General features: G+C 63.6%; 64 protein-coding genes and 1 tRNA gene (2 of these 65 only partly in view). 21 read left to right on the top strand and 44 right to left on the bottom strand.

The annotated features are described in order from the left end of the window. The 5 genes from SBI20_RS03855 to SBI20_RS03835 form a co-directional block, all read right to left on the bottom strand. Positions 1–795: the 5' end (the start) of a toprim domain-containing protein gene (locus tag SBI20_RS03855; RefSeq protein ID WP_317973804.1), read on the bottom strand. Its footprint begins 1,932 nt before the window's first position; the window shows 795 of its 2,727 coding nt (coding positions 1–795); its start codon is at positions 793–795; the stop codon falls past the left edge of the window. Between the two features lie 42 nt (positions 796–837). Then, positions 838–1,011 carry a hypothetical protein gene (locus SBI20_RS03850; RefSeq protein ID WP_317973803.1) on the bottom strand — a complete coding sequence of 58 codons (174 nt, stop codon included), beginning with the start codon at positions 1,009–1,011 and terminating at the stop codon, positions 838–840. 123 nt (positions 1,012–1,134) lie between these two features. Next, positions 1,135–1,440 (bottom strand): ogr/Delta-like zinc finger family protein, encoded by a 306-nt coding sequence (locus tag SBI20_RS03845; RefSeq protein ID WP_317973370.1) that lies wholly within the window; start codon positions 1,438–1,440, stop codon positions 1,135–1,137. Then, on the bottom strand, positions 1,440–1,931 hold the full coding sequence (locus tag SBI20_RS03840) for a hypothetical protein (RefSeq protein ID WP_317973802.1): 492 nt from the start codon (positions 1,929–1,931) through the stop codon (positions 1,440–1,442). The genes SBI20_RS03845 and SBI20_RS03840 overlap by 1 nt, the downstream gene beginning before the upstream one ends. After that, on the bottom strand, positions 1,928–2,260 hold the full coding sequence (locus SBI20_RS03835; RefSeq protein ID WP_317973801.1) for a transcriptional regulator: 333 nt from the start codon (positions 2,258–2,260) through the stop codon (positions 1,928–1,930). Before SBI20_RS03835 ends, SBI20_RS03840 begins: the two co-directional genes overlap by 4 nt. 84 nt (positions 2,261–2,344) lie before the next feature. Between SBI20_RS03835 and SBI20_RS03830 the strand changes: the two genes are divergently transcribed. Together SBI20_RS03830 and SBI20_RS03825 are read left to right on the top strand one after the other, a co-directional pair. Next, the gene (locus SBI20_RS03830; RefSeq protein WP_317973800.1) at positions 2,345–3,007 is read left to right on the top strand and encodes an XRE family transcriptional regulator; all 663 of its coding nucleotides are present in this window, start codon (positions 2,345–2,347) and stop codon (positions 3,005–3,007) included. A gap of 55 nt (positions 3,008–3,062) precedes the next feature. Then, positions 3,063–3,845 (top strand): Abi-alpha family protein, encoded by a 783-nt coding sequence (locus SBI20_RS03825; protein WP_317973799.1) that lies wholly within the window; start codon positions 3,063–3,065, stop codon positions 3,843–3,845. 82 nt (positions 3,846–3,927) lie between these two features. Here the strand turns inward: SBI20_RS03825 and SBI20_RS03820 are convergent, their stop codons facing one another. From SBI20_RS03820 to SBI20_RS03775, 10 genes are read right to left on the bottom strand one after another with little or no spacing between them, the layout of a single operon-like run. Then, a complete protein-coding gene (locus tag SBI20_RS03820; protein WP_317973798.1) occupies positions 3,928–4,941 on the bottom strand; it encodes a contractile injection system protein, VgrG/Pvc8 family in 1,014 nt (337 codons plus the stop codon). Then, the gene (locus SBI20_RS03815) at positions 4,938–5,336 is read right to left on the bottom strand and encodes a phage tail protein (RefSeq protein WP_317973658.1); all 399 of its coding nucleotides are present in this window, start codon (positions 5,334–5,336) and stop codon (positions 4,938–4,940) included. Before SBI20_RS03815 ends, SBI20_RS03820 begins: the two co-directional genes overlap by 4 nt. Positions 5,337–5,348: 12 nt before the next feature. Further along, positions 5,349–7,826, bottom strand: coding sequence for a phage tail tape measure protein (locus SBI20_RS03810; RefSeq protein ID WP_317973797.1), 2,478 nt, complete (start codon positions 7,824–7,826; stop codon positions 5,349–5,351). Then, entirely contained in the window at positions 7,826–7,969 is a 144-nt protein-coding gene (locus SBI20_RS03805) for a GpE family phage tail protein (RefSeq protein ID WP_317973796.1), read from the bottom strand. The genes SBI20_RS03810 and SBI20_RS03805 overlap by 1 nt, the downstream gene beginning before the upstream one ends. 8 nt (positions 7,970–7,977) lie before the next feature. Further along, complete coding sequence (locus tag SBI20_RS03800; protein ID WP_317973795.1) at positions 7,978–8,280, bottom strand: phage tail assembly protein; 303 nt, start codon at positions 8,278–8,280, stop codon at positions 7,978–7,980. 31 nt (positions 8,281–8,311) lie between these two features. Continuing rightward, entirely contained in the window at positions 8,312–8,824 is a 513-nt protein-coding gene (locus SBI20_RS03795) for a phage major tail tube protein (RefSeq protein WP_317973794.1), read from the bottom strand. A gap of 49 nt (positions 8,825–8,873) precedes the next feature. Further along, positions 8,874–10,046 (bottom strand): phage tail sheath subtilisin-like domain-containing protein, encoded by a 1,173-nt coding sequence (locus tag SBI20_RS03790; protein WP_317973793.1) that lies wholly within the window; start codon positions 10,044–10,046, stop codon positions 8,874–8,876. Between the two features lie 52 nt (positions 10,047–10,098). Next, positions 10,099–10,440, bottom strand: coding sequence for a GPW/gp25 family protein (locus SBI20_RS03785; protein ID WP_317973792.1), 342 nt, complete (start codon positions 10,438–10,440; stop codon positions 10,099–10,101). 8 nt (positions 10,441–10,448) lie between these two features. After that, positions 10,449–10,613: a hypothetical protein gene (locus SBI20_RS03780; RefSeq protein ID WP_317973791.1), complete on the bottom strand. Its 165-nt coding sequence runs from the start codon at positions 10,611–10,613 to the stop codon at positions 10,449–10,451. Beyond that, a complete protein-coding gene (locus tag SBI20_RS03775) occupies positions 10,610–11,146 on the bottom strand; it encodes a phage baseplate assembly protein V (protein WP_317973790.1) in 537 nt (178 codons plus the stop codon). The genes SBI20_RS03780 and SBI20_RS03775 overlap by 4 nt, the downstream gene beginning before the upstream one ends. Positions 11,147–11,352: 206 nt before the next feature. On the opposite strand from SBI20_RS03775, the gene SBI20_RS03770 reads away from it, so the two are divergent. Continuing rightward, complete coding sequence (locus tag SBI20_RS03770) at positions 11,353–11,670, top strand: hypothetical protein (RefSeq protein WP_317973789.1); 318 nt, start codon at positions 11,353–11,355, stop codon at positions 11,668–11,670. An 86-nt stretch (positions 11,671–11,756) separates the two neighbouring features. On the opposite strand, the gene SBI20_RS03765 is transcribed toward SBI20_RS03770, so the two are convergent. The 8 genes from SBI20_RS03765 to SBI20_RS03730 form a co-directional block, all read right to left on the bottom strand. Further along, a complete protein-coding gene (locus tag SBI20_RS03765; RefSeq protein ID WP_317973788.1) occupies positions 11,757–12,029 on the bottom strand; it encodes a BrnA antitoxin family protein in 273 nt (90 codons plus the stop codon). Beyond that, positions 12,026–12,271, bottom strand: a complete 246-nt coding sequence (locus tag SBI20_RS03760; RefSeq protein WP_317973787.1) for a BrnT family toxin — start codon at positions 12,269–12,271, stop codon at positions 12,026–12,028. The genes SBI20_RS03765 and SBI20_RS03760 overlap by 4 nt, the downstream gene beginning before the upstream one ends. A 90-nt stretch (positions 12,272–12,361) precedes the next feature. Then, positions 12,362–13,180 carry a DNA adenine methylase gene (locus tag SBI20_RS03755; protein WP_317973786.1) on the bottom strand — a complete coding sequence of 273 codons (819 nt, stop codon included), beginning with the start codon at positions 13,178–13,180 and terminating at the stop codon, positions 12,362–12,364. Between the two features lie 174 nt (positions 13,181–13,354). Beyond that, entirely contained in the window at positions 13,355–13,612 is a 258-nt protein-coding gene (locus SBI20_RS03750) for a hypothetical protein (RefSeq protein WP_317973785.1), read from the bottom strand. Continuing rightward, the gene (locus SBI20_RS03745; RefSeq protein ID WP_317973784.1) at positions 13,609–14,001 is read right to left on the bottom strand and encodes a tail fiber assembly protein; all 393 of its coding nucleotides are present in this window, start codon (positions 13,999–14,001) and stop codon (positions 13,609–13,611) included. The genes SBI20_RS03750 and SBI20_RS03745 overlap by 4 nt, the downstream gene beginning before the upstream one ends. Before the next feature lie 3 nt (positions 14,002–14,004). Further along, entirely contained in the window at positions 14,005–15,624 is a 1,620-nt protein-coding gene (locus SBI20_RS03740) for a gp53-like domain-containing protein (protein ID WP_317973783.1), read from the bottom strand. Positions 15,625–15,636: 12 nt separating this feature from the next. Further along, positions 15,637–16,191 (bottom strand): phage tail protein I, encoded by a 555-nt coding sequence (locus SBI20_RS03735; RefSeq protein WP_317973782.1) that lies wholly within the window; start codon positions 16,189–16,191, stop codon positions 15,637–15,639. Continuing rightward, complete coding sequence (locus SBI20_RS03730) at positions 16,188–17,195, bottom strand: baseplate assembly protein (RefSeq protein ID WP_317973781.1); 1,008 nt, start codon at positions 17,193–17,195, stop codon at positions 16,188–16,190. The genes SBI20_RS03735 and SBI20_RS03730 overlap by 4 nt, the downstream gene beginning before the upstream one ends. Before the next feature lie 398 nt (positions 17,196–17,593). Here SBI20_RS03730 and SBI20_RS03725 point away from each other — a divergent pair, with 398 nt between their 5' ends. Then, positions 17,594–19,336, top strand: coding sequence for a DUF262 domain-containing protein (locus SBI20_RS03725; RefSeq protein ID WP_317973780.1), 1,743 nt, complete (start codon positions 17,594–17,596; stop codon positions 19,334–19,336). A 265-nt stretch (positions 19,337–19,601) separates the two neighbouring features. Here SBI20_RS03725 and SBI20_RS03720 read toward each other — a convergent pair whose 3' ends face one another. The 11 genes from SBI20_RS03720 to SBI20_RS03670 form a co-directional block, all read right to left on the bottom strand. Next, on the bottom strand, positions 19,602–20,273 hold the full coding sequence (locus SBI20_RS03720; RefSeq protein ID WP_317973779.1) for a phage virion morphogenesis protein: 672 nt from the start codon (positions 20,271–20,273) through the stop codon (positions 19,602–19,604). Beyond that, positions 20,270–20,767, bottom strand: coding sequence for a phage tail protein (locus tag SBI20_RS03715; protein WP_317973778.1), 498 nt, complete (start codon positions 20,765–20,767; stop codon positions 20,270–20,272). The genes SBI20_RS03720 and SBI20_RS03715 overlap by 4 nt, the downstream gene beginning before the upstream one ends. Then, on the bottom strand, positions 20,751–20,882 hold the full coding sequence (locus tag SBI20_RS03710) for a hypothetical protein (RefSeq protein ID WP_317973777.1): 132 nt from the start codon (positions 20,880–20,882) through the stop codon (positions 20,751–20,753). Before SBI20_RS03710 ends, SBI20_RS03715 begins: the two co-directional genes overlap by 17 nt. Before the next feature lie 10 nt (positions 20,883–20,892). Then, positions 20,893–21,288 carry a hypothetical protein gene (locus SBI20_RS03705; protein ID WP_317973776.1) on the bottom strand — a complete coding sequence of 132 codons (396 nt, stop codon included), beginning with the start codon at positions 21,286–21,288 and terminating at the stop codon, positions 20,893–20,895. Next, positions 21,288–21,848 (bottom strand): lysozyme family protein, encoded by a 561-nt coding sequence (locus SBI20_RS03700; RefSeq protein ID WP_317973775.1) that lies wholly within the window; start codon positions 21,846–21,848, stop codon positions 21,288–21,290. Before SBI20_RS03700 ends, SBI20_RS03705 begins: the two co-directional genes overlap by 1 nt. Before the next feature lie 6 nt (positions 21,849–21,854). After that, on the bottom strand, positions 21,855–22,187 hold the full coding sequence (locus SBI20_RS03695) for a hypothetical protein (protein ID WP_317973337.1): 333 nt from the start codon (positions 22,185–22,187) through the stop codon (positions 21,855–21,857). Between the two features lie 6 nt (positions 22,188–22,193). Next, positions 22,194–22,418: a tail protein X gene (locus tag SBI20_RS03690; RefSeq protein ID WP_317973774.1), complete on the bottom strand. Its 225-nt coding sequence runs from the start codon at positions 22,416–22,418 to the stop codon at positions 22,194–22,196. Beyond that, positions 22,418–22,903: a head completion/stabilization protein gene (locus SBI20_RS03685; RefSeq protein WP_317973773.1), complete on the bottom strand. Its 486-nt coding sequence runs from the start codon at positions 22,901–22,903 to the stop codon at positions 22,418–22,420. The genes SBI20_RS03690 and SBI20_RS03685 overlap by 1 nt, the downstream gene beginning before the upstream one ends. Positions 22,904–23,021: 118 nt before the next feature. Continuing rightward, positions 23,022–23,846 (bottom strand): phage terminase small subunit, encoded by an 825-nt coding sequence (gpM, locus tag SBI20_RS03680; protein ID WP_317973772.1) that lies wholly within the window; start codon positions 23,844–23,846, stop codon positions 23,022–23,024. A gap of 46 nt (positions 23,847–23,892) precedes the next feature. Then, positions 23,893–24,984 (bottom strand): phage major capsid protein, P2 family, encoded by a 1,092-nt coding sequence (locus SBI20_RS03675; protein WP_317973771.1) that lies wholly within the window; start codon positions 24,982–24,984, stop codon positions 23,893–23,895. 55 nt (positions 24,985–25,039) lie between these two features. Further along, on the bottom strand, positions 25,040–25,873 hold the full coding sequence (locus tag SBI20_RS03670) for a GPO family capsid scaffolding protein (protein WP_317973770.1): 834 nt from the start codon (positions 25,871–25,873) through the stop codon (positions 25,040–25,042). Between the two features lie 149 nt (positions 25,874–26,022). Between SBI20_RS03670 and SBI20_RS03665 the strand changes: the two genes are divergently transcribed. Both SBI20_RS03665 and SBI20_RS03660 read left to right on the top strand, forming a co-directional pair. After that, positions 26,023–27,897, top strand: coding sequence for a terminase large subunit domain-containing protein (locus SBI20_RS03665; RefSeq protein WP_459349869.1), 1,875 nt, complete (start codon positions 26,023–26,025; stop codon positions 27,895–27,897). Continuing rightward, complete coding sequence (locus SBI20_RS03660; RefSeq protein ID WP_317973769.1) at positions 27,894–28,916, top strand: phage portal protein; 1,023 nt, start codon at positions 27,894–27,896, stop codon at positions 28,914–28,916. Before SBI20_RS03665 ends, SBI20_RS03660 begins: the two co-directional genes overlap by 4 nt. On the opposite strand, the gene SBI20_RS03655 is transcribed toward SBI20_RS03660, so the two are convergent. Both SBI20_RS03655 and SBI20_RS03650 read right to left on the bottom strand, forming a co-directional pair. Further along, complete coding sequence (locus SBI20_RS03655; RefSeq protein ID WP_317973631.1) at positions 28,913–29,200, bottom strand: addiction module antidote protein; 288 nt, start codon at positions 29,198–29,200, stop codon at positions 28,913–28,915. The two genes, SBI20_RS03660 and SBI20_RS03655, sit on opposite strands and share 4 nt — an antisense overlap. Positions 29,201–29,253: 53 nt before the next feature. Continuing rightward, positions 29,254–29,544: a type II toxin-antitoxin system RelE/ParE family toxin gene (locus SBI20_RS03650; RefSeq protein ID WP_317973630.1), complete on the bottom strand. Its 291-nt coding sequence runs from the start codon at positions 29,542–29,544 to the stop codon at positions 29,254–29,256. A 1,304-nt stretch (positions 29,545–30,848) separates the two neighbouring features. On the opposite strand from SBI20_RS03650, the gene SBI20_RS03645 reads away from it, so the two are divergent. The 3 genes from SBI20_RS03645 (at position 30,849) to SBI20_RS03635 (ending at position 34,939) form a co-directional block, all read left to right on the top strand. Further along, a complete protein-coding gene (locus tag SBI20_RS03645; protein ID WP_317973768.1) occupies positions 30,849–32,117 on the top strand; it encodes a tyrosine-type recombinase/integrase in 1,269 nt (422 codons plus the stop codon). Between the two features lie 19 nt (positions 32,118–32,136). Beyond that, positions 32,137–32,889 (top strand): hypothetical protein, encoded by a 753-nt coding sequence (locus tag SBI20_RS03640; RefSeq protein ID WP_317973767.1) that lies wholly within the window; start codon positions 32,137–32,139, stop codon positions 32,887–32,889. Positions 32,890–33,685: 796 nt separating this feature from the next. Then, a complete protein-coding gene (locus SBI20_RS03635) occupies positions 33,686–34,939 on the top strand; it encodes a hypothetical protein (RefSeq protein WP_317973766.1) in 1,254 nt (417 codons plus the stop codon). 34 nt (positions 34,940–34,973) lie between these two features. On the opposite strand, the gene SBI20_RS03630 is transcribed toward SBI20_RS03635, so the two are convergent. The 5 genes from SBI20_RS03630 to SBI20_RS03610 all read right to left on the bottom strand — a co-directional run bounded on the left by SBI20_RS03630 (position 34,974) and on the right by SBI20_RS03610 (position 41,051). Then, positions 34,974–35,537, bottom strand: a complete 564-nt coding sequence (locus tag SBI20_RS03630; protein ID WP_317973765.1) for an RloB domain-containing protein — start codon at positions 35,535–35,537, stop codon at positions 34,974–34,976. After that, positions 35,534–36,742: an AAA family ATPase gene (locus tag SBI20_RS03625; protein ID WP_317973764.1), complete on the bottom strand. Its 1,209-nt coding sequence runs from the start codon at positions 36,740–36,742 to the stop codon at positions 35,534–35,536. Before SBI20_RS03625 ends, SBI20_RS03630 begins: the two co-directional genes overlap by 4 nt. A 363-nt stretch (positions 36,743–37,105) precedes the next feature. Next, the gene (locus SBI20_RS03620; protein WP_317973763.1) at positions 37,106–37,942 is read right to left on the bottom strand and encodes a DNA adenine methylase; all 837 of its coding nucleotides are present in this window, start codon (positions 37,940–37,942) and stop codon (positions 37,106–37,108) included. A 195-nt stretch (positions 37,943–38,137) separates the two neighbouring features. Further along, the gene (locus SBI20_RS03615; RefSeq protein ID WP_317973762.1) at positions 38,138–39,214 is read right to left on the bottom strand and encodes a phage portal protein; all 1,077 of its coding nucleotides are present in this window, start codon (positions 39,212–39,214) and stop codon (positions 38,138–38,140) included. Further along, positions 39,207–41,051, bottom strand: coding sequence for a terminase large subunit domain-containing protein (locus SBI20_RS03610; protein WP_317973761.1), 1,845 nt, complete (start codon positions 41,049–41,051; stop codon positions 39,207–39,209). Before SBI20_RS03610 ends, SBI20_RS03615 begins: the two co-directional genes overlap by 8 nt. A 145-nt stretch (positions 41,052–41,196) precedes the next feature. Between SBI20_RS03610 and SBI20_RS03605 the strand changes: the two genes are divergently transcribed. The 12 genes from SBI20_RS03605 to SBI20_RS03550 all read left to right on the top strand — a co-directional run bounded on the left by SBI20_RS03605 (position 41,197) and on the right by SBI20_RS03550 (position 48,459). Continuing rightward, the gene (locus SBI20_RS03605) at positions 41,197–42,078 is read left to right on the top strand and encodes a GPO family capsid scaffolding protein (protein ID WP_317973760.1); all 882 of its coding nucleotides are present in this window, start codon (positions 41,197–41,199) and stop codon (positions 42,076–42,078) included. Positions 42,079–42,123: 45 nt separating this feature from the next. Further along, positions 42,124–43,215, top strand: a complete 1,092-nt coding sequence (locus tag SBI20_RS03600) for a phage major capsid protein, P2 family (protein WP_317973759.1) — start codon at positions 42,124–42,126, stop codon at positions 43,213–43,215. A 118-nt stretch (positions 43,216–43,333) separates the two neighbouring features. Further along, positions 43,334–44,068, top strand: a complete 735-nt coding sequence (gpM, locus tag SBI20_RS03595; RefSeq protein ID WP_317973758.1) for a phage terminase small subunit — start codon at positions 43,334–43,336, stop codon at positions 44,066–44,068. A 118-nt stretch (positions 44,069–44,186) separates the two neighbouring features. Then, positions 44,187–44,660, top strand: coding sequence for a head completion/stabilization protein (locus SBI20_RS03590; protein WP_317973757.1), 474 nt, complete (start codon positions 44,187–44,189; stop codon positions 44,658–44,660). Continuing rightward, on the top strand, positions 44,660–44,878 hold the full coding sequence (locus tag SBI20_RS03585) for a tail protein X (protein ID WP_317973756.1): 219 nt from the start codon (positions 44,660–44,662) through the stop codon (positions 44,876–44,878). Before SBI20_RS03590 ends, SBI20_RS03585 begins: the two co-directional genes overlap by 1 nt. Before the next feature lie 3 nt (positions 44,879–44,881). After that, entirely contained in the window at positions 44,882–45,265 is a 384-nt protein-coding gene (locus SBI20_RS03580) for a hypothetical protein (RefSeq protein ID WP_317973755.1), read from the top strand. Continuing rightward, positions 45,258–45,392 carry a hypothetical protein gene (locus tag SBI20_RS03575; protein WP_317973754.1) on the top strand — a complete coding sequence of 45 codons (135 nt, stop codon included), beginning with the start codon at positions 45,258–45,260 and terminating at the stop codon, positions 45,390–45,392. Before SBI20_RS03580 ends, SBI20_RS03575 begins: the two co-directional genes overlap by 8 nt. Then, positions 45,389–45,874, top strand: a complete 486-nt coding sequence (locus tag SBI20_RS03570; protein WP_317973753.1) for a phage tail protein — start codon at positions 45,389–45,391, stop codon at positions 45,872–45,874. Before SBI20_RS03575 ends, SBI20_RS03570 begins: the two co-directional genes overlap by 4 nt. Positions 45,875–45,877: 3 nt before the next feature. After that, on the top strand, positions 45,878–46,342 hold the full coding sequence (locus SBI20_RS03565; protein WP_317973752.1) for a phage virion morphogenesis protein: 465 nt from the start codon (positions 45,878–45,880) through the stop codon (positions 46,340–46,342). 245 nt (positions 46,343–46,587) lie between these two features. Then, positions 46,588–46,681, top strand: a tRNA-OTHER gene (locus SBI20_RS03560). A gap of 14 nt (positions 46,682–46,695) precedes the next feature. Beyond that, a complete protein-coding gene (locus SBI20_RS03555; protein ID WP_317973751.1) occupies positions 46,696–47,322 on the top strand; it encodes a hypothetical protein in 627 nt (208 codons plus the stop codon). A 198-nt stretch (positions 47,323–47,520) separates the two neighbouring features. Beyond that, the gene (locus SBI20_RS03550) at positions 47,521–48,459 is read left to right on the top strand and encodes an IS110 family RNA-guided transposase (RefSeq protein WP_317973750.1); all 939 of its coding nucleotides are present in this window, start codon (positions 47,521–47,523) and stop codon (positions 48,457–48,459) included. A gap of 510 nt (positions 48,460–48,969) precedes the next feature. On the opposite strand, the gene SBI20_RS03545 is transcribed toward SBI20_RS03550, so the two are convergent. The 3 genes from SBI20_RS03545 to SBI20_RS03535 all read right to left on the bottom strand — a co-directional run. Then, on the bottom strand, positions 48,970–49,602 hold the full coding sequence (locus tag SBI20_RS03545; protein ID WP_317973749.1) for a hypothetical protein: 633 nt from the start codon (positions 49,600–49,602) through the stop codon (positions 48,970–48,972). Between the two features lie 125 nt (positions 49,603–49,727). Next, entirely contained in the window at positions 49,728–50,930 is a 1,203-nt protein-coding gene (locus SBI20_RS03540) for an IS256 family transposase (protein WP_317973748.1), read from the bottom strand. Between the two features lie 215 nt (positions 50,931–51,145). Then, positions 51,146–51,794: the 3' portion of an RNA-directed DNA polymerase gene (locus SBI20_RS03535; RefSeq protein ID WP_317973747.1), read on the bottom strand. 626 nt of this gene lie beyond the right edge of the window; the window shows 649 of its 1,275 coding nt (coding positions 627–1,275); its start codon lies beyond the right edge, outside the window — the gene reads right to left on this strand; it ends in the stop codon at positions 51,146–51,148.

The following is a 51,794-nucleotide window of genomic DNA, read 5'->3' as shown; positions in this document are numbered from 1 at the left end:
GAGCGCGGCGCTGGCGTCCCAGCGGTCGTTGCGGGCCTGCTTCACGAAATCGCGGTTGCCCTTGGTGCCGGCGGGGCCGACGTCGAAGGCAAAGATGATCTTGGGGCTGCGGTGCGGCTTGTCCGAGGCGGCGATATGCGTGCGCAACTGGCGCAGGAACTCGGACGGATAGTTGTTCGACGACATCGTCGAGGCCGCGCGCTGGCCCGCCTGTTCGAGGGCCCAGGCATTGAAGATGCCCTCGGCAAACCAGATGCTGGTCGCGTTGGCGAAGTCTTCCATGGTGAGGTCGGGCCGGAACCACGCCTGCCCCTTGTAGGACTTGCGCGGCGCGAAATGGGCCTTGCGGTCAAACCGGCCGGGCTGGTCGATCAGGCGTTCCCACCAGCTTCCGCCCGGCAGCGGGAAGCGGACGGTGGCCGAGCCGATGCCCCGCCCCTCGTCGCGGAAATATTCCTGCGAATAGGCATCGCGCATGCCCATGAGGTTGAGCCCGCGCGCGTCGGTCAGATAGGCATCGGCGGCTGCATGGGGGTTTTCGGGCGTCTTCTTGAAGCGCTTGGACCATGTGTCGAAGACCTCGGGATAGAGGTCGCGAATGGAGGCCTCCCAGCCACAGCGGTTGGCCCGGCCACACTTGAGCACCCACGGGCTTTCTGCGCGGGCATAGACCTCGCGCCCGTCGCATTCGGGGCACTTGCCGCCCTGGAGCCACTCGCCCTGGTCCTTCTTCCACTGGAAGTCGGTCTTCAGGAGGGGCATCAGTTCGCGGCGAATGTCGTCTCGCATCTGCATGGAAATTCTGGTCTTTCTGGAGGGATCGGGCGCGGCGCGCGCTTATGCCGGCAGCATGATCCACAAGGCGGCGAAGAGGGCGAACAGGGCTGGCAGGGCCGCCACGAGCACGAGAAACTCGGCCCGCTCGGCACGCGGCAGGGCCCGCCAGAAGCTCCACCATGCGGCGAAGGCAGAAGGCGGAGCGCGGAATGGGGTGGATGGGGTGGGCAGCATGGGGATGCTCCGAAAAAGGGGCGGAAAAAGGCAAAGCGGGGGCGTGCCCGGAAGCGAGCCGGGTCGGGGTTGGTCGGAATGGGGGGTGTCAGGCCGCGCTGGCGGCCTGATCAGGGTGCCGGATCAGGGGGTGATGGCGGCGGTGCCCGGTTCGCTGGGTGGGCCGTCGTCGTTGGCGGCGCGGTCGTTGGCGGCGCTGTGCCATTGGGTCAGGGGCAGCTTGTGCCGGGGCATGGGGAAGCGGGAGGGCCGGGTCGTGCGGATGGCCTCCATCGACACCACGAACTGGTGCCCGCAGGCATCCGGGTTGCGGCAGTGATAGTAGACCTCGCGGTAGACGAGGCTTTTCTTGCCGACCGAGCGGGCAAAGGCGCGCCCGCCGCAGGCCGGACAGCAAACGTGTGGAAGTTGGACAGGACGCCCGGACATTATCGCATTTCCCCAGTGGCTTCGCGTCCGGCCCCAGTGCCGGGCAGAAGGGCTTTGAGCCGACCGAGAAGGCGCGGGAACAGCGCGTCGGCTTCTTCGGTCTCGGCAATCGCGCGATAGATCTGCGCGGGCGTGGCGCCGGGATGCAGCGCCTGGATGCAGTGGCTGATGGCGTCGCCCGTCTCGCGGGTGGTCGCGGCGATGTCCTCGGCCAGCGCGGTGCGGCAAGCCACGGCATCGACCAGCGCGACATCGAGTTGCAGGCCATAGCTGGACAGGATCGGGCCATGATCGCCCCCGGCGGCGATGAACGCGCGGTCGAGCGCCAAAGCCTGATCGAGCGTGGGCGTGCCATGGCGGTCGCTCTCGCTCCAGTGGCGCACGGTGCGGACCGAGCGCCCGGTGACTTTGGCCGCAGGCTCCCACCCGATGGCGGCGGCAATCGTGGTGATGGCCCGCGAAAACGAGAGCGGCGTGCGCAGCTTGGTCATGCCGCCACCTTCGCGCGTTGCGCTTTGCCGGGCTGATCGCAAACGACAGAAGCCGGTTCCGTCGGCATAACCGGGGCAGAGTCTGCGCCGGGAGCATCTGCCCCGGTGCCCAGAGAAATGGGGTAAATATCGGGCCGAAGCAAATGACGATGAACGCCGGTTGCCGCTTCCATCGCCAGCACATGCTCGGCCGGGAGGCTCCGTTCGGATTGCAGCCATTTCCAGACGGCTGATTGTGATTTGTTGCAGATACGCGCGGTGGCGGATTGGCCTCCGGCGATTGCCACGGCGCGCGCAAGCGCTTGGGAAGGTGTCACACTTTGCGTCATGCACCTTGGGTACAACCAAAGGCGTAACAGTGTCAACGCATAGAATTACCTTTTGGGCCAAACCCAAAGTTGTAGGGTGCCCGCATGATCAAGGGTGAGCGCCTAGCCGAACGAATGAAAACGCTGGGATTCTCCCAATCTGCGCTGGCGCGCGAGGTCGGGGTGACCCAGCAGACCATAGGCAAATTGATTTCCGGGCAATCGTCTGGCTCAAGCCACCTCTTCAAGATTGCCCGCATTTTGCGGACAACCGAAGCTTATCTGACCGGGGAAACCGACGACCCCGCCGAGAACGCCTATATTCCCCCGACGCCTGCGGAAATCGCGGAGCAAATGGGCCTGATCAAGGTTGAGGAAATCGACCTCAACATCGGCATGGGTGCAGGCTATCTCGACGATAGTACGATGGAAGTCACCGATCGCTGGATTCCGCAAGAGTGGGTGCGGAACTTCACGAACACTTCCGCGCACCTGCTATCGGTGGCCCGTCCGGTTGGGGACAGCATGTACCCCACGATCAACGACCGCGACTTCGTTCTGATCGACCGCTCCCACCGCACCATTGATCGCCAGGAAGGCATCTGGGCGCTCAGCTACGGTGGCCTCGGAACCATCAAGCGCGTCCGAGCCATGCCTGACGGAACCTTCAAACTGATGGGGGACAACCCCCAAGTCCGCGAAGAAGTCGCTTATGACGAAGAAATCCACGTCATTGGACGGGTAGCTGGTGTTTTTCGGCGAACTTAAACACATCAAATCGCATGATCTGAAGTAATTTATTTTTCTTTCAAGGCATTGGATTATGAATGAAAATTCAGGCAGCAAAGATTTATTTGGAATAAAGCCAATCTCTGACTCCATACTTGTAATTACAAAATCAGTAATGGATGGTGCTGGGCAATTTTTAGGCCGAATTGCTCTGCCTGCAGCTGAAGAATTTGGGTTATTACTAAAAGATAAAGTCAGTGAGTGGCGCAAGAACAATTGTGCTTCGATGCTGAATAAAGCACAGAAAAAAGTGCAACAGCGTCCTGATGCTGACACCTTAAGACTGCATCCTCGCCTAGCCCACATCGCGATAGACCAAGGATCTTGGTCTGATGATGATGCACTTCATAATGCATGGGCAGGACTTCTGGCATCAGGTTGCAATAAAGATGCTAGCGAGGGCGTCACAGCAATTTACATGAACTACCTCTCTCAACTATCTCCACCACAAGTTAAAATTATAAATTATGTATGCGAAAATTTGATACCATTTTGCGGAGAATCTGGACTTGTTCTTGGACTACCCAACATAATGGGAGTCGATGAATGCATTGAAATTGCAGGATTGTCTAGCAAACATGATTTAGACATTCACATCGACCACATGAGAAATTCAGGGTTACTTGTGCAAGGCTCAAGCGTGCATATAAGAAAGCCCGTGGTGGCAATTGTACCATCTGGAATTTGCATTAATTTTTTTATTAGATGCCAAGGATTTACCGAAGAAGCTAAATTGTATTATAAAGATTCGATAATAAATTTTGACAATCCTATTGTGCTCAATGCATGGTCAAGATTTCAAGCGGAATGGTCTTGAATTCATCAATCTAAAAATAAAATCAATTGTTGATGAATTAATTATTTAATGCAATATTTTTGCAAATTTTATGTTAGCACTTTTAATTTGACGAAACCTCCATCTTCAACTCGGTGATGAAGCCGTCTGCGTTGTCGAGGCGGTGGGTTACTTCGGTGATCAGCCATGGGGTGGCGTCGATTTCGGGTTTGAAGCCGGTGAGGGTGACGCGGGCTTCGGGGATGGCGTCGGGGCGGCCCAGGGCGAGGCGCATGTCGAGGGTGGCGGGGGCGCGTTTGAGGCGGGTGTGTTCGGCGGTGGCGGCGCGGCGGGCGCTGGCTTCGTCGGGGTAGGTCTTGCGCAGGGTTTTCGCGCCTTCGGCCTTGCCCATGGTGACGGCGCGGTGGCGGGCGGCCTTGCGGTCGTGCCAGTGGGCGGTGACACCGGCCTGCCCGTCGCGCGTCTGGCGCTGCCATGAATGGCCATCGCCGCTGCGGCGGGTGAGTGCGAGGGTTGGCAGGGGCTGGCCCGTGCTGGTGGTGCCCGCGCCCTTGCGCGCGAAGATCAGGGTGCCGGTCTTGATGGTGGCGACGGCGTCGTTCTCGCGGCCGAGGCGGCGCAGGAAGGCGGTGTCGCTCTCGCGGCTCTGGTGGAGCGCGGGCAAGGCAATGGCCGCCAGATCGGGCGCGATGCGCAAGGACAGGGCGTTGCGCCCGGCGATGTCCTGCAAGACGGTGCCCAGCGTGGTGTTCGCCCAGCTCTGTTCGCGGCGGTTGCGGATCGCGCTGGTAAAATCGGCGGCCCGCGCGCGGATGCGGATCTGGTCGGGCGGGCCGCTGTGGTTCACCTCGTCGACCTTGAAGCTGCCCTTGTGGACGAGGCCGGGGGCCACGTCGCGCCCCTGTTTCCACCCCAGCATGACCAGCAGGCGCGCTCCCTCGGGCGGGATCGCCAGCAGGCCATCGGCATCGTCGAGCACGATGTCGAGCTGGTCGGCCTCGTCGCCGCGCTTTTCCGAGATGGTCAGCGAGACCAGGCGCGGGCGCATGCGCTCGGTCAGGTCGGTGTCCTCGAGGGTGACGCGCCAGTCGGGGATGTTGGTGAGGGCTTGGATCATGCCATGCTTCCGGCGGGATCATCGACCCGCAGAAGGTCGATGGCAAAGTCGATCCGCAGCGGGCGGCCATCGGCCATGAGCCCGGCGTGGCGCTCGTCGATCGCCTCGATCACGAAGCTGCCGAAGACAAGCCCGCTGCCATCGAGCAGGGGCAGCGCCTCGCCCTGATCGGCCATTTCGCGCAACTGGTCGAGCGAGACGCGGCCATCGGTGATCTCGGCATAGACCGAGCCCGAGAGGCTGATCTTCTCGTCCCCTGCCCCCAGAAACTGCACCGCATCGCGCGCGCCCACGCGGGCCGAGCGGGCAAAGCGCCAGTCGGTCTTGCGCTGCAATTCGTCGTGGGCGAGCGTGGGGATCTGGAAGAGGAACAGGCCAAGGGCCATCAGGTGCATCGCGGGGCCTCCTTATCCATCGCCAAACCCGCGCCCGCGCCGCTCGCGCTCGATGTCCTCGATGACCTTGCGTACTTCGCGGGCGATGTCGGGCGCCGGGGCGGTTCCGGCGTTGATGGTGATCGTGTAGCTGGCCGGGGCAACGGTGGCGGTGGGCGCGCCCGGCCCCGCCCCCTGTGCGGGCGCGGGTAGCGCGGCGGCGGGCACAGCCGCGCCGAGCGCCACCGCGCTGGCAATCTGGCCCGAGGCATCGCCGATGCGGCCCAGCATGGCCCCGCCATCGGCGCGGAAGCCCGCGGTCATCGCGTCGGACAGGCTGGCGATGCGCTGGAGCGGCCCGGCGGTGTTCTCGGCCAGCCCCTGATCGAGCCCGGCCATCACAAAGCCGCCCAGCCCGGCAAAGACCCGCGAGGGCGAATGAATGCCGAGCTTGGCCTTGAGCAGGGTGACCAGCGAACTGCCAACGCCCGTGATCGTCGCCGCCACCGCGCCGAGCATCGAGGTAATCCCGTTGATCAGCCCCTGAATGAGATTGCGCCCGATCTCGGTAAAATTGAGCGATTGCAGATAGGCCAGCGCGGGCGCGAAGGCCTGAACCAGCAGGCCCAGCGGCGTGAAGGTCAGGAAGGCATTGACCAGAAACGCCAGCGCCCCCGAGGCCATGTCCCTGATGCCCTGCCAGATCCCGCCGAACCACGCGCTGATCGGCCCCCAGTTGTCGTAGACCAGATAGGCGGCGGCAGCGAGGGCGGCGATGCCCGCCACGATCAGCAGCAGCGGCCCCAGCGCGATGCCCAGCGGCGCGGCGGCAGCCGTCAGCGCCCCAAAGGCCAGCGCCAGCCCGCCCAGCAGGACCAGCAGCCCGGCCCCCACCCCCAGAAACAGCATGATCGCCTTGGTCATCGCCGGGTGTTCCTGCGCCCAGTGGCGCATGACATTGGCCGCCTCGGTCACCTTCTGCGACACGGCGACGACCGTGGGCAGCAGCGCCTGCCCCATGGTGATGTTGAGGCCCGAGAGCGCATTGGCGGCAAGGCCAGTCGCCCCTTGCGTGGTGGAGACCGCCGACAGGTATTCCTGATTCATCGACCCGGCGTACTGGCTCTTGTCGCCCACCAGCGCGAAGTTGGCCTGCAACTGGTCGAGGCTGGTTAGCATCGGCGCGATGGCCGCGACGCTCTCCGAGCCGAACAGGTCGGTCAGCGCGCCCGCCTGTGCCTCCTTGGGCAGGGCCTGAAGGCGCTTCATCACATCGGTGATCGTGCCGCCCGCGTCGCGCTGCATGTCCTTCGCGACCTGCCCGGCATCGAGGCCGAGCGATTTGAAGGCATCGCGCTGCGATCTGGTCGCCGCCGCGCCCTTGGTGAGCGCGAGCATCATGTTTTTGATGCCCGTGGCCCCCACTTCGGATTCCACGCCCACGCTCGACAAGACCTGACTCATCGCCGCGATCTGCGAGGCGGCCAGCCCGCCGACCTTGCCCAGCGGGCCGATCCGCGTGACCATGTCGGTCACCGCGCCGACATCGCCGCCAAAGCTGTTGGTCAGCGCGTTGATCTGGTCGGCCAGCGCGACCACGCCGGACTGGGGCAGCTCGAAGGCGGTGCGCCACTTGGCCATGGTCGTCCCGGCCTCTTCGGCGGTGCTGTCGAAGGCGACGCCCATTTTGGCGGCATCCTCGGCAAAGCCCAGCAGTTCCTTGCGCGGCACGGCGGCGCGCCCGGCGGCGGCCACGATCTGGGCGATCCCCTCGGCCGACATCGGGATGCGCGTGCTCATCTCCAGAATATCGTCGGACATCTGGGCAAAGGCCTGGGGCGTGGGAAAATTGACGACCTTGCGCACGTCGGCCATCGCGCTCTCCAGCGTCATGGCCTGCTTGGTCGCCACCACCAACGGCGCGGCGGTGGCCGTGCCGGCGGCGATGGCCGAGAGGCCCATGCCGGTGGCCTTCGAACTGATCTCGCCCATCTTCTCCGACGCGCGGCGGGCGGCGTTGACCTTGTCGAGCTGGGCGGTCTGCTGGCGCAGGGTGGCGTTCGCCTCCTGCGTCTGGGTGGCGAGGCGTTCCTCGTGCCGGGCAAGGTCGAGCACGTCGATCCCGGCAGCGCTTAGCCCGGCCGACAGCTTTTGCAGGGCGGCCCCGCCCTGCTCCAGCCTCTGCGCGGTCTGGCCGGTCTGGCGCTCGACTTTCTCGAACTCGGCCCGCAGCTTCTTCGTCGGGGCTTCGGTCGCGTCGAGCTGCTGGCGCAGGGCGGCCAGCCTTGCCTGCAAGGCCTCGTACTGGCGCGCGTCGTCCGCATAGCGGGTTTCGGCAGCCTTGTAGCGGCCCACCTGCTGCTGCTGCGCATCGAGCGCCTTGAGCTGCTCGTGCGTGCGCGCCAGATCCTGACGCGCGGCGGCCGAGGCACCGGTGATCGACCGGAGCGGGCTGGTCAACCTGTCCAGCCCTTCGAGGATGACTTGCAGGCGAAGGTTACGGTCGGCCATCAGCGTCTCTTGTCGGTTTCCGGGGAGCGGGCCGGGGAACGAGAACGACGGGCGGCGTGGTCACGCCAGCCCATCAGGTCGGACAGGGCCATCGCCTCCATGGCGGCGGGCGGCCAGTGGAAGACGACCGCCACGTCGGCCATGGCATCGTCTACTGTGCGAGGGCATCCGTACGCCGCGCCTTCTGCAACAAAAAACTGCCGATCTCGGCCCCGCAGGCGAGGAGGTCCGCCGGGTCCATGTTGGCCACCTCGGCCGGGCTGAGCGGGGGCAGCGTGATGCGCGGCAACAGCACGCCGAGCGCATCGACCTTGAGCTGGCCCAGATCGACCAGGGCCAGTCCGCGCAACTCGCCCGCCCTGGGCTTGCGGATCTGAACGCTCTCGATGGTCTGTTCGCCGCGCTGGATCGGGGTGTCGAGCGTGACGGTGCGGAGCTGGGGGGTATCGGTCATCGGGGTATCCTGTCAGGCAAGAAGGGGAAGATCAGAACAGGCCGAGCGCGCTGCGCTGCTCGGCCATGAGGTCCACGCCATCGACGATCTGGACCATGTTGAGCGGGTCGATCTCGATTTCCGTGCGGCCGTTCCAGATCAGCTTGTAGTAGGCGAGCGCCGAGGTGACCGTGAAATCGGCCGCCGAGCCCAGTTCCTGATCGCCCATCTCGATCTCGGCATGGCGGCCGCGCACGACGATCTCGATCGTGTCGCTCTGCCCGGTATCCTGCTGCTGGTAGAAGCCGACGAAGCGCAGGTAGACACCGTTGACGCGCACCACGCCGAACTGGCGCAGCATCGCGCGCTCGGGGCCGCCGAAGACGGACTTCATCTCCAGCGCTTCCATGCCCATATCGAGCTTGACCGGGGCAGACATGCCCCCGCCCCGGTATTCTTCGAGCTTGCGGGTGAGCGTGGGCAGGGTGACCGTCTTGACCTCGCCCACATAGGACTGGCCTTCGTTGAACAGCATCAGGTTCTGGAGCGTGCGGGGCAATCCCATCGGGGGTTCCTATGCAATGGGGAGGGAAGGAAAAGCGCGGCGGCAGGCCTCAGCCCGCCTGCGAGAGCTGGCTGGCAAAATCGGCGAAGTAGCTGTCGGTGATGCGCTGGTTGAAGCCGAGGTCTTCGAGCGGCGGGGGCACCGCATAATCGTAGTCGATCCGCAACTTGCCCGCCTTGAGGCTGTCGACGGGGTTGTCGGTCTCGTCGAACCAGGCCTTCGCGCCCAGGATCACGCCCGCAGTCTTGAGATCGAGGAAGAAGCCGTTGACCGTCTCGACGATGTCGCGCGCGAGCGAGGGCGTGAGATCCTTGTCCATCGCCCAGACCATGCCGCGCGCCACGGTATCGGCCAGCAACTGGGCCACGCGCACGGTGCTCTCGAACACGAACAGCGGATCGTCGGCACAGGTGCGGTTGCCCCAGAAGCGGAAGCCGCTGTCCGAGCGGATCAGCGCGGTGACTTGCGCGGCGTTGAGCACGCCGGCATCGCTGGTCATGTCCTCGATGTCCCAGTGGATGTCCTGCGTAAGGCCGACCACGCCCGAGACGGCGACGTTCGACAGGGTCTTGTGCGGGCCGGTCTGCTCGTCGATCAGTGCGCGCAGGCCCATGGCGCGGGCGGCGGCATAGCTGGTCACGTTGGCGCTGGTGGCGGTGTCCCAGGCGAGGAAGTCGGGCATCAGCAGCATCAGCTCGCGCTCGCTGAAATTGGCGCGATAGGCGGTCGCTTCGGTGATCGTCGCGCCCAGCGCGCGGGCATAGACAAACCCGCGCAGCTTCTTGGCGATCACCGCGAGCGCGGCGGTGACGGCCTGTGTCTCAAGGCCGGGCGTGCCCAGGATCTTGGGCTTGACGCCCAGCTGCGCCTGCGCGGCGAGCAGGGCCTGCATGCCGGTCTTCGTGCCCTCGGCGGTGGTCGTGCCGATCACGTTGCTGGCGGTGGCCGCATCGTCGGCCCCTTCGGCCACGCGCACCACGACCAGGACCGGGCGGGTATGGTCGGCAATCGCGCGCAGCGAGCGGGCTAGCGTGCCGGCCAGCCCGGCCTTGCCGATGGCGGTCTCGATGTCGGTCACGAGGACCGGGCGGTCGAGCGGGAACGCATCGGCATCGGCGTCGGGCGCGGTGGCGACAAGGCCAAGGATCGCGGTGGAAACAGCGGTCAGCGTCCGGGCGCCGGTGCTGATCTCGGTCAGGGTGATACCATGTTTGAAGGGCATGAACGGGTTCCTTGAACGGGGTTGGAAGCGGGGCCGGGAGCGGGAATTGGCGTTACGAAGTAAGCGGGATGGACAGGCGCACGAGGGCATTGGCCGAGGCGGTATCGGTGCGCCGGGCATCGAGCACGACTTGCGCGGAACCGGGCTGCTCCCCGACAACCAGGCCGACACGGCGCAGGCGCAGGCGGTCCTCCCAGCGGGTGAGCGCGACAGCGGTGGCGGCATAGAGGCGCAGGATATTGGCGGGCGTCATGGGCTGGTCGATCAGCTCGGGCACCAGCGAGCCATAGTCACGGCGCCCGACGCGCGTGCCCATGGGCGTCGAGAGAATGTCGGCAACCGACTGGCGAATATGGTCGAGGCCATCGAGCGCGGCCCCGGTATCGTGTGCCATGCCCGCCATCAGTCGCAATCCAGCCCGGAGCCGAATTTGAACCACTCACGCGGATGCCACAGTATCCAGATCAGGCCACCATATCGGCGGTTGCGGACGGAATAGGCCGCCCAGACGAACAAGCGGCAGTAGCAGACGCGCTTGGTCCAGCTGATTTTGTAAAGGCTGCTCATACCGGCGCCCCGGTCTGGCCACTGCCGGCCTGCACGCCGGAATGCCGGTGGCCCTTGAGGGAAACCCCCTCCCCCACGACATCGCCGCTGGCGGTCAGGCTGCCATTGATGGTGACATCGCCATGGATGGTCAGCCCGCCGGGCGCATCGAGCGCGGCGGTGCCCCCTTCGGGCAGCGTGACAGCCAGCGCATGACGCACCGGATCATAGCCGATCCAAGCCCCATCGGCGAAAGCAAAACAGACAAGATCAGGCTGATCGGACGGCGCCGGAAAAGCATCACAATAGAGCCCCGGCAACACGATCCCGTTGCCCAGATCCCCCTCGGGCGAAAGCACCAGGCACTGCTCACCCACCGAAGGCGGCGCCCAGACCCGCAAGCCCCCGGCCCGCCACGCCACCCAAGGCAAAGGCCCGGCAACCACACCCCCGCTCTCCACCATGCAGGTCGCCCCGCCCGGATCAACAGCCGCCACCACGCCAAGGCGCAGGACATCGCCGGTAAGGTGTTCAGGATCGGAAGTGGTCGCCATGGCCAGACCATGGCGCGGGATCGTTCAGCTTACGCGGGGGGTGTATCGGGTTGGCTGGCTGGCCAAGTGCTGGCAACCGGAATGCGCGGGGAGGAAGGAACATGTCTTCCACGCAGCCTCTTGCAAATTCAGATTCCAATGCGCCTTTATTTTTCTTATAGTCGCTATATTGTTCAATATAATCAACAAAATGGACGTTTGGCGCAATGAAGATTATTGATCTGACAATTCTTATTTTGGGTCTGAATGCTGCCATCGATAGAGGGCACAAAGCTGACTGGGAGGAGACCAAAATCCATATTGAAGCTGGTGATGTCTTTTCTTGGCTGAAGACGAAAGACTTCTCCATCGATCTCAGCTATTACAATGAAAGTCGTGCACGTATTGCTGAAGAAATTTCACAGGAATGGCAAAGCATCTATCACGGTTACGCCGGTGAAGAACGTAGAAAATGGGGCATTCAAAACAACGGCTTAAATTTGCTTCTTGCTTGGACCAATGAGATTATTCAGCAGAAATTTTAAAAAATCAGTGCTAATGCAGGCATAGCACCTCCAATGCCGTGTCGAGAGGTCGAGGGGCGCATGGAGCGCCCCTCTCACGTTTGCGGTCAATGTCCCGCCACCCATTCTTTCAGTGCCGAGTCGATGCGTGCTTGCCAGCCCGGCCCGCCGGCCTTGAAATGCGTGATCACCTCAGGCGACAGTCGGATCGTGGTGCTAATCTTCTTGGCGGCCTTTTGGGGGCCACGCGTTGGGATTTTTGCCGCCAGTTCTGGGAATGCCTGGGCAAACGGGACCATCGAGCGGATCTGGTCCTCGGTAAGATCCGGGTTGTCGCTGACAGCATCCATATCGGCTTGCGTGAATTTCTGTCCGGTCATGCCAACAGGCTCCTTTCCTTACGGTTCGCGGGGCGGGCCGAGATGATGGAAACGCCTTCTGTTCCCAAGGTCGCAAAGATTACCACGATCACGCCATTCAACTCTCCTACCGCAAAATAGCGGCCATTTTTGGCATGACCGACATGGGATGCCGCGAAAAAGCCGGCATCAATCAACGCAAAATCAATGCCGTGCTTGGCAATGTTAGCGAGACGCTTCGGCTCGTCCCATACGATTTTCATAGCCTTTTTGTAGTAACAAAAGGTGCTGCGGTCAACGCCTTATTGTTACTACAAACAAGGTTGAACAGGCCGCGGTTCTCGCGGCCAGCCTCAGTTATCGTTACCGGGGGGCGGGAAGTTGCTGATGAGCAGTTCTCGGGCCGGGCGGGACTTGGCGCCAACGGTGTAGGTCGTGGTGATGGGGGTGAGGTTGAAGGCGGCGAAGGTTTCGCGCACGCCCTGGGTGTCGTTGAGGGAGACCAGGAACTTGCCCTTGATGGTGGCGAGCTGGCTGGCGAGCGCGGCGAAGTCCTCGCGGGTGAAGACGTCGGGGCCGTAGTCGCGCTCGCAGGCCCAGTAGGGCGGGTCGAGGTAGAATAGGGCGCCCGCGCGGTCGTAGCGGCGGATGAACTCGGCATAGGGCAGGCGCTCGATGACCACGGATTGCAGGCGCTCGTGGATCTCGGCCAGCATCGGTTCGAGCTTGCCCACGTCGAAGCGCGCGGGCGAGGAGGCATCGACACCGAAAGTGCGGCCCGCGACCCGGCCGCCGAAGGCCAGGCGCTGGACGTAGAGGAAGCGCACCGCGCGTTGCAGGTCGGTCAGGCGTTCGGGAGGCTGGGCCAGCAGGCGCTCGAACTCGGCCCGGCTTGCAACGCGGAAGCGCAGCATGTCGATCAGGTAGGGATAGTGTTCGGCAAGGCAGCGGAACAGGGTGACGACGTCGCCGGAAATGTCGTTGATCGCCTCGGCCCTGGGGCGCCGCGCCCGGCGCAGGAAGATGCCGCCCATGCCCACGAAAGGCTCGGCATAGCTGGTGTGGGGCGTGGCCTCGATGATGGCGCAGATACGACGGGAAAGGTTGCGTTTTCCACCGATGTAACCGGCTGGTGGAGAAACGGGGCGAACGAGAACAAAAGGGGTAGACATGAGAGGTATCCTGCACGATGCCCCTCCCGCGCCTGAGACGCGGAAGGGTGCTCGAAGGGACAGGCGCGCTGCCCGGAGAGTGCGAGTGCAGGCTCGCTGGTTTCGAGATGCGGGAACATCCGAGACCCCCTTCCGTAAAGGGGGAACAGGGCGGCGTGAAGGGCCGCCGCAATCTTACACAGCAGCGGGGCCTGCCGGATCGGGCGCCGGTTCGGGCACCGGCTCGGCGATCACGCCCAGCGCGATCTTGTGGGCGACGCCAAGGGCGACCTGCTCGACACGCGCCCTGGTCGCGGCCTTGTCGTAGGCCCCGCCCTCGTCCAGCACCGCGTTGACCTCGCGCGTGTGGCGGATCGCGCCGCTGGTGAAGGTGACGGGGACGGTGCGCTTTTCGGCATCGTAAGCGCCGATCGTGGTGGTCAGTTCGGTCATGCCGGATCCTTTTGCGTGGGGGCGTCCGGCCAGACGATGCTGGCCGGGTCGGTGATGGTTTCGGGGAGGGTCCGCAGGGCCTGACGGTATTCCGCCCAGGCGCTGCGATCTGCGGAAGCAATTGGGCTGTCGGCGGCCTGCGTCCAGTCGCAGGCGGCCAGCAGGGCGTTGCGACGACGGCGGACCACGGCCAGCACCTCGTCGGTGGTGAGCGTGGCGGGCGCGACCACCGGCCTTCCGCCCTCCCCGGCGACGATCCGGTGACCGGGGCGCAGATCGGCCAGCGCGCGGTCGCGCTCGGCGGCGGTGATCGCGATGGCATCGGGCGGGGGCGCGGCGCCCTGCCCGTCCTCGTAGAAGCCGCATGTCGAGGGGCTGAAGTAGATCATCGTTTAGCGTCCGATTGCGATGTAGGGGAGCGAGACATTGGAGATGTCGGCGGCCTGAAAGACGGTGAAGCCGTTTGCGGTCCGGGCTGTCAGTATCGTGTTCTGTTCAGAACTGTTGGAGACCGTCGCAATCGTCGGAAAAACAACCGCCGGGGCATTTTCGAAGGAAATCGGAAAGGTCGCGTAGCTGTAGGCGTCCTGCGTCAACGGAACGGTCCCGTAGACGATCTTCAAGCCGTTGCTCAGGACCATATACCCGGTGCTGCCAATCGACTGGGCGGTGATCCGCGCGAAGGCATCGGCCTGAAAACCGTCGAGCAGATCCGCGTCGAGGCCTGAACCGGAACCATCGTTGTCCGGGCCCCACAAGTGGCTGCTGTTGCGCTGCACATAGGCGGCGTTCACGTTCATGCTGGCATTCGCCAGATTGGGCTCGGTGACGATGTTGCCCTGGTCATAGGTGTCGACGGTCAGCTGCAACTTGCTGCCGTTCCAGCCCATCTTGATGGCATTGGACTGCTGGCCGACACCCGTGCCCTGTTGCACCGGGGCATAGCCCAGTCGGCCGATGATGTCCGCGTACCAGCTGCCCTGCTGCCCATCGAGCAGATCGGCATCGAGACCAGAACCGGCGCCGTCGTTACCCGCGTTCCACGTCAGCGAATTGCTGGGACCACTGTATATCTCGCATTCGTTGAAGTAAAACCGTGACCCATTGTATTCTATGTAACGCGCATTGCTGTCACCGAAGCGCAATATGCCGTTATCGGGTCCTGTACGGGTGTGCAAGTCGCCGCTGGCGCGTGCCTCCGCCCGGTTCCCACCTGCCGTTCCGAAAACAAAGGTGCCGGTAACGTTGTCCCCCGCCTTGTTGACCGGGGTGTATCCCAGACGCGCCGGGATGTTCACGAAATAGCTGCTGTCCAGACCATCGAGCAGGTCAGCGTCGAGCCCGCTTCCGGCCCCATCGTTGGTCGGGCCCCACGGCACATAGCCGAGGCGCGCGGCGATGTTGGTGTAATAGGAGCCGTGCTGGCCATCGAGCAGATCCGCATCGACACCAGACCCGGCGCCATCCTGCGCCAGCAGCCACCCTAGGATCGCCGAGCGCGCGGCCTGCGGCGTGAGGGCGCGCAAGGCGTCGATCCCGGCCTGTGCTTCGGCCACGGTCGCCAGTTCGACCACACCCTGCCGCTCGGTCGTCGCGGGCGGGTTGAGGAAGTTCGTGTCGCCAAAGGTGATGGTGGTCGCGTCCACGTCCTCGAAGCGGATGTCGATCGCCAGCAGCATGAGCGCCTGGGCGGACTTTTCGAGCAGCACGTCGGCCTGACCGTAGATCGCGAAAAGCGTGCCGTCGGCAAGGTAGAGCGCGAGGCTGCGCACGGTGAAAACGTCGGCGCTCTCGTCGCGCACGATCAGGTGGATCGTGTCGTCGGCCACGACATCGCCCGAGAGCGTGGCGATGGTCTTGAACTGGCCGGGCAGGACGGTGGCGCCAGCCTCGGGCGCGAGGGCCGTGCCGCTCAGGCCGACTTGGGCGATGGTGACGGCGCGGGTGCCGGTGTTGGCGGCATTGACCAGCGCGGCGCGGCCCGCATTGGTGACGATGGCGGTAAGGCCCATGGGTTCCTCTGCTCAGGGGATGGCGGGCGCTGTGCAGGACAGGCGCGCGTAGATGGTGGGGCGCAGGGCGGCGACAAGGCCGATCCCGGCCTGCGCGGTGAGGCCCTGGGTGAAGGTGAACGTGCTGCGCGCGGGCTTGGCGCGGTTCACTTCGGCGATGACCTGATCGACGAAGGCGGCCGAGGCGGGCGCGCCGGCGCTGTCGAGGTTGAGGATCAGGCTGAAGGTGTGCGGAAGGCCCCTCGGCTCGCTCTGCCACCATTCGCGGATCGCCACCGAGCCGCCGAAGCTGGCGACGACCGAGCGCACCGATTCTGCCGTGCCCTTGCGCCGCGCGATGGCGATGGCCTTGCGCACGCGTTCGCGCTTGATGCTCTCGGGCCAGTCGGTCGACCAGTTGTCGAGACTCAGGCCCCAGGCCAGCCAGGGCAGCAGGTCGAGCGGGCAATCGTCAGGCGACCAGACATCGCGGATCGCCACCTCGACATCGAGCAGCCGCGCGGCGACCTGTTCGAGCGCCTTTTCCAGCGGCGTGGAGCCGGGAGGCAGGATCGAAGGGACGGTCACTCCCCTACCCCGGCATAGGCGACCGACATGCCCGTGCAATAGGGGGCCTGCTGGCGCGAGATCACGATGTCCTGCGCCGGCTCGCGCAGGATGACGTTCTGCACGCCCTCGACGCTGAGCGCGGCGAAGATCGCCGAGCGGGTGATGTCGCGGCCGAGGCGATGGCTGGCTTTGGTATAGGCGTCGAGACTGGCCTGCGCCGCCGCCAGCACCACGCCGCCATCCGGGCCGCTAAACGTGGTGAGCGTGGCATCGACGGCATAGGGGACGATCCGGGCCGACTGGACGGTGACCCAGTCGGTCAGCGGGCGGCGCGTCTCGTCGGAGACATAGGCCGCGACGGTGTCGATCAGCTCGGCCGGGGCGGTTCCGTCGCCCGTGCGCGCGAGGACCGAGACCACGACCGATCCGGGCCAGCGCGCGGTGTCGAGCGCGCTGGTCATGGCCGCGACCAGATCGGCCGGAGCCGCATGGTCGGCCAGAACGCCCAGCACGAGGGCCTTGATGTCGTCGGGCTGCGGGCCGGTGGCGCTGGCATCGAGCACGTTCGCATCGGCGGACAGCGTGTGGGAAATATAGGCTCCTTCCGGCCCGGCCACCGAATAGCCCTCGGGCGCGAGGACCATGCGACGGCGGAAATCGGTGTCGTCCTCCATCACGGCGGGCGTGCCGGTGGCGGGGTTGGCCGGGGTTATGGTCAGGCGGGTGATGCCGAACAGGGCGGCGATATGGTCGAGGTCGGCCTTGACGGCATAGGCCGGCATGACCGCGCGCGCGGCATCATTGATGCGCTGGCGCAGCATCTGGGCGTAATAGGCGAAGACCTGAAGGAGCTTGGTGGCCGGATCGCTGTCGCGGGTCTCGAAGGTCAGGCCGCTTTTGGCCATTTCTGCACGCATCTGCGCGGCGGCATCGGCAAGGATCGTCTCGAAATCGAGATCCTCGATGATGTCAGGCGCGGGCAGGCGCGAGAGATCGACAGCGGTGAAGGTAGCATCGGCCATGCCCGCCATCTCGCCGCGACCACCGGCCAAAGGCTATGGCCCGCATTGGGATTGCGGGCTGGCCATATGCCCGGACGGCTTGGGGCCGGGGTGATGGGCGGATTATGGCAACGTCTGACATTCGCGTGACGTTTGCTCCCGACCAGCTTTTGCCGTTTACTGACTGGGCTGTAAATGGCTGCTGCTGCCGGAGTTGGCCGTTAACCACCGTGGAGCCGCCTGCCAACTCGCCTCATTTCGAACATACGACAGGATCGCGAACGGTCGTAATTGCGGCCGCCTCTATGGTATTGGTATGATGTCCTTCGATTTTTCCAGGCCTTTTCGGCCATTGCTTTTGCGACCGAACGGGGCAATATCGAGTTCCTCATGAACTTAGATGCAAGGCGGAAGATGCAATGGCGTTTGTTGAGCCGATCACGATCAAGGACGCCATCGACAATATTCATCGTAAGAATTACGTTCTTCCCGCCATACAGCGCGAATTCGTCTGGAGCGTCGACCAAATAGAAACGCTCTTTGATTCCCTTATGCGGGATTATCCAATCAGCTCATTTCTATTCTGGGAAGTCGACCGCAACAATGTCGACAAATACCAGTTTTACGAATTTGTCCGTGAATACCACGAGCGCGACAGTTACCACAACCCCAAAGCCAACCTAAGCGGCGAGTCCGGCATTATCGCCATTCTCGACGGCCAACAGCGGTTGACCTCCCTTTATATCGGACTCAAAGGGTCATATGCTTACAAAATGCCGCGCAAGCGCTGGGACAATGATACCGCTTTTCCAAAGCGGCATCTCTATTTGAACCTGTTCTATGCTTCCGCCGAAGATAGCGACGTCGAGTATCAGTTCAGATTTTTGACAAAAAAAGAAGCCGAAGTTCGCGACGACGACAATTTTTGGTTCAAGGTTGGCGACATTCTAGGCATCCTTGAGCCAGTCGATGTCAACGATTATCTGCTGAACAATGATGTCGCGCAGTTCAGAAAAGACAATTTTCGGCTCGCCAACAAGGCTCTATTCAAGCTCCATGACGTCATTCACAAAAGCAGATCAATCAACTTTTTCTTGGAGCGTGGCGAAGACCTTGACAAGGTTCTCAATATCTTCATCCGCGTAAACAGCGGCGGCACCCAACTCAATTATTCCGACCTGCTACTGTCCATCGCCACGGCCCAGTGGAAGGACAAGGACGCACGTGAGGAGATCACCGAATTCGTCGACGAGGTGAATGCCATCGGCGACGGCTTCAACATCAACAAGGACTTCGTCCTGAAATGCTGCCTTGTCCTCGGCGGCTTCCGGGAAATTGCCTTCAAGGTGGACAATTTTAACAAGGCGAACATGCTCAATATCGAGCAGCAGTGGGAGGACATCACTAAAGCGATCCGCGGCGCAGTCATCCTCTTGGCCAATCTAGGCTATCACCGGGATACGCTGACATCCAACAATGCCCTGATCCCAATCGCCCATTATCTGAAGAAGATTGGCGTCCCCAACAATTTCGCCGTTGCATCGAAATATGAGGCTGACCGCAGGGCCATCTTCAAATGGCTGGTGATCGTTCTGCTCAAGCGCACATTCAGTGGTCAACCCGATAACGTGCTTCGACCTATCCGTGAGGTCATTAACAGTGCCGTACAGGGCTTTCCGCTCGAGGAGATTTCCAACAAGCTGAAGGGCGGCACGAAATCCCTGTCATTCGACACAGACGAGATCATGAGTCTGCTCCACTATAGATACGGCGAGGCATACACCTACTCTGTTCTAGCGTTCCTTTACCCGACGCTCGATTTTCGCAATAAGTTTCATCAAGATCACATCTTCCCGAAGAAATTATTCACGAAAAATCGGCTATCGAAGGCTGGAATCAAGGATGAAGACGCTGAATTTTTCTTGGAAAATTTCAATAGCCTCGCCAATTTGCAATTGCTCGAAGGGGTTCCTAATCAGGAGAAGTCAGGCAAGGATTTCGACGCATGGCTGACTGAAAAATACCCCTCAAAAGCTGATCGCACGGACTATATGGTCAAGCACTATATTCCTGACATCAATCTCACCTTTGCCAATTTTCGAGAATTTATCGAAAAGCGGGAAAAGATGCTCGTGACGGCATTCAAAGATTTGCTAGCGTGACGGGAGAGGGACAGCTTTACCCTTAATCCGAGCCGTCCCCTCTCGCTTCCATCCCGCGCAATCCGCAGATTTATTTATCTCGCATGCCTTTACCCACCTATCCGCCGTCGGCCGGATTGGATCATCTACCACTCTAGCCCGATTTGCATGCGGACCGTATGGTCTCGCTGGAACCCATCGTTCGGAGTGAACAGCGCGAAGGGAAACTATGTCTCAGCCCCGGTCAGAGCAAGGTTGGACGCATCGACGCCTAATCACGCATCCCCTAACCGGCCATTTGCTCATAGAGCAGGTCGAGCAGGTGTTCGCGGTCGGTGGGGGTTGTGCCGAGCAGTTCGCGGCGGGGGGTGTCGACGGCCTTGGCGCGCAGGGAGGGTTTGTCGCGCAGGCCGTTCTGGTGGATGCTGGCGATCTGGGAGACTTTGCCCGAGAAGCCCACCCAGAAGCCCTGGTCGTCGGACTGGGCCTTGAGGTAGCGGGCGCTGGCGAGTTTGCGGAACATGGCCGCGCGGCGCAGGCTTCCCCGGCGGCGCAGGCGGGTGCTGGTGCGGTTGCGGTATTCGGGCGGGACCGGGAGCCATTGAACCACTTTGGCGAACTCGAAGGTGCGGATGCCGCCAGCCTCGATGTCGAAGCCGGTCATCGAGCGGCCCGTACCCCATGTGAAGCTTTTCATGATCACCCGGCGCGGCGGGCCGCTGCCGCCGGCGGGATAGAGGAAGCAGGCGGCGCCCCTGCCCGTCACCGGCTGCGCCTTTTGCTTGCGCGGCGCGAAGGCGCTGCCGTCGGGCTGGTGCTGGGCGGCGATGCGCTGGCGCTGGCTGGCGGCAAGGTCGCGGGCCATCTTGCGCAGGAGCTTGCGGCGCTGGCCCGCAGACAGGGTGCGCAGCAGGGCTCCAGCCAGACGCTCGATTTCGGCGAGATCGTCGCCGGTCATGCCTCGAACGTACCCAGCGTGAGCGACTGCACGAGCTTGTCGGCATTGCCGAAGCCTTGGAGGAACGTGGCCGTGCCCTGGGTGAACATCGGCGGGAGCGTCGGCTCGGGCGGGTGCTCGATGTCGAAGCCCGACCCGTCCGCGCGGGGGAGGACGAGGACCGGTTCGGTCAGCTCGATCGACAGCTGGAGGTCATAGGTGTCGCTGTCGAGCAGTTCGGCCTCGAACTGGAAGGGCGTGTTGTCTGCGGTCTGGAGTAGCTGGGGCTGCTCCTTCTCGATCCACGCGAGCGTCGCCACCATGACCGTGTCGGGATCGCCCGCAAAGTCGGTGATGAGCGCCTTGACCGTATAGGCATAGGCGAAAGACAGCGTGGCCGACCGCCGCGCGCTGATCCGGCCGCCTTCGAGATAGACCTGAAGGCGGTCGGCCTGCTTGCGCAAGTCGGGCAGGAAGGCGGTGAGCCAGCGGCGCAGGCTATCGGCTTTGCGCATGGGCGGGCTCCTGTGTCAGGCGCAGTTCGGATTGCAGCTCAACAAGGGTCGCGCGGATCTGGCCGGCGATGTCGTAGAGCGCGGTGAGGCTGGCGAGCGCCTCGCGCCCGGTCATCTGCCCGTTGCTATCGCGCCGGGGCTGCGGAAGGCTGGGCGGCGGGGCCAGCAGGGTCGGGCTCACGCTGGCCGTTGGCCGTGGCGGCGGCGCGGTCGAGCAGGCGCACGCCATCAGCGTCAATGCAGGCAGCGCCATAGACCGGGCGATCGATGATCTTTTCGCTTTCATGATAGATGTCCCTGACGGTGGTCTGGCGGGCATATTCGCGGGCCTGATGGGCCTGCGCCGAAGTGTCGATGCGGCCCTGTGCCTGCTGGCGCAGGGTTTCGCGGGCATCGTCGCGGGCCTTTTGCGCGGCCTGTTCCTGCGCGGTGCCGACATGGACGCCATAGGCATAGCCGCCGATCCCGGTGAGGCAGGCGGCCAGTGCGCTGGCGAGCGCGAGAGTTGTGACGCCGGGCATCAGGCCCAGCCCCCCTCACCCAGCGCCGCCGCGATCGCGTCGGCATGGGTGGCGATATCCTCGGCCCGGTCGGTGCCGTTGATGATCCTGCGGGCCTTCACGAACTGGGCGTGGGTGCCCGTGCCGGTGATGCAGTCGGCCAGGGCGAGCCCGGTGAAGGCCCCCTGCTCCATGCCCTTGACCAGAATGGCGACGGCCAGATCGGGCCGGAGCGCGAGGTCGAAGTTGCGCAGCAGTGCGCCCTTCAGGCCAAGCGTGCGGTCGGCCCATTCGTAATTGCGGTCCCACGTCAGCTGGACGAGGCCCCGGCCATATTGCGCCTGACCATAGCGGCCCGGCTGCGCATAGGCCCTGCCCTGCCCCCGGCCCCATTCGGCCTGCGGGGTGAAGCGCGCCTCGTGCCAGGCGGTGGCCAGCGCATAGGCGAGCCAGCCCGCCGGCCAGAGCGCGGCGGCGGTGAGCAGGGCGTTGACGATCCCGACCTGCCCCTGATCGAGCGGGCCGGTCAGGCGGCGCAGGCGCGCGAAGAAGCGCGCGGGATCGGCCAGAGTATGGGCCATGGCCGGTCAGTCCTTCTTGGGCAGGAAGCGGTCGGCAAGGCGACCGGGCAGGCTGGCGAGCGCATCGGTCGCGGCCCTGAGGACGCGCGGCGTGGCATCGAAGGCCAGCAGCGCGATGCCAAAGGCAATCGACTGCGCGACAAAGCCGCTCCAGTGGGTGACCGCGACAATGGCCAGCGTGGCGTAATAGCTGACGACCGAGCCCACCGCCCACTGCACGAAGCGCTGCCGCCACGAGAGGTGCGGCTTCCACGCCTGGGCAGCGGCCGAGCCGATCAGCGAGGGCGAGATCGACCCGATCAGGTCGGCGCTCGCGTCAACAAAAGTGCGAAAGTCCATGGGGGATCAGCTCCAGAGTTGGACAAGGGGAAGGACAGGTGTGCCGGTCGCTTCGGGCGCCGACGGCACGAGGACGCGGGTGCCGAGCGGCAGGATCACGCCCAGATCGGCAAGGCCGGGATTGGCATCGAGCACGCGGGTCAGGTCGCCCGGCCCCAGCCCGCCCTCGCGCCAGAGCAGCTGGTCGAGCTTGTCCCCCTGCCGGGCGATGAGGGTTTGCGCGGCAGCCATCAGATCAGGTCGACCACGGTGCGCGTGCGCCCGGTGAGGTCGCGCACGGCGTGCTGGGCATCGCGGCGCAGCTCGTCGATGGCCGGGGCGAGATCCTCGGCCTGATGGGTGCCCGCCGGGGTCAGGTCGTAATCGCGGTGGCGCTCGATCAGCTCGGCCTTGGCATAGAGCGCGACCGCGCGCGTGTAGCGCAGGATCTGGACGCTCTGCCCGTCGAGCTGCGGGGCGGGCACGGCGGCCAGCGTGGCATGGCCCGCCGCGATCTGCGCGGCGGCATAGGCGCGCAAGTCCAGCTCGACCGTCATGATCGCGCCCAGGATCGCGGCGCGCAGGCGCGGCCAGGTGATGCTGGTGGGGATGCGCGCGGCCTCGCGCAGATGGGCCGGGTCGATATCGGGGAAGAAGCCGTCGTTGGTCACTGGGCTTTCCGGCTCGGCAGGCTGCGCGAGGTCGGATGGGGTCGGCAGGGACAGGAACGTCGACATGGGGCTTCTCCATTTCGGCCCGCCGGCCAACAGGGGTGAGGATCGGGACCGATGCGGCCCTGTGGCCCATGGCCTCCCGCATCGCGCGATCCGCCCCTGAGCGCCGGGGGCGAGCGGGTCAGGCGGTCGAGGGACCGCCGGTGTTCGGTTCGGCAGCTTCCACAGCGGCCAGCAGCTTCTCGGCGCGTTTGACGCGGTCCTTCACCCCGATGCGGTCATGCAGGCGCTGGGCCTCGCGCAGATGGACGAGCGCGCTGCGCAGGACGATGGCGCTGTCCTCGGCCGGCATGTCCTCGGCGGTGCGCAGCTGCTCGATGCCGATGGCCTTGAGCAGCTTGGCGCGGACCTGATCGTGGATGTCGAGGCCGGATGTCAGGGCCTCGGCGGTGTCGAGCACGGCCTGGTCGAACCGCTGGCCCGCGTTCTGGGCCCTTGCGGCGGCATCGGCGATTTCCTCGACGACGATCGTGGCCACGTCGCGCTCGTAGCGGCGGGGCATCTCCACCCGGTGGCGCAGCAGGAAAGGCACGAGGTCGAGCGCCTCGCCATAGGCCCCCACATCGATCAGCCAGACCATGCAGGTGGGCACGACATCGGCGGCGGTGCCGCTGCCCACGCCCGCATCGGCGGCGACCACGCCTTCGACCCAGGCCCTGTACTCGGGCAGCATCGTGCGCTTGGCCTCGATCTTGCGGTCGATCGAGCGGATTTCTTTCAGGCGGCGCAAGTCGTGGGTGAGGCGCAGCGCGATCTGCGCGGCGGCGCGCTCGGCCGGGGTGGCGCGGACAGAGGCAGCGCGAATGGAGGCAGGGCGAATGGAGGCCCCTGCTGCCGGGGCGGGATGGCCGGTGGCAGCAGGGGCACCCCCGCACGAAAGGACAGGCGCTGCGGTGATGGTCTGGGCAGCGAGCGTGCGATCCCGTTTGCGACGAGCAAGGCTCATGGGGGAACGTGTCCTTCGGCGGGGGAAGTCAGGAGGTGGCGCGCACTCAGGCGCCGGGCTTCTTGCCCATCACCACGTTCTCGACGAGGGCGGTGCGGCCATAGTCCTCGACCACGTAGTCCTCGTTGACCGATTCATAGTTCTCGATCTGGTCGAGCGCGGGCTCGTCGCGGATCTGGCGGCGGCGGGTTTCTTCCTGCCAGTAGACCGAGAGGTTATCGAGGCTGGTGATCAGCAGCGAGGTCTCGGGGAAGAAGGGCACGATGACCGCGCGCTTGCCCGCCAGCTGCTTGGGCAGCGTGAGGATGCGGTGCGCGGCCTCGCGCTCGGTCGCGGTGTCGCCGGCGGCCTGAAGCAGGTTCAGGTACTTGTCCTTGACCAGCTTCCACCCGACAATGACCACAAGGTCGGTATCGCTGCGGTGCCAGGGATCGAGCAGGTCGAGCACGTCGAAGGCCAGCGCGTCGAGGTTGGCATAGTCGGCCTTCGCGGTCGCGACATTGGTGGCATCGCCATCGACCACCTCGACCCCGGCGGCGACATAGACCGCGCTGGTTCCTTCGGCGCTGATATCGCCATCGGACAGGACGCGTTCCGGGGCATGGGTACGGATCTTGTGCAGCCAGCCCTCGTTGACATCCTGAAGCAGCGGATTGGCGACGCGGTCGGTCTGCGCCGCGACCGAGGTGCCGTTGAAGCCGATCATGATCCGGTCGCGGCCCTGCTGCTTGAGGATCACGTCGCGCAGCAGCGTCTGGAACTCCGGCTTGTGCCGCCACGCGTCGAGCTTGGCATAGCCGATGGCGTGGTCGAAATTGGTCTGGCGGCAGAAATAGCCGCCATCGTCGGTGGTGTCGGTCGGGTCGGCGGGCGTGCGGCGGTTGCCCGCTGCGGTGTTGGTGCGCCCGGCCAGCGGGCGGGTGACGGTCACCCCCACTTTGGCGCCCTGCTGCTGGGGCACGCCCACGACGTTGATCTGCTGGAGGAAGTCGCTCGATTCCTGGATCTTCTCTTCCAGCGTCTGCTCGACCACCGGGGCCACGCTGAACTTGGCCACCGTGTCTTCGGGATCGATCCCGTTCAGGAGGGCGATCTGGCTGACATAGGACTTGAACTGCTGGCGGGTTTCTTTGCGCATGGGCGGAAGGCTCCAGAAAGGACTCGGATCGGGGGGAAGCGGAAGGGCGCGGGGCTCAGCAGTCGGTGACGATCGCGTGGTTGCCGCCGGTGGCCGGGGAACGCCGGAAGGTCTGCGGGCTTTCTTCGGTGGCCAGCTTCGTCTCGATCGCATCGAGGCGCGCGCCCAGCGCGGTGATCGCCGCGTTGCCCGGCTTCATGGCCAGGGCGACCTGCTCGCCCATGAGCGAGGCGAAGCGCGCGATGTCGAGGGTGTTGTCGTTGGCGGGCGCGGGGATGGACGCGGGGGTCGGTTCAACAGGTGGCACCACCCCATCGCCGCCCTTGTCCGCCTTGAACAGCGCGGTGAAGGCAGCGAGAAAGCCGGACTTCGTGGCCTCGGCCAGCGCCGGCCCATCGAGCGCTGCGTCAAGCTCCACCACGGTCTCGCAGGCCGACGAGAACAGGTTGCCCCGCGATCTGACCGCGAACTTGAGCGGTTCGGTCCCCAGCGAGGCAGGCGTGTCGGTAATCGCCAGCCCCACGAGGTAGGCCTTGCCCTCGCCCGCGAAATTGGGATGCAGCTCGCAACTGGTGAACAGCTTCTGCCCGGCCTTGTTCAGCTCGACCAGCTGGTCGTTGGCCTCGATCTCGGCCACGAGGCTCAGCAACGTCTTCTTCGCGCCGTTGACGGTCAGCTCGATCTCTTCGGTGCGCAGCGAGCGCACCGTGCCATAGCAGTTGAACGGGCGGTCCGGGCTGTAGCCGGCAATGTGTTCGCAGTTGATGCGCGCGGTGTAGGTGTCGGGCTCGTAGCCGGCAGCGGCCTCGACGAGCATCTGGCGCTCGATCACGCGGCCATCGACGGTGGGGCCTTCGACGGCAACGCGGAAAAACTTGCTCTTGGCCATGATCGGTCCGGTTCCCTTGGGGCTGCGGGGGAGTGAAGCGGGGGTGTCGCAGGCCAAAAGGGACGCTCGGCCCGCTCTTCTCAAGGGGGCGCACTTGGCTGGCCCCCCGGCCAAATGCGCGGGCGTGATCGGCGGCAAAAACGCGGGCCATGGTGCCGATCATGCAGCTCCCCACGCCCCCGATGCCCCATCCCGATGCCGTGAGCGCGGCGTGGAAGTTCGATCCCCGCCGCCATGCCCGCAGCCTCTACTGGCGCGGATGGGGCGTGACCCAGATTGCCGACGAGTTCGCCCTGCACGCCGTTGTCAGCGACAAGGGCACGCCGATCCCGCGCCCGACGATTGAATCGTGGCGCCAGCGCGACAAGTGGGACGAGGCCCCCTCGATCCGCAAAATCGAGGACGGGCTGGAGATCCGCCTGCTCACCCTGATCGCCAAGGAGAAGAAGACCCCGGCCGATCTGGTCGAGATGGACGCCCTCGCCCGCCAGATCGAAAGCCTCGCGCGCGTGCGGCGCTTCGAACAGCCCGGCGGCCACAGCGGCGACCTCAACGACAAGGTCGGCAACCGCAATGCCGGGCCCCGCAAGAAGGCGAAGAAAAACCACTTCACCGCCGAACAGGCCGCCGAGCTGAAGCGCATCTTCCTCGAAGGCTGCTTCGATTATCAGGTGCGCTGGTGGGAAGAGAAGGATCGGCGCACCCGCATGATCTTGAAGTCGCGCCAGATCGGCGCGACCTATTTCTTCGCCTTCGAAGCGCTGATGGACGCGATCGAGACCGGGCGGAACCAGATTTTCCTGTCCGCCTCCAAGGCGCAGGCCCACCAGTTCCGCTCCTACATCGTGGGCTTTGCCAAGCTGGTCGGCGTCGCGCTGGCGGGCGATCCGATGCTGATCACCTCGGACTTGCGCCCGACCGAGGAAGCGGCGGCCGAGCTGCACTTTCTGGGCACGAACTTCCGCACCGCGCAGGGCCGCAGCGGCAACTTCTACTTCGACGAGTTCTTCTGGGTCCACTCGTTCGAGGAGCTGAACAAGGTCGCCTCGGGCATGGCCACGCACAAGAAGTGGCGCAAAACCTACTTCTCGACCCCATCCACCATCGCGCATCCCGCCTACCCGTACTGGACGGGCGAGCGCCGGAACAAGCGCAGGAAGAAGGCCGACCAGATCGAGATCGATGTCAGCCACGAGGCGCTTGCCGCTGGCAGCCTCGGGCCGGATCGGGTCTGGCGGAACATCGTCAACATCCGCGATGCGGATCTCGCAGGCTGCGACCTGTTCGATATCGAGGAGCTTGAGGACGAGTACCCGGCCGACGAGTTTGCGAACCTCTACATGTGCGAGTTCGTCGACGACAGCCTGTCCGCGTTCAAGTTCAACGACCTGATCGCCTGCGGCTGCGACAGCCTGATCGAATGGGAGGACTTCAACCCCGAAGCCGCCCGGCCCTATGGCGCCCGCGCGGTCTGGGCCGGATACGACCCGCAGGAAAGCGAGACCGGCGACAACGCCGCGCTGGTGATCGCCGCGCCCCCGCTGCGCGAAGGTGCACCGTTCCGCATCCTCGAACGCCACCAGTTGCGCGGGCTCGACTTCGAACAGCAGGCCGAGTTCATCAGGGCCGTCCTCGCCCGCTATACCTGCACCTATCTGGGCATCGACGCCCAGGGCGTGGGCTCGGGCGTCTACCAACTGCTCGCCAAGCCCGGCGCGATGCCCGGCTGTGCGGTGGCGAAGATCGAATACTCGCTCGAACTCAAGGCCCAGATGATCATGAAGGCCCAGAACGTGGTGCGCCGCGCGCGCCTCGCCTTCGACAGCAGCTTCCTCGACATCGTCTCGGCCTTCGTCTCGATCAAGAAGACCCTGACCACCAGCGGCCGCAACGTGACCTTCAAGGCCGGGCGCGGCGGCAACGACGGCCATGCCGACCTCGCCTGGGCAACCATGCACATCCTCATGAACGAACCGCTCGACGGCAAGGAAAAGCCCAGGGGCACGATGGAGATTATCGAATGAGCAAGCGAAAGCGGGCACGCCGCACCGGTCTGGCCGTGGCCAACGAGACCCGCACGAGCGTCTCGGCCTTCACCTTCGGCGATCCCGAACCGGTGAACAGCCGGGCCACGATGCTCGACATGCTCGAATGCTGGCACAACCAGCGCTGGTACGAACCGCCGATCTCGCTCGAAGGGCTCTCGCGCTCGTTCCGCGCATCCCCCCACCATTCGAGCGCGATCATCCTCAAGCGCAACATGCTGGCGTCCAGCCTCGATCCCACGCCCCAGCTCTCGCGCCGGGCCTTTGCCGGGATGGTGCAGGACTACCTCGTCCTCGGGAACGCCTATGTGCAGGAAGTGCGCAATCGCCTCGGCCAGTTGCTGCGCCTCGATCATGCGCTGGCCAAGTTCACCCGGCGCGGGCTGGAGCCGGGCGAGTTCTGGTGGGTGCCCGGCTTCCGCAACGAGGTGGCTTTTGAGCCCGGCACCGTCCACCAGATCATGGCCCCCGACATCAATCAGGAGATCTATGGCCTGCCCGAGTATCTCTCGGCGCTGCAATCGGCCCTGCTCAACGAGAACGCCACCCTGTTCCGCCGCCGCTATTTCGAGAACGGCAGCCACGCGGGCTATATCCTCTACGCAACCGGGGCCTTCGCCGATGGCGACGTGGACGCCATGCGCGAGGCGCTCAAGCGCTCGAAGGGACCGGGCAACTTCCGCAACCTCTTCGTCCACGCCCCCGACGGCAAGGAAAGCGGCATCAGGATCCTGCCGATCGCCGAAGTGGGCGCCAAGGACGAGTTCCTCGGCATCAAGAACACGACCCGCGACGACGTGCTCGCCGCCCACCGCGTCCCGCCCCAACTGCTGGGCATCGTACCAGCCAACGCGGGTGGCTTTGGCGACGTGACCAAGGCCACCGATGCCTTCTTCGAACTGGAGATCGCCCCGCTCCAGTCCGTGTTCCTCGAACTGAACAACGCTCTGGGCGTGGAGGCCGTGCGGTTCCGCGAGCGGGTGAAGACGGCCGCTTAGGCCGCCGCTTCGATCCGCATCTTGAGGCCGAGCGCCGGCAGCACCTTCAGCATGGTTTCCAGCGTCGGATTTCCGTCTGGGCCAAGCGAACGGTAGAGTTGCTGGCGCTTGATCCCGGTTTCCTTCGCCAGTTCCGTCATCCCATGCGCGCGGGCGACAATGCCAATCGCCTTGGCAATGACGTGCACGTCGCAGGTTTCCAGAGCATCCGCGAGCAGTTCGGCCTGGTCTTCCGGTTCGGTGAGATACTCGGCTGCGTCGAAAGGCGTGAGTTCGATAGTCATATCCATTCCCTTCTCGGGCTATGCAGAGATGGTCATATTTCCATGATGGCGGTTCAGGGTATCTGAGCCGCCATTTCCTTTGCCTTCGCGATGTCCCGCTGCTGGCTGGACTTGTCCCCGCCGATCAGCAGGATGATTAACTGCGTGCCCCGGCGCGTGAAATAGAGGCGATAGCCGGGGCCGAAGTCGATCCGGGCTTCTGACACTCCATCCCCGACTGACTTCACGTCACCCATGAGGCCAAGTTCGAAACGAGCAATGCGGCCCGCGATCTTCGACTGGGCTTTCACATCGCGAAGCGCGTTGAACCAGTCTTTGAAAGCGGGCGTCTGCTGCGTTTCCATGCGTCATTTATATGTGACGATGGGGTAATTCTGTCAACATAAAAGAGACATTCCCGTCGCGGGGAACTGGCGCTCGAAATCGCGCACGATTGTTGCGCGCCCTACCAGCCCACTGCCAGCCACCGACCGGCCCTCTCGCCCGACGAAACCCCGGCAAATCCGCAGCCCCGCCGCCCCCGGCCCGGCCCTCGGTGCTGCCACCCCTCAAAACGCGCTTTTCCCCCCGCCTCGCCCGCGCGCTTTTCGTGTCGGTTTTGATGCATCCACTAACCCTGCGAAAAATGGCGGGCTTCCTTGGCCGCGCGGGCGTGATATAGAGCGAGGCGCTGATGCATTTTGATGCACCCGGAACGCCCGGTTCGCGAACACTCGACGCGCAAAATCGCAAACAATCCGCTCAAAGTTGCCCAGGGGATAGGCGGAAGCATGTAACTTCTGCCGGGTCGAGCCGTCAAATCCACGCTATCTATATGAAATTGCACGCTATTTTGGCGTAGTCGCACGGACGTAATCCGACGCAACCCCAGCGCCCGAAAAATGTAATCCGCCCGGAAATCCTAGGGTTCTCTCTCTGAAAAAATTACACTTCTCTGATGTAATCTCATCATCTCGATGTTACGTGAGCGGTTACGTCAAAAACGGCGGATTTCCGCCGATGTTACGCAGGTTACATTTTTTCCGGCACGACCCACATGAGATAGAAGGTCGCGCAGTAAAAGTGCATGGGGCGGTGCGTGGTTCACATACGCCTTCGATTTCTACGATGATAGCAGGTTAAGGCCGCCGGTTCGCTGCACGGGATCAGCTAGCTGGCAGGCATCGCGTATTGCCGTTCGGCCCTGGTCAGGGTGCGTGTGCCCTTCAACCCATAGAGCACACCGATTCCAGGGTAAAGCAGCATCTTAACACGCCTGAAGAACGCAGTCCGAGCGGGTACGAACATCCTGTTCTCAACAAGGGTATCAGGTTGACCCTGATACCTTCCGCTGGGGGCATCCCCTTTTAGTATGACCGCAATCGCAGGAATCAAACTGAGGAAAAAATGACTCTATGGTTTGATCTATGGTGAAACAGGCATTTCCTCGATTTCCATTCGTTCAATAACAGACACTTAGAGATTTTGTCAGGTTGACACCTCTTCCGCCACCCCTCCTTTTTAGCTGATCCCAAGAAAGCGCGGAAAACCGCGCTTTTCCTGCGTTTTGGCGAATTTCGGCTTGCTGGTGTTCCCATTTTGTTTCAGGGCAGCTCAACCGCCATGGGGGAACCGTGGGGGTATCGTTCCGAGCAATTGGGGGTATCGCATGTTGACCACCAAGGAGTGCGAGGCAGTCGTGCCTGGCACCAAGCCGATCAAGCTTTTCGACGGGCTGGGCTTGTATCTGCATGTCACGACCGGCGGGCACAAAGGCTGGCGCTGGAAATATCGCTTCGGTGGCAAGGAGCGCGGGCTGGTGTTCGGCTCCTTCCCCGAGATTTCGCTCAAGCGGGCGCGGGATATGCGGGACGATGCGCGGGCGTTGCTGCGCCAGGGCGTCGATCCAGGCGACGAGCGGCGGCGCGCGGCGCTGCGGCGGATTGCCGGGGTGGATGCGAACAGCACCTTTCAGGTCGTGGCCGAACGCTGGCACACGATGCAGGCTCCGCAGTGGAAGGAGCGGCATGCCAGCGACGTCATCACCAGTCTGACCAACGAGGTATTCCCCTACCTGGGCGGGCGTCCGCTGGGCGAGATCAAGCCGGTCGACGTCAGGGCGGTACTCGACCGGGTGCAGATGCGTGGTGCGGTCGAGACGGCGCATCGTCTGAGGCAGCGGATTTCGGCGGTCTTTCGCTATGCGATTGCCTCGGATATTGCCGAGACCGATCCGGCGGCCTTCGTCGGGGCGGCGCTGCAACCCGTGCGCAAGCGCAAGCAGCCGGCCTTTCGCGAGTTGGACGCAGCGCGGGCCTTCCTGATGGCCTACGAGGCCGTGCCGGGGCATCCCACGACCAAGCTTGCTTCGCGCCTGCTCGCGCTGACAGCGGCGCGTCCGGGTATGATCCAGTGGGCCGAACCGCACGAGTTCGAGGATCTGGACGGACCCAACCCGATCTGGCGGGTTCCGGCCGAGAAAATGAAGCTGCGCAAGGAGCATGCCGAGAGCGAGGCCTTCGAGTTCATCCTGCCGCTCTCGCGGCAGGCAGTGGCCACGGTGAAGGCAGCGCGCCTGTTCGGGGTCAACCGGCGGTATCTGTTCCCTTCGGCGCGGCACGCGCATCGGCCCATCACGGAGAATGCGCTGAACGTGGCGTATCGCCGCGTCGCGGGCTTCGAGGGGAAGCACGTTCCCCACGGCTGGCGTTCGACGTTCTCCACGATCATGAACGAGCGGGCCATCGAGCAGAATCGCCCCGCCGACCGGGCGATCATCGACCTGATGCTGGCGCATGTGCCCAAGGACAAGGTCGAGTCGGCCTACAATCGCGCCTCGTACATGCCCAGGCGTCGGGAACTGGCCCAGGAATGGGCGGATCTGATCTCGGAGGGTCTGGCGCCGGTCGAAAGCCTGCTGGCCGTCCCCAGGCGGTAGCCTGCAAGGGAGGCCGCGCATGACGACGGCCTCCATCGGCGATCTCGTCGGCTGGCGCATCAAAGCCCTGCAAGAGGGCACGCGCTTCGAGCGTACCCCGCGCCGGAACAGCTACGACGAACACGATCCGCGCGCCCAGATCTTCCGCCCGATCTGCGGCGGGCGCGTGGGCGATGCCTTGCGCTGGCGCGACAAGCTTTTGCAGGTCGCGCGCGAGTACAACACGCATCACAAGAAGAAGGGCGAGCGCGAGGGACCGCTGGGCAGCAACGGGCTTTGGGTGCTCGAGGTGCTGCTCGGCTTCGTCGACTTCGCCTCGGGCCGCTGCGATCCGGCGCTCGACACGATCTGCGCGAAGGCGCGCCTCGCGCGCGCCACCGTCGTGCGCGCGATCGAGGCGCTCAAGGAGCATGGCTTCCTCGACAAGGTGCGCCGCACACGCCGCACCGGGCGCAGCCCGGCCGAAGGCCCCCAGCGCGAGCAGATCAGCAACGCCTATGCCTTCGCGACCAGGCTGGTCGCCGCCGTGCAACAGCGGTTCGCCCAACTGGTCGGCGGTCGTCAGCGGGCCGAGGCCATCCAGGCCCGCAAGAAGGCGCAGGCCGCCGAGCGGCAAGCCCTCCTCGCCCGTCCGCTGGGCACGCTGGGCAGCGCCCTGCACCCCGGCGACAAGCAGATGGCCCGCGTCCTCGACGCGATCGGCGCCCGTCTCGACGAGGTCCCTTCCAGTTCCCCGAGTGCGAGTTCAGTGAGTAGGGAGTACCCCGCCTGAGAATTTAAAAGGGAAAAGGAATCGCTTCGCGATACGCTATCTGATGGACGCAGCAGGCCCAACCGGCATCCCGAAAGCAGCACCGACGCGCCAGACGGCACCGTCGAACGGACCGGCTTGCGCCGCTCCGGGGCTCGGCAGGGGCCGAGGCGCAAAAGCCGCGCCAGATCTGGATCGGCAGCGTTTTCGGACATGTTGCGAGGTGCGTGGAAACGCGTCGCTCCTCACATTACAATGTGAAGGGCCGAAAGGCCCCGGAATTACAGGGTTTCCGCCACTTTCCGGCTTGCGTTTGATCTCCGGACCTTGCGTAGAAACCACCCCAGAAGCGTGGGGGCGGGGCGTGGGGGCAAGCCCGGCGCGCGGGGTCTGAGAGAAAAGCCCAGGGGCGCACGGCGCACTACTCCTACACGGCGGCAACCGGTCCCGCACCAGCCTCTTGCAGGCCCGCAATGGCTATGATTGCGACGGTCCGGAACGTCTCCTTCCGGACGCCGATTGACCTGATCTGCCTTTCGTTCACAGAACCGACAATCGCTACCGGGATGCCGAGCCGGAGGACCAACCGGAAGGATGCCTTCGGTTCGTAGATCGGCCATAAGCTCTCTATTGTTGGCATTTTGGTCCACGCCCCCAAGTGGGGGACGACATCCGGTGCCCCAGTTTTGTCGCCGCCACAGACCAACGCCGCAGTCCCTTTCCTACAAGTTCGGATGGGAGTACGATTTCAAAGATCCGGTCGCCTGGCGACAAAGTCAGCAACTGAGCATGTGAGGCGATGCAACGACGGCGTATCATGGTCGAGCGTTTGAAGCGTGGTGACATCGTGCTGACTGCGCCAGCCGATCCGGAGAATGTCCGGATGCGTGAGCGCAGCGGCGAGGAGGTCTCGCACGCAATGATCTGTGTCGGCGCGGGATCGTTTATCGACTCAACCGCCGATAATGTTCATGCCTATAACATTCAACGCGAACTCTTTGGACCCGACGACCAGGTCTTCGTCCTGAGGCTGCGGTCCCCGATCGAAGCTGCTTCACTCGACCTCGTGACTGATTTTGTCCGATCGAAGATCGGCACACGTTATTCTGCCATCGAAGCAGGGCGTTCACTTCGCGGGAGTGGTGGTCCTAGAAACAACCGCGAATATTGCTCGCGTCTCATTGCTCGAGCCTTCGCTGCCGGCGGGATCTCTCTTGTTTCCGATCCTGATTATTGCACCCCCCAGGAACTGCTCGACAGCCCATTGTTGGAACCGCTTTCCGATATGCTGGAGCTGGTCTCACCAGAGGAGTTGGCTGCTCGCGCAGCAAGACCCAACCCGGTGGCCGGGATGCAGGACTGTACCGATGCCGTCCTGGAGGAGGCCCGCACGCTCGCTCCCCAGATTGAGACGCTCTCAGACGTTCTTGAACTTCTTGTCATCCAGCCGGAGCACGACGCCAGGATTGCCAAGGTTTTTCGCGATTCAGGCTATCTTGACATGTGGCGCTACGACCTCAAGGCGAACCCATGGCACTACAACCTCGATGTTCTCGAAGCCATAACCACGCCAGACAATGCAGCGTCAACACGCCAGATGCGGTGCAGGCTGCTCGAAGATACCTACAGCTGCGCCTGGCGCTTTGTCTCCGGGCTTCGGGACCATCGGCTACTCGCCGCGACATTCGATCTGGAAAGCTTTCACCAACTGGCAGATCTATATGCGACGCTCGTCGAGAATGATGAGACACGCCGCCACGTCACTATTGGCTGGCTCGACCGGCACTTCCAAAGCGATGTCGCCGATCATCTTGAACGCATCGAGCCGCACTCAGAGCGCTGGTTTCAGTTCGTCGAGGTCGTGGCACCGGAGTTTGCTCAAATAGCTCGTGCGAGGATTGACGAGGCCGGATCTGACGTCGTCTGCTCGGCGTGCGGTGCCAATGTGATCAAGGATTATCGCCAGGCCAAAGGCTCCAAGATAATGCCTGGTGTTCCGTCACTTCGCCTTTGCGAATCATGCGCCACCCGAATCCAAAGTGCTGGCCTTGCACTGGCACCGTGGAATTGAAGTCGCGGCTTCCCCATTGGACTGAGCAGATCGTTCAGACGAAGCCGATCGCGGCCAGGAGGATCGCAAGTTCAGGTTCGACTGCTGCAACCCTGCCAAGGGCATCCTCATCGATACGATCGGCCAGCCGAGCGGCCGGCAAACCTTTGCGATAGCCCTGCCATTCCCGTTCAAGGTCAGCCAGGGCCCTGGGTGTATTACCTGGCCTGCGTTGGCTGCAGCCTTTCAGATGCCGCAGCAACAACGCCTCATGGCAGCTACGTTGCCAGATGAGCTGAAAACGGCCTCTCGCCCGTACTGCCTCGATTCTGGCATCGCGCGCGGGTGCCTGTCCGAGCTTGTCGTCGTCAAGAAGGATAAAGCGTCCCGCAAAAGCCCCGCTTCTCCTTTCGCGCTCATCAGCCTTTCTATCTGCCAGTTCGACCAGCGCCAGCGGGTCTCCTCCGCCAGGCTGAAGCAGCACTGCGTCGAGATGGACCGCGCTCCTGCGTAGCCCAGCCAGACGAGCGAGCAGCGCGACATAACCCTGTTCGCTCTCGCCCTCGCAGCCGATGAAGTATCGACGCCGTTGCGGAACGGCTGCCCGCCGCCGGCTCATCCGATCTGGGGAAGGGCGCCGTAGACGCCGCCAAGATACTTGCGATAATAGTTGTCGTCGCGCCGCACCGCCTGCACATCCTGAAGTGCAAAGACCTCGGTCTGCCCGGTCGCGGATTTGGTGCAGAAGAGTACCTCTTCCTTGACCAGTTCCTCGAGCAAAGAGGCGTTGTGGCAGGTCATCCAGAGCTGGGCATCGCGCGGGTTGCGCGCGGGATCATGGAACCAGCGGATGATTTCGGGCAGAATGAGCGGATGGATTGCCGTGTCGAGTTCGTCCAACACCGCGACGCCGCCAGTTTCCAAAGCGCGAAGCAGGAAAGGGTAGAGGCGCAGGAAGGTTCTCGTTCCATGGCTCTCAAGAACCAGCGGCATAGGCCCGTCGTGTCCTTCGTGCACAAACAATGCGATCGGACCGCTCGGGCCCGTCTCGATCCGCATCGAACGGATGCCAAGGTCGATGCGTTCGATCTCTCGGTTAAGTGCCTCGATCAACGCCGGATTTTCGGCATAATGTCGAACGACGAGGTCTTCGACTCCATCCGATCTTTCGATCAAAATGTTTGACGACACCGAATTCGCGGCTTCCCAGAGCTGGGTCGACAAAGGATGTTTGAGCTGTGCGAGCGTTGCCAGCACGCTGACATTGGGGCGAAGAATCTTCTCCAAAGCCTGACGAAAACCACCGAGTTGGAACGGAGGGCCTGCCGTGACCTTACCGGTTTCGTCGCGTGAAAAAAGGCGGACCCTGCGCTTTGTTGTTTCTGGCCAATAATAGATCGCTTCGCTCAGCACCATGGGCTGCGCGTCTTCCATTCCTCCAATCTCGACTGAATAGGTGTACTTGCAGGGCGCCGAGGTTGGATCGCTGGGGTCGGAAAATCCGGCGATCGACAGCGACAGGCGGGTCGGTGAATTCAGGCCTTCCCGATTGTTGAATCGCTCGAACGGCAACCGGCCGTTGGGCGCCAATTGAAAGCTGTCACGAATAAACCAGGCAATGAAGGACAGGGCCCGCAGCACCGTCGACTTGCCCGCTGCGTTGGGGCCAAAAATCGCCACCACTTTGGGAGCACGCTCGGAGGCTCCTGCCCAGATCGGGGCAAAGCGCCCCGGCAGGTCCGGCGCATTGCCAGCAACCCGCAAGTCGATCACCTGCGGTTCCTTAATGGAGTAAAAATTTTCAATCGATAGTTCGAAAAGCATGGCAACCTCTATCCTCGATAGATAGGCCGCCTCATGGATATTTCAACGAAAAATTTGCAAAGTCGGCACGAGGTGTGGTAAAATCACTAATTTTGTTAGCCTAAGTGTCCGTCGCCGCATCATTGCCCCTATCCGGAGGGCTGCCCAGATCTGCATAGCTAACTCTTGCCGGACAACTTTGCCTTTATGCAGCCCGAACTGGTGGAGTTGCTCAAGGCCCGCATGGTGCGCCATCTGGCGCTTGCAAGATCTTGAATGGACGGCAGCTTCGGACGAGCTGGACTGAGGTGTTTTACGTCGGGTTTGAAGGCGGAACCTGCCCTCCCCCGCCCAGCTAGTTTGGCCAGGCGGGGGCGGTAGTTTTCAGGCGCTGATGATCACTTCACCGGCGATTTTGCTCTGGGCCATGCCGCCGACGGTGTAGCGGACGGGGACCGGGGTGATGGTGAAGCCTTCGAAGATGCGGCGTACTTCGGGGTGGTCGTTGAGGGAGAGGATGAAGCTGCCTTTGAGGGTGCGCAACTGGGCGGCCATGGCGGTGAACTGGCTGCGATCGAACAGGGTGGCGCCGTAGTCTTTCTCGCAGCCGTAGTAGGGCGGGTCGAGGTAGAACAGGGTGCCGGGGCGGTCGTAGCGGGTGATGAAGTCGCTCCAGGGAAGGTGCTCGATCACCACGCCGGTCAGGCGTTCGTGGGCGGCTTCGAGCAGGGGGCCGATCTTGGCGACGTCGAAGCGGGCGCCCATGGTGGTGTCCACCCCGAAGTTGCGGCTGGCCACCTTGCCACCGAAGGCCAGGCGCTGGAGGTAGAGGAAGCGGGCGGCGCGTTCGAGGTCGGTCAGGGTTGACGGGTCTTGCCGACGCAGGCGGTCGAAGCCCGCGCGGCTGGTGATCTGCCAGCGCAGCATGTCCATGAACGGCACGTAGTGGCGCTGGAGGATGCGGAAGAACGTGGCCACGTCATCGCTCCAGTCGTTGATCACCTCGCATTTCGGGCGCTGGTCGCGGCGGAAGAAGATCCCGCCCATGCCCACGAACGGCTCGGCATAGAGCGTGTGGGGCACCGCGTTGATGCGCTCGACCAGGCGCTTGGCCAGCATCCGCTTGCCCCCGATGTAGGGCGCGGGCGGGCGGATCGGGGCAATCGCGCTCATGGGATCGTCAGGGAGAGCTTCGGGGGCGGACGGCAGAGTCGACAGCATCGCATTCGTTCCTTATATGTTCCATCGCCGATTCGGCAGGCGGGATGGTCCGGGCAGGGCCCGTTCGGGACGTGACGATGCAACGGTCGTCGGAGAGGGCGTTGGCGCGCCCCTTCCCCCGCCTCTGATCGGCGCTTCGGGCGACACTTCTGGACGGGCGGGGTCTTGGGTTGATAGGCCAGCCTTTTGGCCGCGTCAGGCAGCGCCCGGCGTGGCAGGGCTCGCGACATCAGGGATCTGGAAGGTGACCGCCGCCGCGCCCAGCCAGTCGTTCACTTCGGCCATGCGCTGCTGGATCGGGACGATTTCCAGCTGGTAGAACGTGCGCGCGGCATCGACCACGTTGCCGAAGCCGCCGGTGTTCTTGGGCACGATGCCCAGCAACTGGGGCGGCACGCGGTGGGCGGCCAGCATGTCCTGGGCGGTCATGTCCTTGATCTCGGTGAAGGCGTCCTTGGCGCCTACTTCGCCGATCGGGATGATCTTCACGCCATCGGGCTTGCCGCGCGGGATGTGGATGAAGAAGTTGCGGAAGTTGCCCGGTCCCTTGCTCCGGCGCATCGCCTCGCGCAGGGCCTCGCTGTCCCGTTCGGTGAAGTTTTCGTCGCTGACGTGGAGGATATAGCCCGCGTGGCTGCCGTTGATGTAGTATTTGCGGCGGAACAGGGTGGCGCTCTCGTTGAGCAGGCCCGATTGCAGCGCCGAGAGATATTCGGGCATCCCGTAGATTTCCTGCATCGGGTCGGGCTCGACCAGATGGTGGATCGAGCCGGTGCGGAACTCGACCGCGTCGTGCAGGTACATGCCGGGCACGAAGAAGAACTGCCCCGGCTTGAGGCCGACGCGGGTGAAGGCCGCCGGGGCCGGGCGCAGCGCGGCGGCGCGGCCCGCCAGATTGGGCACGACCTCGAGATAGGCATTGCCGAAGATCAGCCAGTCGAGCGCCCAGCGCGCGAAGTCGGCCTTCGACAGCCAGCGGCTGGGCACGAAGCTGGAGACCAGCAGGTTGCGCTTGAGCAGGATGGCGCTCTGGTGATGGGCGGCCATGCGATAGCAGCGGCCCAGCCCGGCGTGGGGGATCGGCGGCTCGTACCAGCGGCCATTGTGGGCGACCTCGAACAGGTCGAACAGCTCGCGCCGGTCGAGCACGCTTTCCGCGTCGCCGAAGGCAAAGGCAATCGTGGATGCAGGCGGGCTGGCAGGCGGGCTTGCGGACTGGTCTGCGGACAGAACAGGCGCGACCTCCACCGGAAGGGCCGGGGTATCAGGCATCGAAAATCTCCATGGTGGACGTGCCGCCGATGCCCTCGCTGGCGTCGAGCGGTTCGAAGAACAGGGCGTGCATCACTGCCCAGGCCAGATCGGCATGGCCCACGCCCCCGGCGCGACCCGCGACATAGGTGATGCCGTGCTTGGTGATCTCGGGGCGGATCGCCATGAAGGCGCTCATCATGTCCATCCAGCCCGCGTCGAACTCCAGACGCCCGGCGCTGATCACGTTCTTGGCCTTGAGCACCATCTGGCTCTTGGACAGCGGCGAATAGGTGATCGCGGTGACCAGCGGGAACCACTTGCGCACGAGCTGCTCGACCGCCCTGCCCGCGCCGGTCACGTCGATGGCGATGCGGGTGACGCGATAGCGCCCGGCCATCTCGCGGATCGCGGCGGCCTGCTGGTCGAACTGGAGGCCCTTGAGCCGCTTCTTTTCCAGCACGCGGAAGCGCGCGCCCGGCGCCAGCGGCGCGGCGATGGCCACCAGCGCGGCATCGTCGCCCGTGCCCGCCTCGCTGGCGTTGGGATCATAGCCCAGCCAGACCTCGCCCGCGTAGGGCTGCGCGGCATAGGGCTGGACATCGCGCCAGACGTCCCAGCTGTCGACCATGCAGCGGCGCATGATCTCGAAGGGGAACATGCTCTGGCTGTCGTCGAGGAACAGGCAGCGGAACAGGTTGTCGAACTCGTCGACCGAATTTTCGCGTTGCAGTTCGGCAAGATCGACGAGGTCGAAGCCCTTGGCGATGGCATCGAACACGGTGACGATCTGCCGCCAGATGCCGTCGGCCCCCAGCGCGCCATCCTTGAGCACGTCATGGTCGATCGGGATGCGCACCTTGTCGGCCCGCGCGCGGCGCCGGTTGAAGCGGTCGCCGCTCCACATCGGATAGGCCTCGTGGGCGAGCGTGCTGGGGGTGGAGAACAGCGTGCGCGTGTAGATCTTGTGGGTCGCCATCGCGGAGGCGACCTTGAACAGCTCCTCGAACCCGTAGATCCAGAAGCATTCGTCGATCACCACGTCGCCGTGATAGCCCTGCGCAGTGCGGTAGTTGGTGCCCAGAAAGTAGAGTTCGACCGGGTCGAGCGGGGCGCCGTCCTCCCCTTCCCCGCGCTGGATCGCGATGGGGTCGCCCTTGAGGCTCACCCCGCACACCTTCTGCACCCACTGGACGATATAGGCGCGGAAGATGTTGGCCTGGGCGCGCGAGGCCGAGAGGAAGATCTGGTTCTTGCCGGTTTCGAGCGCGACGAGCAGCCGCTCGCGCGCAAAATACCACGTCGCTCCGATCTGGCGCGACTTGACGATCATCCGCGTGCGCAGATGCGTGGTCGAGAGCCAGGTCTCCTGATGGCCGAACAGGCCCGCCTGCATGTCGGCGCGCAGGGCCGCGACCATCTCGGGGGTGATCAGGTTTTTGGCCTGTTCCTTCTTCGCATTGGTGGTGCGCGCGCCCTTGCTGCGCGCCGGGTTGAGATCGGCCTCGTTGCCTTCTTCGCCAGAGAACTTGCCGATCCGCGCAAAGGTCACGAACTGGCGCCCCAGCAGGTCGATCTCCTTGAAGTCACTGCCGGTCTTCTGCTCCTTGGCGAGCAGGGTCTGATAGCGGACCCACAGGCATTCCTCGGCGCGGGCGCGCGGGCTGGCGGTGTCCCAGCGCTGGCGCTGCTTCCAGCTCGACAGGGTCGAGACCGGCAGGGCCAGTTCCTCGGCGATCTGCGCGAGCGACCAGCCCCGCCAGTAGAGCGAGCGGGCCTCGATCCGCTGGGCGACCTGCGCGGCGACGGAAGACGGAGCTGGGGGAGACGGGGTTTCAGAAGCGGGGGAAGCGTCCATGAGGGCCACGCTATGGCCCCTCGCGCCCCAAGTCGGCGGGGCGGCGTTGTGAGCGGGCCGGGCACAACGCGCGCGCGTTGAGATGTTGCGCGATCCGGGGCCTGTTGAGCCCGTCCCGCCGCAACGTCCTGGCACGGAGCCATCAATGCCCAAGTCCCGTTTCTTTCGCGTCGCGCTCGAAGGCGCCACCACCGATGGCCGCGCCATCGAGCGCCAGTGGCTGATCGACGCCGCCGAGACCTACAATCCCGCTACCTATGCCGCGCGGGTGAACCTCGAACATATCCGGGGGGTGACCGCCGAGCCGCCGTTTCAGGCGCTGGGCGACGTGCTGTCGCTGCGCACCCAGACCGTGTCGATCGAGGTGGGCGGCAAGACCGAGCAGCGTCTGGCCCTGTTCGCCGAGATCGAGGCGCTCGATCCGCTCGTGGCTATGAACAAGGCGGGCCAGAAGCTCTATACCTCGATCGAGATCAGCCCCAATTTCGCGGGCACCAACAAGGCCTATCTGGTGGGCCTTGCCGTCACCGACAGCCCGGCGAGCCTGGGCACGGAAATGCTCGCCTTTGCCGCCGCGCAGGGCGAGCGCTCGCCGCTGCGCGGGCGCAAGATCGACCCGGCCAACCTGTTCTCGGTGGCCGAGGAGTTCCAGCTCGAACTGGCCGACGAGGCGAACCCCGATCCGGCCATCGGCCTGCTGGGCCGGATCGCGGCCTTCTTCGACGGGCTGGCCACCCAGCGCCCCGCCGATCCGGCCCCGCAAGCACCGCCCGCGCAGGGATCGTCGGCCCAATCCGCCTCCGGTCATCCCGGCCCCGACGCGGCGGCCTTTGCCGCGATGGGCAAGGCCATGACCGAAATCGCGGGCAGCGTTCAGGCCTTCGCCCAGGCCAGCGCCGAACGCAGCGCCCAGATCGAAGGACAGGTCGCCGCGATCCAGACCGCGCTCGAACAGACGCCCGCCATGGCCTTTGCCCAGCGCCAGCCCGCCACCGGCGGCGATGGCCGCATCCGCACCGACTGCTGACACGGGGAGACTTCCCCCCATCCCCTCTTCCAAGGAACCCGATCCATGCGCAACGCCACCCGCGTTCTCTTCAATTCCTATGTCAGCCAGATCGCCCTGATCAACGGCGTGCCCGATGCCTCGGTCCAGTTCACCGTCGCCCCGGCGGTCCAGCAGACGCTGGTCGAACGCATCCAGCAATCGAGCGAGTTCCTCTCCTCGATCTCGATGATCCTCGTGCCCGATCAGGAAGGGCAGAAGGTCGGCATCGGCGTCACCCGCCCGATCTCCGGGCGGACCAACACCGCCAACAACACCCGGCGCCAGCCCACCGATCCGACCGACACCAGCGAGATGGACACCTATCGCTGCGAGAAGACCGACTTCGACTGGGCGATCCCCTATGCCAAGCTCGACGCCTGGCGCCACAAGCCCGAGTTCGAAACGATCCTGCGCGACGCGATCCTCAAGCAGCAGGGCCGCGACACCATCATGATCGGGTGGAACGGCACCAGCGTCGCCCCGCAGACCGACCGCGCGGCCAACCCGCTGCTCCAGGACGTCAACAAGGGCTGGCTCCACAAGATCCGCACCGTCGCCCCGGCGCGGTGGATGGAGGACGGCGACCTCACGCCCGACGGCACCAAGGCGATCTACATCGCCTCGGGGGTCGAGCTGTTCAACAAGGACGCCAACACCGGCGCGGGCAATGCCGACACCGCCAAGGCCGACTATGTGAACCTCGACGCGCTGGTGATCGACGCGATCGAGTTGCTCGACGAATGGCAGCGCGACAGCACCGATCTGGTCGTGATCGCCGGGCGCGATCTCGTCCACGACAAGTACTTCCCGATGATCAACGCGGCGGGCGACAGCGCCATGCAGCAGGAAGCGCGCGACCGCATCCTGCGTTCGGAAAAGCAGATCGGTGGCCTTCCCGCCGTGCGCGTGCCGTTTTTCCCGGCCAATGCCCTGCTGATCACCAGCCTCGAAAATCTGGCCATCTACGAGCAGGAAGAAACCCGCCGCCGCCAGCTCAAGGACGAGGGCGAATACAGCCGCGTGGCCAACTACGAGAGCGCGAACCTGTCCTACGTGGTCGAGGACTACGGCAAGACCGCCCTCGTCGAGAACATCCGCCTCGCCGCCAAGCCCTAAGGCCTCCCTGCCCAAAAGGGGGCGGTGATGCGCCCCCTTCCCCTGCCCGGCCCGGTATGTTCCCCACAGTCGCGGGGCCGCGCCGGGCAGGGTTTTCCCATGCCGGAGTTCTGCTGCCATGTCGCTTGCCCGCCGCCACCGCGAACGCCACCGCGCCGCCCAGGCAGGCGATGGCGCCCTGCGCCCGCGCGATCCCGCCCAGCCTGCCCCGATGCCGACCACCGGCGCGGTCGCCAGCGAATATGCGCTGCTGCTCGCCGCCCTGGGCCAGGATCTGGCCACGCTGCGCACGATCCAGTCGGTCGAGCGCAAGATTGTGGCCAAGGCCGGGATGATCGGACGCTATCGCGCGTGGCTGGCCGGGGCGCTTGCCGCCAACCCGCCGGTGCAGGATGACATCGTGGGCACGATGCTGGTCTGGGCGATCGACATTGCCGACTGGCCGCTCGCCCTCGAACTGGGCGACCATGTGCTGGCCGCCCGGCTTGCCCTGCCCGAACGCTACAAACGCGGCGCGGCGGTCCTGCTGGCCGAGGAAGTGGCCGAGAGCGCGCTGCGCGTGGGACCGGGCGTTCCGCGCGCGGTCCTCGAGGAAACGCTGGCCCTCACCGCCGACCACGACATGCCCGATCAGGTCCGCGCCAAGCTTCACAAGGCCATCGGCCTTGCCTTCCAGGCCGAAGCCGAAGCCTTCGATCCCGAGGCCGAAAGCCAGCGGGCCGGGGGCAAGCGCGCGCTCGTCGATGCCGCGCTCACCCATCTGACCCGCGCGCTCGAACTCGACGGCAGCGCGGGCGTGAAAAAGGCGGTCGAACGCCTGACCGCCGACCTCAAGAAGCTTTCCTCCCCCTGACACCCGGCTGCGCCACCCGCGCCGGGGGGCGGGAACGGTCGGGGAAGCATCCGCTCCCCTCGCCCGCGCCCTCACCCCCCACCCCTTTTTTGGCCACCCCTTTTGAAAGGCCTCCTGCATGAGCTTCGTAACCGTCCCCGCAGATCCCGTCTCGCCGCCCGGCGCGGTGGTGTCGGGCGATGGCTGGTGGCCCGACATCGACTGCAACGCCATGCGCGACGCACTGCGCCTGGGCCAGATCGTCACCCATGCCCGCCTCGTCGCCGCGCTGGAAAGCGGTCTCCTGACTGTCGAGGGCGAACTCGCCTTGTGGCGCGCCATGCGCGAGGCCGAAGGCTGCACCAGTCTGGCCGGGGTGGAACCGACCCGCACGATCAACGGCCAGTCGCGCGCCGTGGTCCTCTACACCCGCGCGGTGCGCTGCGCGGCGGCGGCCGAACTCTCCGAAACCCACCGCGACGTGACCGCCACCGGCCATGGCGATGCCCGCGCCGAAGACGACAAGCTCACCGCCAGCGACTACCGCCGGATGACCACCGAGGCCGTGCGCGACCTGATCGCCACCAACCGCAACGCCGTGGATCTGATCTGATGGCGGTCACCGCCACCGCGCAGCAGGACGACATGCTCGACGCAATCTGCTGGCGCACACTGGGCACCACCGCCGGGGGCGTGGTCGAGCAGGCGCTCGATCTCAATCCGGGCCTGAGCGAAACCGCGCTGATCGCGGCGGGCACTCGGGTGCTCCTGCCCGATCCGCCGACCGGCGATCCGGTCTCCACTCTCGACACCACCAACCTCTGGGACTGATCCATGGGCAGCGACTTTACCGACTGGCGCGACTTCTTCTTCTGGTGGGTGGCCAGCCTGTTTGCGGCGGCCACTGTGGTCGCGGCCAAGCTGGGCCTGCGGCTCTATGGGCTGGCGGGCGATCCCCCGCTCGATCCCGCGCTGGCCGCGCACTGGCACCGCCGCCGCCGCTATGTGGCGATCGGCGAGGTCTCCGCGCTGCCCGCTTTTGCGACCGTCTCGGTCGTGCTGGTGAGCTTCTATCACCTCAACCCGGTGGCCGCCGTGCTGATCGCCATGGCCCAGGGCATGGTCGGCTTTGCGCTGCTGCTCGATGGCGCGGCCTGGCTGTTCCGCAAGCGCATCGGCCTTCCCGCGCCCGCCGCGTCGGACACCGGCCATGGATAACCTGCTGATCGGCGCGATCACGCTGGCCAGCCTCGCAGGCGCGGCCACGGCCTGGGCGCTGGCCCTGCCCCATCACCTCGCCCTGCGCCGCCCCCACGCGCCCGACACCAGAGACCCGGCCCGATGAAGAAACCGGCTTCCCTGCGCGCGGCCCTCGCCCGGCTGATGCCGGACCTCGCCCGCGACACCGACCGTCTGGCCATGTGGGTGGAAAAGGGCAAGGTCGTCGCGCGCCTCGGCCCCCAGCGCGGCTTTGCCTGGGAATACGACCAGATCGTGCTGGTCAGCCGCTATGCGGGCGATCCGGCGGCGCTGTTCTTCGTGATCTGCGACTGGCTGCGCAGCCAGCAGCCGGACCTTCTGGCCAGCGGCGCCGATGGCTTCCCCTTCGAGGTCGACATGCTCTCCGAAGCGGAATGCGACATCCAGATCACCCTCCCGCTGCGCGAAGCCATCACCGCCACGCCCGGCCAGGACGGCAAATGGCACCTCGACATGGTGCCCGAGCCGGTCCCGATGATGCCCGAGAGCCAATGGCTCGGCCCGCGCCTCACCTCGATCTGGGCCGACGGCATCCAGATCGCGCCCCTGCCCCCGTCCGAGTCCTGACCCATGGCCGACGCCGGTCTCGACCATCTCGCCCCCTGGCTCGAAGGCTATCTGCAACGCCTCGCCCCCAGCGAACGGCGCAAACTCACCCGCCGCCTCGCCAAGGCCCTGCGCGACGCCAACGCCCGCCGCATCCGCGACAACGTCGAACCCGACGGCACCCCGATGCAGCCCCGCAAGAGCAAGCGCGACCGGCGCGGTCGCCTGCGCAAACGCAAGGGCCGCATGTTCCCCAAGGCCGCCCTGTCCCGCAACTTGCGCGGGCAGGCCCGCACCGACGAACTGGTGATCCGCTTCCGCCCACTGATCGAGCCGACCGCCAAAGTTCACCAGTTCGGCCTCGAAGCACCCGTCGATCCCCGCATCCCCAACTCGATCAAAGTGCGATATCCCGCGAGGCGTTTGCTCGGCCTTGCTCCCGACGACATCGCGATGATCGAGGCCGACACCTTGGGCTTGTTGGAATAGGCCGCCGCACAAAATGGCCCGTCTCGACCAGATCACGTCGTTCGGAGGCAGCGCCGGGAATGTCAGTCTACGCTAATACCCGTCATTCCATACGCCGGGCTCCGTTGATTGTTGCCGCCCTCATTGCAGCCGTTCAAAGTACAGCCCTGCTCCTCAAAATCTTCCGTTCGCTCATGCGCCAGACGCCGCTTGGGCGGATATTGGCTGGCTTGACACTTTGGTATCGGTTAGAGAATGATGGGCTTGCGCTTGTAGCTCAAGTGGTAGAGCAACCGCCTTTATGAAGTTCCAACTTTCTCAGAGCGGATGATGTGCGTTCAAAACGCACCAAGCGCGCCATATCTGGAATTAGAATGAAGCTTTACCTTGAGAGAAGCATGCCTAGAAAAGCTTTCAAAAGCTTACTTGGAAACGCCAATCATTTGATAATCACCGCCCTGGTCGGACTTGACGGAATTGAACGCGGGGTTGTGAACGAAGTCCCTTATGAGCTTCGAACGGTATGGTCCCCAAAGGATGCTATCATCTCCGCAAAGCGCAGCAGACGATTAATTCTAGATATGACCTTAATTAGGGCGATAGATGCTATAGACGTCTACCTCCGCGATGCCGTACGCAAACCTACACTTATTCAATCGTCGGATTTTCGAAGCTCATTAGACTCCGCTGGACTCAGTATATTCGCGAAGCTGCAAGCGGTCGAACGGCACTGCCCAAATCTCGACAGTATTCCTTTGGCGATAGTGTTCTTAATGATAGCGTGGAGAAATCGGGGCGCTCATACCGAAGCTGATCGCGATGCACCCAAAATCCACCTTGATGTCCTGCGGGGCAATGCGGAGCAACTTGCCATCAGGTTCAGCGGGCTTGACGCAAAGATGCTCCTTGGCGGGTACGATGCGGTGCGGCCTGCGACCTTCAAGGAAGTCGCATCGCTGATTAATGCGGCGCACCACCTAGTAGCGGAGCTTGTCTTATGAGAATTCCCGGCTCCTGAGGCAAAAGGGAGCCACAACCCGGCACCGCAGCTGCGGTGCCGGGTTGTGGCGGAGGCGGCGCCGTGCGGAGCTTGGTCTTGCAGGACCGCGGTCGAGTTTGGCGAGCCTCCGTCTTTTCTTACGACCTGAACGGATACGTGGGCTCCGGGCCCGAACGACAAGCAAAGGTAGAAAGAAGAGATGGCCAAGGATACCATCGGGATCGACGTGTCGAAAGACCGCCTGGATGCGTTTTGGCATTCCCAAGACGCAGCACTCAGCCTGCCCAACACGGTTGAGGGTTTCGCCCAGCTATGCACATGGCTGGGTAAGAATAAGGGGGTGTTGGTCGTTTTCGAGGCGACCGGCGCATATCATCGTGGGCTTGAACGATACCTCAGCTTGGCGGGGCAGCCTTTCATCAAGGTCAATCCGAAGCAAGCGCGGCGCTTTGCTCAGGCTATCGGCCGTCTGGCCAAGACCGACAGCGTTGATGCCAGGATGTTGGCACGAATGGGCGTGGTCCTTGATCTGGCCCCACAAGGCATTGAAGGCGAAGATATTCATGATCTCAGAGAGTTGCTGACAGCTAGGCGGGCCATGGTCAAAGATCAGATCACCGCAAAGACGCGTCTCGCCACAGCGAGCAACCCGCTTGTGAAGGACCAACTTTGCCGCCGGATCGATGACATCGACACGGACATCAAAGCCCTGGATCAAGTGATTGCGCAGATCGCTCAGCAGCGTGGCACCCTTGATGAGCGCATCAGACGCCTCATGACCATTCCCGGGATCGGCAGATTGACCGCGACCACGTTGGTGATCGACATGCCAGAGCTTGGACATCTCGACAGCAAAAAGATCGCCGCTCTGGCTGGGCTTGCGCCTATGACGCAACAGTCAGGCAAGTGGCAAGGCAAAGAGCGGATTATTGGTGGTAGGGCATCACTTCGACGGGCAATTTACATGCCTGCGTTGGTTGCCATTCGCTTCAATCATGATTTCCGTGACAAATATCAGCAGTTCGTAAATGCAGGGAAAGCAAAGAAGGTGGCTATCACCGCCGTCATGCGGCGCATCATCGTTCTGGCAAACACGTTGTTGCGTGAAGGACGCGATTGGCAACCTGTTCGCCCTTGACCAAGACGGATACTCGATGCTCAGCTGTTAGCGTCGCTCGACCTCGAGCAATATCTGAAAGATACGATCTGGTTTTCGCTCGGCGAAACGCAAAAAACCAACGAATTGATAGAGCAGACTCGGAAGCGTCGCGCGGTCAGCATATGGGGAAAAGATCCGACCGATAGGCTTAATGCAATCCTGGGACTCTTGCGGCAGCGGGGACTTTCATCCGCACCACCTCAGAAACCAGTTGGCACATTTATCAATGCAGACCTCATCTCCAAGATTGCAAAGCAGACTCCAAAGTCCATTCTCGATTGGGCGCAACCTAAAAATCCATGACAAACGGTGTAAAATAAAAAACTAAAACAAATTCAAATTATCACAATTTCCAAATTTAATTTACCATCCTCACGGTAATTCATATTACGGTGTATTGATATTTTTATATTTATATATAGTTATTAATTTCCCCAGCGTTGGCCGAAATTAAAACCACATTGGCTTTGCAATTATATTTTTTCATCACTAACGACGCTCGACTTCTTGACTAACAGCAGATCGCAGAAGCTCAATGAGCTCCACCCTATTCAATCGGGCCGAGGCAGATTGCAGGAGTTTGTCATAGTTCAAAAGCAGAGCTGCATTTCGGCGTGGGTTGAGGAACAGGATTTCGGACCACACATCACCTTCATTTTCAATTGAACGGGCATATTTCAACAGCCAGTACATCATGACCTGCCGGAAGTCGCCCGAGCCGAAATTACGCTCGGTATGCTTAACCTCGATGAGCATCGACCCAAGCGCGAAATCCCCGTTGCCTGACGCAACCCAGCCAAGGCCGGGGATGACGGGGCTTTGCTCCAAAACCGTGCCGGAACGCTGGGCTTGCACGCTACTCAGCATGAAAACCAAGTTTCGTGCCGCGTGTTCAGCAATTGCAATATCTCCTTCGCTCACGGATTCTGGAATGCGCGCGTCATAATGCTGCCTTTGGCGCTGCGATGCAGACTGGAGATGTTCTGGCCAATCTGCAACCTCGTCGCCGCGAAGTATCCCTTCAGCACGTGCGAAGGATAATTCGAATACCATAGCCTTCTGCAGCTGTGTCCGTTCGATCAAAGTTTCTGGGACTGCAACGATACCTTCGAATGAAAACATCTGCTTATTGAGGGATCCAACCAGTCCTCCGTTCAACCTTGGGAACAGCACGTCGAGGGATCGTGTCCCACGGCATGGTGTAGCTTATCTGGGCCACCGCCAAATTCGGCATCAGCTTGAGCCGATCATGCGCCTGGCACAGCCGAGAGCACGACGATGGGATTGTCGCTCACCGGCGCCATGGTTTCAAGCGACATGTATCGTCCACGCTGGACGGCCCATTCATCGGACTGTTCCATGAGAATGGCGCCGATGAGGCGGGTGATCGCAGCCTCGTTCGGGAAGATGCCGACAACCTCGGTGCGGCGTTTGATTTCGCCGTTCAGCCGCTCGATGGGATTCGTGCTGTGCAACTTGGCGCGGTGCTCCTTTGGGAAGGTCATGTAGGCCAGCACGTCGGGTTCGGCATCGTCCATCAAGGTGGCGAGTTTTGGGAGCTTCGGACGCATCTGGTCGGCGACAGAGCGCCATTGCTGGCTGGCTGCCTCGGGCGTTTCCTGTGCGAAGGCGGTGCCGATGAAGGCCGAGACGACCCGGCGACCGCTCTTGCCGGCATGGGCCAGGGCATTGCGCATGAAGTGGACGCGGCAACGCTGCCATGTCGCGCACAGCAGCTTGGAGACCGCCGCCTTGATGCCCTCATGCGCATCGGAGATCACCAGCTTCACGCCGCGCAGGCCCCGGCGCGTCAACTTGCGCAGAAAGGCCGTCCAAAATGGCTCAGCCTCCGATGGGCCGATGTCCATACCCAGCACTTCGCGGCGACCGTCGCTGTTGACGCCCACCGCAATGATCACCGCAACGGATACGATCCGGCCATTCTGGCGGACTTTGACATAGGTGGCGTCGATCCACAGGTAGGGCCAGTCGCCCTCGATCGGGCGATCGAGGAAGGCATGCACCTTTTGGTCGAGCTCTTCGCACAGGCGGCTGACCTGGCTTTTGGAGATGCCATCCATGCCCAGCGCTTTGACCAGGTCATCGACCGAGCGCGTCGAGATGCCATGCACGTAGGCTTCCTGGATGACCGCCGTCAGCGCCCGTTCGGCCATCCGGCGCGGCTCCAGAAATCCAGGAAAATAGCTGCCTTTACGCAACTTGGGGATGCGCAGTTCGACCGTGCCGGCGCGGGTGTGCCAGTCGCGGTTGCGATAGCCGTTGCGCTGGACGAGCCGGTCGGCAGACTTCTCGCCGTGACCGGCACCAGTCAGGCCTCCCACCTCCATCTCCATCAGCCGCCCGGCGGCAAACGAGATCATCTCGCGCAAAATATCCGCGTCAGGGGCCTTCTCGACCAGCGTGCGCAAGTGCATCATGGAATCGGTCATCGTGGTTCTCCAGGTTCGAGCTTTGCAACCCAAACCTATCCGAAAATCGCGGTGACCACCCGCGCTGCTGGCCGGACGCTACAGCGCTATATGGAAAGCGCGCGCCCGGCCAGCAGCGCTACCGTCAGAACCTACACCACGTCCCGGGACGCGACCCGTCGAGGACTCCCGGAATGTCCCGAGCCACGGTTCGAGGGTCCCTTCTGGGCAAGCGATCAAAGCGCATTTTTAGCCCAACTTTCATAGTACGCGGCGAAACTGCTTTCGAAACCGAGACTCCAAGATTGCGGGAGCGAAGGGCGTAACTGGTCGCGCGCCTTCTTTCCGTCGTCATTGAATGCAGCTGCGGCGAGCCAAAGCATGCGCTGCTCATTGGCGCCTAAATTGCTCCATTGCCCCCGCAGGCGTATGAAGCTTGGGCGATCCCGCCAGTATCTCCAGCAGTCGATGCAAGCCCGCTTGACTGTCGAAGAGGATGTGCCGTCATATGTCTGCCGTACGAAACTGCCGCGAACCTCTGTTCTGGCGAACCGAATTGCACGCAGGAAATGCAGGAGATTGGCTTCCGGCACCAAAAGATGCGGTGCAGCGCCAGGTATTTTGTCGAGCAACTCATCTAGCGCAGGAAAGATTGCCTCAAAATCCGGCTGGGAACGAACGGCATAGATTCCACGCATAATCTTTGACCAAGAGGCCCGGAAAGAATCGAGATTCTTCGGATCGAGCAGAGTGGCACATAGCTGCTCGGCGACTTTGGGCTCCTGAAATTTCAGGGCTCGCCCAATCTGCGCAACTACAAAAGCATCTGGCTGTGATTTTTCTAATTCGAGGCTAAGGATAAGTGAGATATCAATTTTATCAAAA

It is taken from the genome of Novosphingobium sp. IK01, from assembly GCF_033242265.1.
Lineage (GTDB): Bacteria > Pseudomonadota > Alphaproteobacteria > Sphingomonadales > Sphingomonadaceae > Novosphingobium > Novosphingobium pituita.
Note: the sequence above shows the minus strand (reverse complement) of the source record. Positions and strands in the feature narration are given on the sequence as shown.

What these genes read in the sequence shown, in the direction of transcription:
- SBI20_RS03850 (WP_317973803.1), bottom strand. Translation starts at nt 1,011, where the DNA reads ATGCTGCCCACCCCATCCACCCCATTCCGCGCTCCGCCTTCTGCCTTC.
- SBI20_RS03845 (WP_317973370.1), bottom strand. Translation starts at nt 1,440, where the DNA reads ATGTCCGGGCGTCCTGTCCAACTTCCACACGTTTGCTGTCCGGCCTGC.
- SBI20_RS03840 (WP_317973802.1), bottom strand. Translation starts at nt 1,931, where the DNA reads ATGACCAAGCTGCGCACGCCGCTCTCGTTTTCGCGGGCCATCACCACG.
- SBI20_RS03835 (WP_317973801.1), bottom strand. Translation starts at nt 2,260, where the DNA reads ATGACGCAAAGTGTGACACCTTCCCAAGCGCTTGCGCGCGCCGTGGCA.
- SBI20_RS03830 (WP_317973800.1), top strand. Translation starts at nt 2,345, where the DNA reads ATGATCAAGGGTGAGCGCCTAGCCGAACGAATGAAAACGCTGGGATTC.
- SBI20_RS03825 (WP_317973799.1), top strand. Translation starts at nt 3,063, where the DNA reads ATGAATGAAAATTCAGGCAGCAAAGATTTATTTGGAATAAAGCCAATC.
- SBI20_RS03820 (WP_317973798.1), bottom strand. Translation starts at nt 4,941, where the DNA reads ATGATCCAAGCCCTCACCAACATCCCCGACTGGCGCGTCACCCTCGAG.
- SBI20_RS03815 (WP_317973658.1), bottom strand. Translation starts at nt 5,336, where the DNA reads ATGCACCTGATGGCCCTTGGCCTGTTCCTCTTCCAGATCCCCACGCTC.
- SBI20_RS03810 (WP_317973797.1), bottom strand. Translation starts at nt 7,826, where the DNA reads ATGGCCGACCGTAACCTTCGCCTGCAAGTCATCCTCGAAGGGCTGGAC.
- SBI20_RS03805 (WP_317973796.1), bottom strand. Translation starts at nt 7,969, where the DNA reads ATGGCCGACGTGGCGGTCGTCTTCCACTGGCCGCCCGCCGCCATGGAG.
- SBI20_RS03800 (WP_317973795.1), bottom strand. Translation starts at nt 8,280, where the DNA reads ATGACCGATACCCCCCAGCTCCGCACCGTCACGCTCGACACCCCGATC.
- SBI20_RS03795 (WP_317973794.1), bottom strand. Translation starts at nt 8,824, where the DNA reads ATGGGATTGCCCCGCACGCTCCAGAACCTGATGCTGTTCAACGAAGGC.
- SBI20_RS03790 (WP_317973793.1), bottom strand. Translation starts at nt 10,046, where the DNA reads ATGCCCTTCAAACATGGTATCACCCTGACCGAGATCAGCACCGGCGCC.
- SBI20_RS03785 (WP_317973792.1), bottom strand. Translation starts at nt 10,440, where the DNA reads ATGGCACACGATACCGGGGCCGCGCTCGATGGCCTCGACCATATTCGC.
- SBI20_RS03780 (WP_317973791.1), bottom strand. Translation starts at nt 10,613, where the DNA reads ATGAGCAGCCTTTACAAAATCAGCTGGACCAAGCGCGTCTGCTACTGC.
- SBI20_RS03775 (WP_317973790.1), bottom strand. Translation starts at nt 11,146, where the DNA reads ATGGCGACCACTTCCGATCCTGAACACCTTACCGGCGATGTCCTGCGC.
- SBI20_RS03770 (WP_317973789.1), top strand. Translation starts at nt 11,353, where the DNA reads ATGAAGATTATTGATCTGACAATTCTTATTTTGGGTCTGAATGCTGCC.
- SBI20_RS03765 (WP_317973788.1), bottom strand. Translation starts at nt 12,029, where the DNA reads ATGACCGGACAGAAATTCACGCAAGCCGATATGGATGCTGTCAGCGAC.
- SBI20_RS03760 (WP_317973787.1), bottom strand. Translation starts at nt 12,271, where the DNA reads ATGAAAATCGTATGGGACGAGCCGAAGCGTCTCGCTAACATTGCCAAG.
- SBI20_RS03755 (WP_317973786.1), bottom strand. Translation starts at nt 13,180, where the DNA reads ATGTCTACCCCTTTTGTTCTCGTTCGCCCCGTTTCTCCACCAGCCGGT.
- SBI20_RS03750 (WP_317973785.1), bottom strand. Translation starts at nt 13,612, where the DNA reads ATGACCGAACTGACCACCACGATCGGCGCTTACGATGCCGAAAAGCGC.
- SBI20_RS03745 (WP_317973784.1), bottom strand. Translation starts at nt 14,001, where the DNA reads ATGATCTACTTCAGCCCCTCGACATGCGGCTTCTACGAGGACGGGCAG.
- SBI20_RS03740 (WP_317973783.1), bottom strand. Translation starts at nt 15,624, where the DNA reads ATGGGCCTTACCGCCATCGTCACCAATGCGGGCCGCGCCGCGCTGGTC.
- SBI20_RS03730 (WP_317973781.1), bottom strand. Translation starts at nt 17,195, where the DNA reads ATGGCCGATGCTACCTTCACCGCTGTCGATCTCTCGCGCCTGCCCGCG.
- SBI20_RS03725 (WP_317973780.1), top strand. Translation starts at nt 17,594, where the DNA reads ATGGCGTTTGTTGAGCCGATCACGATCAAGGACGCCATCGACAATATT.
- SBI20_RS03720 (WP_317973779.1), bottom strand. Translation starts at nt 20,273, where the DNA reads ATGACCGGCGACGATCTCGCCGAAATCGAGCGTCTGGCTGGAGCCCTG.
- SBI20_RS03715 (WP_317973778.1), bottom strand. Translation starts at nt 20,767, where the DNA reads ATGCGCAAAGCCGATAGCCTGCGCCGCTGGCTCACCGCCTTCCTGCCC.
- SBI20_RS03710 (WP_317973777.1), bottom strand. Translation starts at nt 20,882, where the DNA reads ATGACCGGGCGCGAGGCGCTCGCCAGCCTCACCGCGCTCTACGACATC.
- SBI20_RS03705 (WP_317973776.1), bottom strand. Translation starts at nt 21,288, where the DNA reads ATGCCCGGCGTCACAACTCTCGCGCTCGCCAGCGCACTGGCCGCCTGC.
- SBI20_RS03700 (WP_317973775.1), bottom strand. Translation starts at nt 21,848, where the DNA reads ATGGCCCATACTCTGGCCGATCCCGCGCGCTTCTTCGCGCGCCTGCGC.
- SBI20_RS03695 (WP_317973337.1), bottom strand. Translation starts at nt 22,187, where the DNA reads ATGGACTTTCGCACTTTTGTTGACGCGAGCGCCGACCTGATCGGGTCG.
- SBI20_RS03690 (WP_317973774.1), bottom strand. Translation starts at nt 22,418, where the DNA reads ATGGCTGCCGCGCAAACCCTCATCGCCCGGCAGGGGGACAAGCTCGAC.
- SBI20_RS03685 (WP_317973773.1), bottom strand. Translation starts at nt 22,903, where the DNA reads ATGTCGACGTTCCTGTCCCTGCCGACCCCATCCGACCTCGCGCAGCCT.
- gpM (WP_317973772.1), bottom strand. Translation starts at nt 23,846, where the DNA reads ATGAGCCTTGCTCGTCGCAAACGGGATCGCACGCTCGCTGCCCAGACC.
- SBI20_RS03675 (WP_317973771.1), bottom strand. Translation starts at nt 24,984, where the DNA reads ATGCGCAAAGAAACCCGCCAGCAGTTCAAGTCCTATGTCAGCCAGATC.
- SBI20_RS03670 (WP_317973770.1), bottom strand. Translation starts at nt 25,873, where the DNA reads ATGGCCAAGAGCAAGTTTTTCCGCGTTGCCGTCGAAGGCCCCACCGTC.
- SBI20_RS03665 (WP_459349869.1), top strand. Translation starts at nt 26,023, where the DNA reads ATGGTGCCGATCATGCAGCTCCCCACGCCCCCGATGCCCCATCCCGAT.
- SBI20_RS03660 (WP_317973769.1), top strand. Translation starts at nt 27,894, where the DNA reads ATGAGCAAGCGAAAGCGGGCACGCCGCACCGGTCTGGCCGTGGCCAAC.
- SBI20_RS03655 (WP_317973631.1), bottom strand. Translation starts at nt 29,200, where the DNA reads ATGACTATCGAACTCACGCCTTTCGACGCAGCCGAGTATCTCACCGAA.
- SBI20_RS03650 (WP_317973630.1), bottom strand. Translation starts at nt 29,544, where the DNA reads ATGGAAACGCAGCAGACGCCCGCTTTCAAAGACTGGTTCAACGCGCTT.
- SBI20_RS03645 (WP_317973768.1), top strand. Translation starts at nt 30,849, where the DNA reads ATGTTGACCACCAAGGAGTGCGAGGCAGTCGTGCCTGGCACCAAGCCG.
- SBI20_RS03640 (WP_317973767.1), top strand. Translation starts at nt 32,137, where the DNA reads ATGACGACGGCCTCCATCGGCGATCTCGTCGGCTGGCGCATCAAAGCC.
- SBI20_RS03635 (WP_317973766.1), top strand. Translation starts at nt 33,686, where the DNA reads ATGGTCGAGCGTTTGAAGCGTGGTGACATCGTGCTGACTGCGCCAGCC.
- SBI20_RS03630 (WP_317973765.1), bottom strand. Translation starts at nt 35,537, where the DNA reads ATGAGCCGGCGGCGGGCAGCCGTTCCGCAACGGCGTCGATACTTCATC.
- SBI20_RS03625 (WP_317973764.1), bottom strand. Translation starts at nt 36,742, where the DNA reads ATGCTTTTCGAACTATCGATTGAAAATTTTTACTCCATTAAGGAACCG.
- SBI20_RS03620 (WP_317973763.1), bottom strand. Translation starts at nt 37,942, where the DNA reads ATGCTGTCGACTCTGCCGTCCGCCCCCGAAGCTCTCCCTGACGATCCC.
- SBI20_RS03615 (WP_317973762.1), bottom strand. Translation starts at nt 39,214, where the DNA reads ATGCCTGATACCCCGGCCCTTCCGGTGGAGGTCGCGCCTGTTCTGTCC.
- SBI20_RS03610 (WP_317973761.1), bottom strand. Translation starts at nt 41,051, where the DNA reads ATGGACGCTTCCCCCGCTTCTGAAACCCCGTCTCCCCCAGCTCCGTCT.
- SBI20_RS03605 (WP_317973760.1), top strand. Translation starts at nt 41,197, where the DNA reads ATGCCCAAGTCCCGTTTCTTTCGCGTCGCGCTCGAAGGCGCCACCACC.
- SBI20_RS03600 (WP_317973759.1), top strand. Translation starts at nt 42,124, where the DNA reads ATGCGCAACGCCACCCGCGTTCTCTTCAATTCCTATGTCAGCCAGATC.
- gpM (WP_317973758.1), top strand. Translation starts at nt 43,334, where the DNA reads ATGTCGCTTGCCCGCCGCCACCGCGAACGCCACCGCGCCGCCCAGGCA.
- SBI20_RS03590 (WP_317973757.1), top strand. Translation starts at nt 44,187, where the DNA reads ATGAGCTTCGTAACCGTCCCCGCAGATCCCGTCTCGCCGCCCGGCGCG.
- SBI20_RS03585 (WP_317973756.1), top strand. Translation starts at nt 44,660, where the DNA reads ATGGCGGTCACCGCCACCGCGCAGCAGGACGACATGCTCGACGCAATC.
- SBI20_RS03580 (WP_317973755.1), top strand. Translation starts at nt 44,882, where the DNA reads ATGGGCAGCGACTTTACCGACTGGCGCGACTTCTTCTTCTGGTGGGTG.
- SBI20_RS03575 (WP_317973754.1), top strand. Translation starts at nt 45,258, where the DNA reads ATGGATAACCTGCTGATCGGCGCGATCACGCTGGCCAGCCTCGCAGGC.
- SBI20_RS03570 (WP_317973753.1), top strand. Translation starts at nt 45,389, where the DNA reads ATGAAGAAACCGGCTTCCCTGCGCGCGGCCCTCGCCCGGCTGATGCCG.
- SBI20_RS03565 (WP_317973752.1), top strand. Translation starts at nt 45,878, where the DNA reads ATGGCCGACGCCGGTCTCGACCATCTCGCCCCCTGGCTCGAAGGCTAT.
- SBI20_RS03555 (WP_317973751.1), top strand. Translation starts at nt 46,696, where the DNA reads ATGAAGCTTTACCTTGAGAGAAGCATGCCTAGAAAAGCTTTCAAAAGC.
- SBI20_RS03550 (WP_317973750.1), top strand. Translation starts at nt 47,521, where the DNA reads ATGGCCAAGGATACCATCGGGATCGACGTGTCGAAAGACCGCCTGGAT.
- SBI20_RS03545 (WP_317973749.1), bottom strand. Translation starts at nt 49,602, where the DNA reads ATGTTTTCATTCGAAGGTATCGTTGCAGTCCCAGAAACTTTGATCGAA.
- SBI20_RS03540 (WP_317973748.1), bottom strand. Translation starts at nt 50,930, where the DNA reads ATGACCGATTCCATGATGCACTTGCGCACGCTGGTCGAGAAGGCCCCT.